Source organism: Buttiauxella warmboldiae (assembly GCF_003818135.1).
Lineage (GTDB): Bacteria > Pseudomonadota > Gammaproteobacteria > Enterobacterales > Enterobacteriaceae > Buttiauxella > Buttiauxella warmboldiae.
Genome location: NZ_RPOH01000008.1, coordinates 1 through 45,954, shown reverse-complemented (window position 1 = coordinate 45,954; position 45,954 = coordinate 1). Strand labels below are relative to the sequence as shown.

Here is a 45,954-nt window from a genome sequence, read left to right as displayed (position 1 = left end):
ATAAAAAACAAGGAAAATCAATTTATTGATTTTCGGCCGATCATCACAAAGAAGGAAAAACCACGCTTTTTCCTTCTTTGTCAGCAAACTAAGCCAGCAATCGCTGGCTTTTTCAGGGGGATGCAGAATCAGTATTTACGGCGGGTACGCAGCGCCAGCAGGACAGAGGCGAAACCAAACGCCAGGGTGACAATCCACAATGGCCAATCACTGAAGCGGGCATACGGTGTGATGCCGCGCGTTGGCGTGACCTTCGCTTCCAGCACTTCGCGGGTGAACTGGGGGATCATCGCCTCGATATCGCCACTGGCGTTAATCACGGCGGTAATTCCATTATTGGTGCTGCGCAGCAGCGGGCGGCCCAGCTCCAGCGAGCGCATACGCGCCATCTGGAAATGCTGCCACGGGCCAATCGACTTACCGAACCACGCATCGTTTGAAATCGTCAGCAGGAAATCAGTATCCGGGCGGAAGTTATCGCGCACCTGTTTACCGAGGATAATTTCATAGCAAATGGCCGGCGTCAGCTTTATGCCGTTGGCTTCCAGCTGTGGCTGTAAGTAGGGGCCGCGGCTGAAGGACGACATGGGCAAATCAAAGAACGGCGCCAGCGGGCGCAGGATAGACTCCAGCGGCACAAATTCACCAAACGGCACCAGGTGGTTCTTGTTGTAACGATCGGCGCTGCTGTAGCTGTACGGGTTGCCTTCACCCAGCGTGATGATGGTGTTGTAGGTATCGTAGCGGTTCTCCTGATTCAAACGCGCATCAACAATACCGGTGATCAATGAGCTGTGCTTAGAGCGCAGCAGATCGTCCATCGTCGCCAGGAAGCGTTGCTGGTTAATCTCCAGATCCGGGATCGCGGATTCAGGCCAGATAATCAGCTGGGATTTGCCCATCTGCGGCTGAGTTTTATCGAGATAAATTTTCAGCGTATTGAGCAGCTGATTCTCATCCCATTTAAGCGACTGCGGAATATCCCCCTGAACCATCGCCACACCAATCGTGCGCTCGGCCTGCGGCTGATACCACTCAATGGAGCGTAGCGGCCATGGCGCGGCCAGCAACAGGGCGGCAATAGCGGCAGGTCGCCAGCGGCGCTCGTGCAGCGCATAGGCCAACAGACCGCCGATCATCATCAGCAGGAAGGTCACGCTTTCGACCCCCAGAATTGGCGCAATGCCCTTGAGCGGGCCGTCAATCTGGCTATAGCCAAACTGCAGCCACGGGAAGCCGGTTAATATCCAGCCGCGCAGGAACTCCGTCAGCTGCCATAACGCTGGCGCTGCGATCGCTACGCGCCACCACGTGGTTTTCGGGCAAAGCTTACCGAGGAGTCCGCCAAATAAACCGGTATATAACGATAAATAAGCGGCAAGCAGCACCACCAGAAAGACATTAACCGGGCCGGGCATCCCGCCAAACTGCGCGATGCTGACGTATACCCAGTTAATGCCGGAGCCAAATAGCCCTAACCCCCAAAAGAAACCAATCCACGCGCTGTGGATCGCACGCCGGTTGAGCGTCAGCCCCTGAAGCCCTGCTAAAGAGACAATCGCCGCAGGCCAGAAATCGTAAGGGGAGAAAGCCAGCGTTCCGCAGGCACCAAAAAGCAGCGCCAGCAGCAGACGCACACGCTGGCGTTGAAGGACCGGGGTAATAGACATCTTTGAATTAATCTTCCAGTTTCGGTTGTGGCGAGTCGTCCGGAATTCTGACATGAACCTGGATAACACGGCGGCTGTCTGCCATCGCGACTTTAAATTGATAACCATCTATTTCAATGGTTTCGCCACGGGCCGGCAGGTGACCAAAGGCCTGCATCACCAGACCACCGATGGTGTCCACTTCATCATCGTTAAAACGGGTGGCAAAGGTGTCGTTAAAATCTTCGATCGAGGCCAGCGCGCGCACCGTCCAGGTGTGGCGGCTTAGCTGGCGGAAATCGCCGTCTTCCTCGTCGTCGTACTCATCTTCAATTTCCCCGACGATCAGTTCGAGAATATCTTCGATGGTGACAAGCCCGGAGACGCCGCCAAACTCATCAATCACAATCGCCATGTGGTAGCGCTGCTGACGAAACTCTTTGAGCATGCGGTCAACACGCTTACTTTCCGGCACAACAACCGCCTGACGTAACACTTTTTCCATGCTGAATGGCTCAGTATCGCTGCGCATAAACGGCAGCAGATCTTTAGCCATCAGGATCCCTTCGATATGATCTTTGTCTTCACTGATCACCGGGAAGCGGGAGTGTGCGGATTCGATGATGACATCGAGGCATTCGTCCAGCGTCTGGTTGTGTTTGAGCGTAACCATCTGCGAGCGCGGGATCATGATGTCGCGGACGCGTTGGTCAGCAATATCCATCACGCCTTCGAGCATGTCGCGGGTGTCCTGATCGATAAGATCGTTTTGCTCAGAATCACGGATGAGTGTCAGCAGATCGTCGCGGTTTTTGGGTTCACCGTGGAATAGCTGGTTGAGAATCAGGGAGAAGAATCCCTTCTTACTGGCAGGCGTATCACTGTTTTGTGAGTTGTCGTCGCTCATGGCGTTAGGTTTGTGGCCCCTCGGTTAATAATAGATAGCAGGCGGTTCAATGGTTCGCCGCCTGCACCTGGCGCTGCGCGCTCTTTAACGACTGCGCAGACTACTCTTTCTCGGCAATGTACGGATCGGCATACCCAAGAGCAAGCATTATCTCTGTTTCCAGGGATTCCATCTCTTCGGCCTCTTCATCTACGATGTGATCGTAGCCAAGCAGATGCAGACTGCCGTGGATAACCATATGCGCCCAGTGCGCATCTAATGGTTTTTGCTGCTCTTTCGCTTCCTGTTCCACCACCTGACGGCAAATAATCAGGTCGCCCAGCAGCGGCAGCTCAATGCCCGGAGGGGCTTCAAACGGGAACGAAAGCACATTTGTGGATTTATCTTTCCCACGGTAAGTGAGGTTCAGATCGTGGCTCTCAGCGTCGTCCACCAGGCGAATCGTGACTTCTGATTCTTCCTGAAATGGCGGAATGACCGCATCCAGCCATTTCTGAAATTGCACTTCCGTTGGCAGGCCGCTTGCTTCTTCACATGCAACCTGTAAATCCAGTATTACCTGACTCATTTACTCTCCTGGGCGGCGGCGCTAATCGCCATCGCTTCTCGCTTGCGCTCTGCTGCGAGTTCATCTTTACGAACCTGTTCCGCGTTTTCCCACGCTTCATAGGCATTGACAATCCGTGCCACAACCGGGTGGCGTACTACGTCTTCGCTATTAAGGAAGTTAAAGCTGATTTCATCGACTTCGGCCAGCACGTCAATGGCGTGGCGCAGGCCGGACTTCATGGTGCGCGGCAGGTCAATCTGGGTGACGTCGCCGGTAATCACCGCTTTGGAATTAAACCCAATACGCGTCAGGAACATCTTCATCTGCTCAATGGTGGTGTTCTGGCTTTCATCCAGAATGATAAAGGCGTCGTTGAGCGTGCGGCCACGCATATAGGCCAGCGGGGCCACTTCAATCACGTTGCGCTCCATCAGCTTTTCCACGCGCTCAAAGCCGAGCATTTCAAACAAAGCGTCATACAGCGGGCGCAGATAAGGGTCGACTTTCTGGCTTAAATCACCCGGCAGGAAGCCCAGCTTTTCACCGGCTTCAACCGCCGGACGGGTCAGTAAAATGCGGCGGATATCCTGGCGTTCCAGCGCATCAACAGCCGCGGCCACGGCGAGATAGGTTTTCCCTGTTCCCGCAGGGCCCACGCCAAAGGTGATGTCGTGGTCCAGAATATTAGCGATGTACTGCGCCTGGTTCGGCGTACGCGGCTTGATAACGCCACGTTTGGTTTTGATGTTGACCGCTTTGCCATAATCAGGAACGCTTTCTGCTGACTGTTCCAGCACCCGGGCTTCTTTGATGGCAAGGTGGATCTGTTCAGGCGTGATGTCCTGAATCTCGCCACGCATTGGCGCGGTATCAACGTATAAATCGCGCAGAATATCTGCGGCGGCGTTCACCAGAATCGGGCGACCTGTAAGCCTGAAGCGATAGTCGCGACGGTTGATTTCGATCCCCAGCCGGCGTTCCAGCTGCTTGATGTTGTCATCAAATGGGCCACACAGGCTTAGCAGACGCGCATTGTCTGCGGGTTCCAGCGTCATTTCACGTGTTTCGATATTCAAACTTATCCTCGGGGTCGCACAGGGCCAGTTGAAGGTGTTGCTGCATTAACGCAGAGCATAAAAAAGATTATTTACGGCGTGGGCAGATGGCGCAAGCCTGGCTCTTGATATTTGGGTAGCTGGTTAAGAATGCAAGCATAAACGATGAAAAAACCAGCGGAACATGTGCTTAGCGAACCGCTGGCTGTGAAGCTCTGAGCTATGGCTGGTAAATACCGACGCCAAGCTCGTTCTCTTTACGGGTACGGGCAATCACCGACTCAGGAGACTGTGCGATACGCAGCCCCATCTCTTCCTCGGTGCGTACGACTCTACCGCGCAGCGAGTTGTTAGTTGCCACTTCCGTAATCTCGACATCAACAAACTTACCGACCATATCCGGGGTACCTTCGAAGTTCACCCCGCGGTTGTTTTCCGAGCGGCCGGTGAATTCCATGATGTTTCTGCGAGAGGTTCCCTCAACCAGCACGCGTTGAATGGTACCGACCATTTTACGGCTCCACTCCATGGCCTGCTGGTTGATGCGGTCCTGCAGAATATACAGACGCTGCTTCTTCTCTTCTTCCGTTACGTCATCCACCATATCGGCGGCCGGGGTTCCCGGGCGGGCTGAGAAGATAAAACTAAAGCTGACGTCAAAATTAACGTCCGCAATCACTTTCATGGTCTGCTCAAAGTCCTGCTGGGTTTCGCCCGGGAAGCCAACGATAAAGTCTGAGCTAATCTGGATATCGGGGCGCGCGGCGCGCAGCTTGCGAATAATCGATTTATATTCAAGCGCGGTATGGGTGCGGCCCATCAAATTCAGGATGCGGTCAGAACCACACTGAATCGGCAGGTGCAGGAAACTCACCAGCTCTGGGGTGTCGCGATAAACATCGATGATATCGTCAGTAAATTCAATCGGGTGGCTGGTGGTGAAGCGAATGCGGTCAATACCGTCAATGGCCGCCACCAGGCGCAGCAGCTCGGAGAAAGAGCAAATGCCGCCGTCGAAAGCCGGGCCACGGTAAGCATTCACATTCTGACCCAGCAGGTTAACTTCGCGCACGCCCTGCGCGGCGAGCTGGGCGATTTCAAACAGCACGTCGTCGCAGGGGCGGCTCACTTCTTCACCGCGGGTGTATGGCACCACGCAGTAAGTACAATATTTGTTGCAGCCTTCCATAATCGAGACGAAAGCGGTTGGGCCGTCAGCTTTAGGCTCCGGCAGGCGGTCAAACTTTTCGATTTCCGGGAAGCTGACGTCAACAATCGGGCTGCGATTGCCGCGCACCTGGTTGATCATCTCAGGCAGGCGATGCAGCGTCTGCGGCCCGAAAACGATATCAACATAGTGCGCGCGGCTGCGAATCAGCTTGCCTTCCTGGGAGGCAACACAACCGCCGACGCCGATAATCAGCTCGGGGTTTTTGCGCTTTAAGAGTTTCCAGCGGCCCAGCAGATGGAAAACTTTTTCCTGGGCTTTTTCACGGATCGAGCAGGTATTGAGCAGCAATACGTCGGCTTCTTTTGGGTTATCCGTCAGCGTATAGCCGTGCGTGCTGTTCAGCAGATCGGCCATCTTCGATGAATCATATTCGTTCATCTGACAGCCCCAGGTTTTGATATGGAGTTTTTTTGTCATCGACTTGCCATTGCTCAGTTAAAGCCAGGAATTCAGGCAGAGTATTGTAATGCTTTGGCCTTGATGTGACCAGCCTACGAAACTGGCGTAAAAATCCGGTAGAATCAGGATAGACAATTTAAGGACCAAATCATCATGTTGAACCACTCAATTGAGGTTGCGATCGTCGGCGGCGGCATGGTCGGTGCGGCTGCCGCACTCGGTCTGGCGCAAAACGGTTTCCAGGTGGCGCTAATCGAGCATCAGGTTCCGCCGGCATTCGATCCTGCAAGCCAACCGGATGTGCGCATTTCCGCCATTAGCAGCGCTTCTGTCGGGTTACTGAAATCGCTCGGCGTCTGGGATGCGGTGCGCACCAGGCGTTGCCACGCTTATCGCCAGCTTGAAACCTGGGAGTGGGAGAGCGCACGGGTCAGCTTTAAGGCGCAGGAGCTGGGTTTGCCGGAGCTTGGCTACATGGTTGAGAACCCGGTGCTACAACTCGCATTGTGGCAGGCATTGCAGGCGCATCCCAATGTCACACTGCTTTGCCCGGCGCAGATCGCCAGTCTGCATCACGATAAAGATCGATGGACGCTACAATTTGCTGATGAGCAGACGCTGACGGTGCCGATGGTGATTGGCGCAGACGGTGCAAACTCGCAGGTTCGCCGTTGGGCCGGGATGGGTATTCACGCCTGGCAGTACCGCCAGTCATGCATGCTGATCACGGTGCAGTGCGCGCAGGCTCCCGGTGATAGCACCTGGCAGCATTTTACGCCGAGCGGCCCGCACGCGTTTTTACCGCTATTTGATAACTGGGCGTCGCTGGTGTGGTACGACTCACCCGCACGTATTCGTCAGTTGCAAAATATGTCGATGCCACAGCTGCAAAAAGCGATAGCGGACAGTTTCCCGGAACGTTTAGGCCAAGTGACGCCTGTTGCCCGCGGCGCCTTCCCTCTGACGCGCCGCCATGCATTGCAATACACACAGCAAGGGCTGGCGTTGATTGGTGATGCTGCTCATACCATTCATCCATTGGCCGGGCAGGGAGTGAATCTCGGGTATCGCGATGTGGAAGCCCTGCTTGAGGTGATGATTAATGCGCGCAGCTATGGTGAAAACTGGGCGGACGCTCGCGTCTTAAAACGCTACCAGACGCGCAGGCAGGCAGATAACTTCTTGATGCAAAGCGGCATGGATCTTTTTTACGCCGGTTTTAGCAATAGTTTAGGGCCGCTGCGGGTGATTCGTAACTTAGGATTAATGGCAGCCGAGCGCGGTGGCGTGCTTAAACGGCAGGCGTTGAAGTATGCATTAGGATTATGAATTTCGGAGAAGGGCGGGAAACCGCTCTTTTTTTATTTGAATATTTCTAAACGCAGAAAAGCAAAAAGCTCGCCGGAGCGAGCTTTTCATTTTGGCTGGGGTACGAGGATTCGAACCTCGGAATGCTGGTATCAGAAACCAGAGCCTTACCGCTTGGCGATACCCCAAAAATATGGTGGCTACTACGGGAATCGAACCTGTGACCCCATCATTATGAGTGATGTGCTCTAACCAGCTGAGCTAAGTAGCCAAATTGTAATGCTTATTTTTCGACTGGCTGGGGTACCTGGATTCGAACCAGGGAATGCCGGTATCAAAAACCGGTGCCTTACCGCTTGGCGATACCCCAACTAAGGGCGCACAAAACTGCCGTGCTATGTCGAAACTGCTAGGTCAAAAAAGTGGCTGGGGTACCTGGATTCGAACCAGGGAATGCCGGTATCAAAAACCGGTGCCTTACCGCTTGGCGATACCCCATCCGTGCAACGCTATAAAATGGTGCGGGAGGCGAGACTTGAACTCGCACACCTTGCGGCGCCAGAACCTAAATCTGGTGCGTCTACCAATTTCGCCACTCCCGCGCTAAAAAAAGAATTAATGGTGGCTACTACGGGAATCGAACCTGTGACCCCATCATTATGAGTGATGTGCTCTAACCAGCTGAGCTAAGTAGCCTTCTTTTTTCTGCGTCACCTTATCGGCGTTGCGGGGCGCATTATGCGGAGTTGGCCTGCGAGCGTCAACAAATTTTTTCCCGAAAAGTGGCGGGAATTGTCTGTTTGACTAGCTTACGAACAGCTTGCTGCAATATTCGGCAATTATCGGTTATTTCGTGGTTTTATGTGAGGGAAAAGCCCGGATAAGCGATAAGGAATCTTGCAGAAACAAAAACGGGCCCGTAGGCCCGTGTCATTAATTTTGTTCGCTTATTTGTAAGCAGACTGGTGAACGCCCACCGCACGGCCTGATGGATCGTTCATGGTTTTGAAGGCTTCATCCCATTCAATGGCTTTAGCAGAAGAACAGGCAACCGATGGACCGCCAGGAACGCACTGTGCGGCATCTGGCAGCGGGAATAACTCTTCAAAGATCTCGCGGTACAGATAGGCTTCTTTTGAGCCTGGCGTATTGTACGGGAAGCGGTAGCTTGCGGTTGCCAGCTGTTGATCGCTGACCTGTTCTGCTGCCACTTCTTTCAGGGTATCAATCCAGCTGTAACCGACGCCGTCAGAAAACTGCTCTTTCTGACGCCATGCAACGCTTGCCGGCAGATAGGATTCAAAACATTCACGCAGGATATGTTTTTCCATTTTGCCGTTACCGCACATTTTGTCTTTCGGGTTGATGCGCATCGCAACATCAAGGAATTTCTTATCCAGGAACGGTACGCGAGCTTCCACGCCCCAGGCCGACATCGCTTTGTTAGCGCGAGCGCAGTCAAACATATGCAGCGCTTGCAGCTTGCGCACGGTCTCTTCATGCAGCTCTTTATCGTTCGGCGCCTTATGGAAGTACAGATAGCCGCCAAACACTTCATCAGAACCTTCACCGGACAGCACCATTTTGATGCCCATCGCTTTGATTTTACGTGACATCAGGTACATCGGGGTGGAGGCGCGAATGGTGGTCACATCATAGGTTTCAATATGATAGATAACGTCGCGAATCGCATCCAGCCCTTCCTGCACGGTAAAATGGATTTCGTGGTGCACGGTGCCTAAGTGGTTTGCCACTTCCTGCGCGGCTTTCAGATCCGGCGAGCCGACCAGACCCACGGCAAATGAGTGCAACTGCGGCCACCAGGCTTCAGAACGCTCTTCATCTTCTACGCGGCGCGCGGCAAATTTCTTGGTGATGGCAGAGATAACGGACGAATCCAGACCGCCGGAGAGCAGTACGCCGTAAGGAACGTCGGACATCAGGTGGCTTTTCACCGCCTCTTCCAGCGCCTGACGCAATTCGTTTTTGTCAGTGACGTTGTCTTTTACCGCATCGTATTCGAACCAGTCACGCTGGTAGTAGCTGCGGATTTCACCGTCTTTGCTCCACAGGTAGCTACCTGCCGGGAACTCTTTAATGGTGCGGCACACCGGAACCAGCGCCTTCATTTCAGAAGCCACATACAGGTTGCCGTGCTCGTCATGGCCCATATACAACGGGATGATACCGATATGGTCGCGGCCAATCAGATAAGCATCCTGCACTTCGTCATACAGAACGAAGGCAAACATGCCCTGCAGATCATCGAGGAACTCCGGGCCTTTTTCCTGGTAAAGCGCCAGGATAACTTCGCAGTCAGAGCCGGTCTGGAATTCGTAGCGGTCGCCGTATTCAGCACGCAGCGCCTGGTGGTTGTAGATTTCGCCGTTAACGGCCAGCGCGTGAGTTTTGGCTTTGTTATAAAGCGGCTGTGCGCCGGCGTTGACATCAACAATAGAGAGGCGTTCGTGAGAAAGGATGGCTTTTTCATGCGCATAAACGCCCGACCAGTCTGGGCCACGGTGGCGCATCAGGCGAGATAACTCGAGCGCTTTCTTACGCAATTCGACCGCATCGGTCTTGATATCCAGAACACCAAAAATTGAACACATAGAACTCTCTCCGTAATGCTTCTGTGAGCCATTAAATTGTTTTGTTGCATTGCATGACTATGAAAATGCGCAATCATTGACGGGAATGCAAGACCTTTAGCCCTGAAGGGATAAATAGTTCAGCGCTGATTGTTGATTACTGAAAAATGGTGATGAAATAAGCACAATTATTAGCGGATCGACAATTTTTAAAGAAATTGCCAGGCAGGCATTCAGAGAGAAGAGCAATGAGTGTTGAATCGGCAAAACGCCCGGCGAAAACCGGGCGAATCATTAATTAGATGATATCGACTTCTGCAACCGACGGGTAAATCCAGGAAGGGCGGAACGGCATGGCATCAATGTCATTTAGCGTCGATACGCCAGAAAGCACCAGAATCGTTTCTAACCCTGCCTGGAAACCGGCAAGAATATCGGTACGCAGGTTATCGCCAACAATTACCGTGTGCTCAGAATGCGCCTGCATCTTGTTCAGTGCGGCACGGATAATCCACGGGCTTGGCTTACCTACGCAGAACGGCTTGCGGCCGGAAATTTTCTCAATGCCTGCACAAAGCGCGCCGCAGGCGGGGTAGTAACCGCGGCCGTGGGTATCCGGGTTGGTTGCGATAAAGCGCGCGCCGTTTGCCACAAAATAAGCCGCCTTATGCATCATTTCCCAGTTATAGGAGCGCGTTTCACCGACGATAACAAAGTCAGGGTTAATATCCGTAATGGTGAAACCGGCTTTATACAGCTCATGGATCAACGCCCCTTCACCCACCACATAGGCTTTTTTCCCTTCCTGACGACGCAGGAAGTCGGCGGTGGCCATGGCTGAGGTATAAAACACGCTATCAGGAACATCAATGCCTGAAGAGGCAAAACGGTTGGCCAGATCCTGTCCTGTTTGCGACGGGTAATTGGTCAGCAGGACCAGCGGCATCCCCTTTTCCATAATGCGTGCCAGAAATTCATTAGCACCGGGTACGGCGACGTTGTCGTGCATCAGCACGCCGTCAATATCACAAATTACATTCTGAATGGTCATTGACTACTCTGGCTCACCTGAAAAGAAGGCGTCACTATAACGTAAAAAGCGGCTGATTTGGGTTAACTTTCCAGCAAACGTTGCAGCAGAACGCCGTTCAGCATCGCACGTTTTACCAACGCAAAGGCGCCAATGGCGGAGCGGTCATTCAGTTTGGAGCGCACCACCGGCAGATTTTTACGGAAGGCTTTTAACACCTGGGTGTTGATGCAGCTTTCGATGGCGGGCAGCAGCACTTTTTCCGCTTCGATAATTTCCCCGGCAATCACCACTTTTTGCGGGTTAAACAGATTAATCGCAATTGAGATAGCCTTGCCTAAATGGCGGCCCACATGTTCAATCACCTCGCAGGCCAGCGCGTCACCTTTATTTGCCGCTTTGCAAATTGCGGTGATATCGCATTCTTCAGGGGTAAGGCGGCTGTGGTAACCCTGTTCAAGCAGATGGCGCACGCGCTGTTCGATAGCCGCATTGGCAGCAATCGTTTCCAGGCAGCCAAAGTTTCCGCAGTGGCAGCGTTCGCCTAAAGGGTCAACCTGGATATGGCCAATCTCGCCGACGTTACCGTTACGGCCAATAAAAATGCGCCCGTTAGAGAGAATACCGGCCCCGGTACCGCGGTGCACACGCACTAAAATGGAGTCATCGCAGTCGTGCGTTGCACCAAAATAGTGTTCAGCAAGGGCCAGGCTGCGGATATCGTGGCCGACATAGCAGGTCACCTGGAAGCGTTTTTCCAGGCTATCAACCAGCGACCAGTCATTCACCTGAATATGCGGCATGTAACGAATGACGCCGCTTTCCGGGTCGACAAGGCCCGGCAGGATCACGGAAATCGCGATCAGCTCCCGCATTTTGCGCGTGTTTTGCTCAATAAACTGGCTAATGGCGTTAAGCAGCGCGTATTCGAGCGTCTCCTGAGTTCGTTCAGGAAGGGCGTAATGCTCTTCGGCCAGCGGCTTCGCGCTGAGATCAAACAGGGTGATGGTTGCGTCGTGGCGGCCAAGGCGCACGCCAATCGCATGGAAATTGCGGGTTTCGGTGATAATGGAGATAGCGCGGCGGCCCCCGGTGGAGGCCTGCTGATCGACTTCTTTGATCAATCCACGCTCGATGAGCTGGCGCGTAATTTTGGTGACGCTGGCTGGCGCAAGCTGGCTGTGTTCAGCAATCTGAATGCGAGAGATTGGCCCGTGTTGGTCAATCAGGCGATATACCGCCGCGCTATTGAGTTGTTTTACCAGATCAACATTGCCAATTTGAGCCTGTCTGCCAGTCGTCATGCCTTAATTACTCAGTTACGACCTCGTTACCATTAACAAAGGTCTTGGTGATTTTATAATCGCGGGTAAAGGTCGTCAGGTTGGCGACTTTCCCTGCGGCGATTGTACCTAATTGCTTCTCAACGCCCATCGCGCGGGCAGGGTAGAGGGTGGCCATACGCAGCGCTTCGTCTAAGGCGATACCGGCATGTTCCACCAGGTTACGAACCCCTTCAATCATCGTCAGGGCCGAACCGCTCAGGGTGCCGTTCTCATCTACACAGAGACCATCACGGTAGTATATTGTTTTTCCTGCAAAAATGAACTCATCGATATTGGCTCCCGCCGGCGCGGTGGCATCCGTCACCAGGCAAAGCTTATCGCCTTTAACTTTTTTCGCAGTACGAACGTTGGCGTAGTCCACGTGTAAACCATCGGCAATAATACCGCAGTAAACATCCGGCTCATCAAAAATTGCCCCCGCAAGCCCTGGTTCGCGGCCCGTAATATAGGGCATGGCGTTGAAAAGGTGGGTGGCGAAGGTGATTCCGGCACGGAAACCGACTTTTGCTTCTTTAACCGTGGCATTGGAGTGCCCGGCGGAAACAATAATGCCGGAGGCTACCAGTTTACTGATGACCTCGGGTGCCACCATTTCTGGCGCCAGCGTCACTTTGGTGATGACATCGGCGTTTTCGCATAAGAAATCGACCAGTTCAGCGTCTGGTTTACGCACGAAGTTTGGGTTGTGCGTCCCTTTTTTCACTATGTTCAGCCATGGGCCTTCAAGGTGCAGGCCGAGCGCCTGGTGCTGATGCAGCGCCAGGTATTCGCGCATCACTTTCACGCCTTGCTTCATCAGGTCGTCGCTGCTGGTGATAAGGGTCGGCAGGTAGCTGGTACAGCCAGAACGCTCGTTGGCTTTCTGCATGATTGTCAGCGTTTCAACGCTCACCGCCTCAGCGGAATCATTAAACTGCACGCCGCCGCAGCCATTGAGCTGTACATCAATAAAACCGGGGGCAATGATTGCACCGCCAACATCGCGAGTCTCAATACCCGCAGGGAGATCTGAGCGCGGGCAAACGCGTTCAATCAGGCCGTTCGCGATAATAACCGCGTGATCGTCAAGAATTTCATGGCCGGTATAAATCCGACCCTGAGTTAATGCAAACATAGTTACCCCCGGCTATACCCGTCATACTTCAAGTTGCAGCGGTGTTGGCTGCAACTCGAACTATTTAGGGTATAAATTAGTATTTAAAGATCTTTGATGTTTTCTGCTTCGAGCTCATTGAAGTACTTCAGCGTCTTCACTTTGAGTTCCATCGTCGAGGGTTCATCACAAACCACGACGGCTTTAGGGTGCAGTTGCAGACAGCTAATGGTCCACATGTGATTCACGTTACCTTCCACAGCGGCCTGCAGCGCTTGCGCTTTCAGATGGCCGAGCACCAAAATCATCACTTCTTCAGCGTCAAGCAGCGTGCCTACGCCGACGGTCAGCGCATATTTTGGCACCTGAGAAACATCACCATCAAAGAAACGGGAGTTGGCAACACGCGTGTCATGAGTCAGTGTTTTGATACGGGTACGAGACGCCAGAGAAGAGGCGGGCTCGTTAAAGGCGATATGACCGTCGTTGCCCACGCCGCCCATAAACAGGTGAATTTTGCCGTATGAGCGAATTTTCTCTTCATAACGACGGCATTCTGCGTCAACATCTTCGGCGTTGCCATTGAGCAGGTTGATGTTTTCTGCCGGAATATCAACGTGGTCAAAGAAGTTGCGGTGCATAAAGGTGTAATAACTTTCTGGATGTTCTTTTGGCAGACCAACGTATTCATCCATGTTAAAGGTGACGACATTTTTAAAGCTGACCTGGCCCGCTTTATGCATCTCTACCAGCGCTTTATACGCTTCAAGAGGCGTACCGCCGGTTGGCAGGCCCAGCACGAAAGGACGATCTGCTGTTGGGTTAAACGCATTGATACGCTTAACGATATGGCGCGCTGCCCATTTGCCTACTTGAGCTGGGGTAGCCAGGGGAATCAGTCTCATCATTCACCTCATAAGTTAATAGAAAACGGAGTTCGACAGATTGGTTGTTTGACTCTTCTAAGCGTAACCCAGTTTCAAACGGGTGTTGGCCGCAGCAATCTGTGTTGATTTTTCGGATGATAAAATAAGTTTTCGCTGATAGCTAGACAAAGGGGAGTGTCATAACAATATTTGGTGATTCTAATCACAAAAAAAGGCGGTTTAATTTGCGATACGAATTAATTTTTCACACACTCAGAAGGTTGGTGAATCTTCGCCATGCTTTCAAGGTTTGTTACACAATAATAAAACGGCTTTGAACGAGCCTTAACGGGGTCTCATAGGGGGAATTAACGTGAGTATTCTAGGTTATATGCAAAAGGTTGGCCGCGCGCTGATGGTGCCGGTAGCCACGCTACCAGCCGCAGCCATATTAATGGGTGTTGGCTACTGGATTGACCCGGTTAGCTGGGGTGGTGATAGCGCATTAGCTGCGTTATTCATCAAATCTGGTGCCGCTATTATTGACAATATGGGCGTGCTGTTTGCTATTGGTGTGGCTTACGGTATGTCCAAAGATAAAGATGGTGCTGCTGCACTAACCGGCTTTGTCGGTTTCCTGGTTCTGACTACGCTCTGTTCGCCAGCGGCTGTTTCCATGATCAAACATATTCCGTTGGATCAGGTTCCGTTTGCGTTTTCTAAAATCCAAAACCAATTTGTGGGCATTCTGGTGGGGATTATTTCCGCAGAGTTGTACAACCGTTTCAGCAGCGTCGAGCTGCCAAAAGCGTTGTCCTTCTTTAGCGGCCGTCGCCTGGTGCCGATCCTCACCTCCTTCGTGATGATTGCCGTTGCCTTCATCATGATGTTTATCTGGCCGGTGGTGTTTAGCGGCCTGGTCAACTTTGGTGAGCACATCCAGAAAATGGGTTCTATCGGGGCGGGTGTGTATGCGTTCTTCAACCGTCTGCTGATTCCAGTTGGCCTGCACCACGCGCTGAACTCCGTGTTCTGGTTTGACGTTGCCGGTATCAACGATATTCCTAAATTCCTCGGCGGGGCTAAATCTATCGCTGAAGGTACCGGTATCGTGGGGATTACGGGTCGTTACCAGGCTGGCTTCTTCCCGATAATGATGTTCGGTCTTCCTGGTGCGGCGCTGGCCATCTACCACTGCGCGCGTCCGGAAAATAAAGCCAAAGTGTTGGGTATCATGATGGCGGGGGCGTTTGCTGCCTTCTTTACGGGGATCACCGAGCCGTTGGAATTCTCCTTCATGTTCGTGGCTCCGGTTCTGTATCTGATGCACGCGGTGCTGACCGGTATTTCGGTATTTATCGCTGCGAGCATGCAGTGGATTGCAGGTTTCGGCTTCAGTGCGGGCCTGGTGGATATGGTGCTTTCGTCCCGTAACCCGCTGGCAACCCACTGGTACATGCTGATCCCACAAGGCCTGGTGTTCTTCGTGTTGTACTACCTGGTGTTCCGTTTCACCATCAAAAGATTCAATCTGCTGACGCCGGGTCGTGAACTGGCGGTTACCGGTGATGAAACCGATGGTCATGACGTGAATGTTAGCGCCAACACCTCTCAGGATGTGTCTGAGCTGGCTCGTCAGTACATCGCCGCAGTTGGCGGTTCCGCTAACCTGACCGGTATTGATGCCTGTATCACTCGTCTGCGTCTGAACGTAAAAGACTCTTCATTGGTTAATGAAGCGTTGGCCAAACGTCTGGGTGCAACCGGTGTTATCCGCCTGAACAAAACCAGCGTGCAAATCATCGTCGGTTTTGTGGCTGAGAAAATTGCTAACGCCATGAAAACGGTGGGTGACGTCGCGGCCGCTCCGGTAAGCTCCGCTGCCGCTGCGCCAGTTGCCGCCGCAAAACCGCAGGCGGTGCCTAATGCGGTCACCATCGCGGCACTGGTTTCGCCAGTAACCGGCGATATCGTGGCGCTGGACCAGGTTCCTGATGAAGCCTTCGCCAGCAAAGCGGTCGGTGACGGCGTGGCGGTTAAGCCGACGGAGAAAACCGTTGTCGCGCCGGCTGCCGGTACTATCGTAAAAATCTTTAACACTAACCATGCGTTCTGCCTGGAAACCGAAAAAGGCGCTGAAATCGTGGTCCATATGGGCATTGATACCGTCGCACTGAACGGTCAGGGCTTTACTCGCCTGGTAGAAGAGGGGGCTGAAGTGGTTGCAGGCCAGCCGATTCTGGAAATGGATCTCGATTTCCTCAACGCCAATGCCCGCTCCATGATTAGCCCGGTGGTTTGCAGCAATATCGACGATTACAGCGGTCTGGTTCTTCAGGCGCAAGGTTCCGTCGTTGCAGGGCAAACGCCGCTGTACGAAATTAAAGGCAAATAATCGCTCCTGAGTCATAGATTGTGCCTTTAGCGGCTGGAGATTAATTCTTCAGCCGCTTTTTTATTGCTCCTGCCAGACCTTTCCCGATCCCCTTATTTATGCAACAAAAGGTTGTTTCCCTCGCTTGCTTATAAGATCATGTGCCGATAACTGAAGTTTTTGCACAGAGGAACCCGCGATGAGTGAGGCAGAAGCCCGCCCAACTAACTTTATCCGCCAGATTATCGATGAAGATTTGGCCAGTGGTAAGCACAACAGCATTTGCACCCGTTTTCCGCCGGAGCCGAACGGCTATCTGCATATCGGCCATGCAAAATCCATCTGCCTGAACTTTGGTATCGCCCAGGATTATCAAGGCCGGTGCAACCTGCGCTTCGATGACACCAACCCGGCAAAAGAAGATATCGAGTTCGTCGACTCCATTAAGCATGACGTTGAATGGTTAGGCTTCAAGTGGTCTGGCAATGTGCGTTATTCCTCTGATTATTTCGACCAGCTGTTTAATTACGCGCTTGAGTTAATCAATAAAGGTCTGGCGTATGTTGATGAACTGACACCGGAACAAATCCGTGAATATCGCGGCTCGTTGACGGCCCCGGGGAAAAACAGCCCATATCGCGATCGCAGCATTGAGGAAAACCTCGCGCTGTTTGAGAAAATGCGTAGCGGTGAATTTGCCGAAGGGACGGCGTGCCTGCGGGCGAAAATCGATATGGCCTCGCCATTTATCGTGATGCGCGACCCGGTGATTTATCGTATTAAGTTTGCCGAACACCACCAGACCGGTAACAAATGGTGCATCTACCCGATGTACGACTTCACCCACTGCATTTCCGATGCGCTGGAAGGAATTACGCACTCTTTATGTACGCTGGAGTTCCAGGATAACCGCCGTCTGTATGACTGGGTGTTGGATAACATCACCATTCCTGCGCATCCGCGTCAGTATGAGTTCTCACGCCTGAATCTCGAATACGCCATTATGTCTAAGCGTAAGCTGAACCAGCTGGTGACAGAGAAGGTGGTAGAAGGCTGGGATGACCCACGTATGCCGACTATTTCTGGCCTGCGCCGCCGTGGTTATACCGCAGCTTCCATTCGTGAATTCTGTAAGCGCATTGGTGTGACTAAGCAAGATAACACCGTGGAAATGGCCTCGCTGGAATCCTGTATTCGTGACGACCTCAACGAGAATGCGCCGCGTGCCATGGCGGTTCTTGATCCGGTAAAAGTTATCATTGAGAACTTCCCACAGGGTGAAGTTGAAATGGTGACTATGCCTAACCATCCTAATAAACCAGAGATGGGCAGCCGTCAGGTGCCGTTTAGCCGCGAGATTTACATCGACCGTGCTGACTTCCGTGAAGAAGCCAACAAGCAGTACAAGCGTCTGGTGCTGGGCAAAGAAGTGCGCCTGCGTAATGCCTATGTGATTAAAGCCGAGCGCGTAGAGAAAGATGAAGCAGGGAATATTACCACGCTGCATTGTTCCTACGATCCGGACACCTTAAGCAAGGACCCGGCAGATGGTCGTAAAGTCAAAGGTGTTATCCACTGGGTGAGTGCAGAACACGCATTGCCCGTGGAGATCCGCCTGTACGATCGCCTGTTCAGCGTGCCAAACCCTGGAAGCGCTGAGGATTTCCTTGCAACGATCAACCCGGAGTCGCTGGTTATCAAACAGGGTTTTGTCGAACCCGGCCTGAAAAATGCCGAGAAAGGGAAAGCCTATCAGTTCGAACGCGAAGGTTATTTCTGCCTCGACAGCCGTTATGCCAGCGCTGAAAAGCTGGTCTTTAACCGTACCGTTGGGCTGCGTGATACCTGGGCCAAAATGGGCGAATAAAAGCCGTTTGTTGATAAAAACGTCGCAAAGCGCGGCGTTTTTTTTCGCTTTATAATCATCTGTTTAATCATTTTCTTCATATTCGCGTTGCGAATTAATACGCATTCCTCGCCCCGATGTACCTGCATTTATGGTCAACCTCAGACCATAAAAAAATCTTTATTTTTTCGTTTTTACGCCTTTATTTAGATTTTTGTGTTTATATTCCCAATGTAAAAAGAATTAAAATCTGACTTTCTTGTTTGTTATAAATACGCATAAATTATGTGCTCTCTGTCATAATATCGTAATGAACTTTTATAAAATCGTTGATAATTCGCGTCGCGAAAAATAGTCTACGGGGGAGCAGTAATGCGGGGAAATAGTGATAACCGCTTTAGCCGTTAGGCATTTTTACTTTTTTCGCGACATAGCGTGTTTTAACGCCCAGCGATTATTTATACGTCAAAGAGGAATTTTATATGCGTACGTTTAGTGGCAAACGTAGTGCGCTGGCGCTTGCAATCGCAGGTGTCACGGCTCTTTCAGGACTGGCTATCATCCCTCAGGCCGCGGCTGCAGGTTTTGTTGATGATTCAACGCTGACCGGCGGCGTCTATTACTGGCAGCGTGAGCGTGACCGTAAAGACATGACCACGGGGAAATACGAAACTAACCTTGCGCACTCCACATGGAACGCCAACCTGGACTTCCAGTCAGGTTATGCCGCCGACATGTTTGGTCTGGATGTGGCGGCCTTTACTGCTATTGAAATGGCAGAAAATGGGGATAGCGGCCACCCGAATGAAATCGCCTTCTCTTCGGTAAACAAAGCTTATGATGAAGACTTCTCTGGTGATAAAAGCGGGATCAGCCTTTATAAGGCGGCAGCCAAATTCAAATACGGCCCGGTCTGGGCGCGTGCCGGTTATATTCAGCCAACCGGCCAGACCCTATTAGCACCTCACTGGAGCTTTATGCCCGGTACTTACCAGGGGGCAGAAGCCGGTGCCAACTTTGATTATGACGATGCCGGTGCCCTGAGCTTCTCCTACATGTGGACTAATCAGTATAAAGCTCCATGGCATCTGGAAATGGACAAGTTCTATCAGAACGACAAGAAGACCAAAGTCGAATATTTACATTCACTTGGTGCGAAGTATGATTTTAAAAACGATCTGATTCTTGAAGCCGCATTTGGTCAGGCGGAAGGCTATGTGGATCAGTACTTCACTAAGGCAAGTTACAAATTTGATATTGCTGGCAGCCCGTTGACCACCAGCTATCAGTTCTACGGCACGCGTGACAAAGCTTCCGATGGCAGCGTCAACGATCTATACGACGGTACCGCCTGGTTGCAGGCATTGACTCTCGGCTACAGAATCGGCCAGGTTGATCTGCGTGTTGAAGGAACCATGGTTAAGGCTGATGGTCAGCAGGGTTACTTCCTGCAGCGTATGACGCCAACCTATGCCTCTTCCAACGGTCGTCTTGATGTGTGGTGGGATAACCGTTCTGACTTTAACGCCAATGGTGAAAAAGCGGTATTTGCAGGCGCGATGTATGACCTGAGCAACTGGAACCTGCCGGGTTGGGCCGTTGGTGCTTCTTATGTTTACGCATGGGATGCTAAACCAGCTTCTAAACCAACCACCGATGGCTTCTACGACGCTGACCGTCGTCTGAAAGAGTCGGCATATAGCCTTGATGCGATGTATACCGTTCAGGATGGCCGTGCGAAGGGCACGTTATTTAAACTGCACTTTACTCAGTACGATAATCACTCCGATATCCCAAGCTGGGGCGGTGGTTATGGCAACATCTTCCAGGACGAACGCGACGTGAAATTCATGGTGATTGCACCGTTTACCATCTTCTGATTTGATTCCGGGCGCTTTGGCGCCCGGTTTTATTAAGGATATCAAGCATGAAAAACATCGTTTTGATTACGGTGATGGCGTTAGGTTTAAGCGCATGTGCACAACCTAAAACGGCTCCGGAAGATTCTAAACTGAAAGATGCTTATAGCGCCTGCATTAATACTGCGGAAGGCAACCCGGATAAAATTCAGGCCTGCCAAAGCGTGTTGAATGTGTTGGCGCAGGAAAAAGAGCACCAGGATTTTGCGAAGAAAGAAACGGTTCGTACTCTGGATTACCAGAACTGCATTCAGGCAACTCGCAGCGGTAATAACCAGGCGGTGAAAGCCAAATGCGATAAAATCTGGCAGGAAATTCGCACTAACAACCAGTGACCGTAGCGTTTTAAGCAATAAAAAAACCCGCAAGACCGTTATGATCCTGCGGGTTTTTTATTACCGGGCACCCGGGTAAGAGTGCCCGAATATGGGAATTACTTGTCGCTGATTTCGTGTGCGTTTTCGTCGCTACGGCAATCACCTTCAGCGCAGTGCCCATACAGATAGAGGCTATGGTTAGTCAGACGAATACCGTGACGAGAGGCGATTTCACGCTGGCGTGCTTCGATTGAATCATCGCTGAATTCAACCACTTTGCCGCAGTCCAGGCAAATCAGATGGTCATGGTGATGCTGTTGTGTCAGCTCGAACACGGATTTTCCGCCTTCGAAGTTATGACGGGTCACAATGCCCGCATCATCAAACTGATTCAGGACACGGTAAACGGTGGCCAGGCCAATCTCTTCGCCCATATCAATCAGACGCTTATATAAGTCTTCCGCACTGACGTGATGGTTCACCGGTCCCTGCAACACTTCAAGGATTTTTAATCGCGGAAGCGTGACTTTCAGGCCGGCCTTCTTTAATGCGGTATTGTTGTCAGTCATGCGGAAATTGTCCTGTTGCTTAACGATTCGCTCGGACTCAGGGTGAGCGTTAAGATGAATGCGTCTCATTATAGAACTGCCACTTCTAAATGGGAACCGCAAGTATTGTGCATAATCAAGTTAAAAAATTGCGGCTGAGTCGCGATTTGATTGCCTTGTTAGCGAGTAGTCAGGAATTCATTGTACAGGGACAAATTGAAAAGTTAAAAATTTGTAGCAATTATTTTAATCGAAATTATCTATCAATGTGGCGCAGCCCTATGGATGCGCCACATCTGGCATCAGGCGTTGAGGATATCGGCCAGGTTTAACTCTTCGGAAACCTGTTTCACCCATTGCTGAACGCGTTGCGCGGTAAGCTCAGGCTGGCGATCTTCGTCAATGGCCAGCCCCACAAAGTGATTGTCGTCTGCCAGACCTTTAGAGGCTTCAAAATGGTAGCCCGCGGTTGGCCAGTGCCCGACGATTGCCGCACCGCGCGGTTCGATAATGTCGCGGATGGTACCTAATGCGTCACAGAAGTATTCAGCGTAATCTTCCTGGTCGCCACAGCCGAACAGCGCAACCAGTTTGCCGTTGAAATCAACTTCTTCCAGCGTCGGGAAGAAATCATCCCAGTCGCATTGTGCTTCACCGTAGTACCACGTTGGGATGCCGAGAAGCAGAATATCGAAGCCTTCCAGGTCTTCTTTGCTGCTCTTAGCAATGTCATGCACCTCAGCAACTTCCTTACCGAGCTGTTTTTGAATCATTTTCGCGATATTTTCGGTGTTACCAGTGTCGCTGCCGAAAAAAATGCCTACGATTGCCATGAGTAAAATAACCTCTTGATACTTAATGGTATGGTGGCTGCTATTTGGCCACAGATAGGGCAATCATAGCAGAACACGTCGTGGTGCGGAAACAGCTATCGCCCCGCTGTGCACAGACTGCAACATCGTCAGTTGGGTTATAGCATCTTTACTCACTGCGATGCTGCTGCAGCTGGGCGAGAAGCATCTCTTCAATCAGTTCGCTGCGGCTGATATTGCGCGATTCAGCCAGCTGGTTGAGAGCATCTACCGCGTCATTATTGAGCTTTAGCTCCACTCGCTTCAGGCCGCGAACCTTATCACGCTTGAGCTGATTGCGTTTATTGATACGCAGCTGCTCGTCGCGCGTCAGCGGATTGGTTTTTGGTCGCCCGGGGCGACGCTCGTCCGCGAACAGATCTAATGTAGTACGGTCCGTTTGTTCTTTTGCCATGATTAGACTACTGACAGGGAATTCAGGTGGCACGGAGCGGGGTGCTCTGGCGCATTTTAGCGCGCAATCATACATCAGCATGGCTTGCGCGCCAACGCGTTAGCCACATCTTGCGGCCAGTCGGTCTGTTTTTAATCAGTTTGCCGCCGTTGCGTCGATAAAACGATGGATGGCGCGCAAAACAGCGTCTGGTTTTTCGGCATGAACCCAATGCCCGGCACCCGCAACCACATGCGCCCGCGCCTGCGGGAACTGCGCAAGCAGTTGCTCACGGTGCGATTCATTAACATAAGGAGAGTCGCCGCCACGAATAAACAGGGTGGGTTCGCGCCATGGGGGGATATTTTGCCAGCCGACAATATTTTCATACTGCTCCCACAGGACCGGCACATTGAACTTCCATTCTCCGTCGGCAAAGGATTTCAGCAGAAACTGAACTACGCCTTCTTCATTGAGCTGCTCACGCACGATCGCTGCCGCCTGTTGCCGTGTTTTCACCCCCGCAGCGCTCACCGCATTTATCGCCCTGAAGATCTCGTCATGGCGGCGAAGCTGGTAATCCACAGGCGCGATATCAATCAGCACTAGCTTGTCGATGCGTTCAGGCGCAATCGCCGTCAGTGCCATCGCCACTTTGCCGCCCATTGAGTGGCCAATAATAATGGCTCTTTCAATGCCATATTCATCAAGCGTGTCGACAACATCCTGCGCCATGGCCGGGTAGGTCATCTCCTTGCTGCGTGGCGAAAACCCGTGATTGCGCAGATCGATTTGCAGCAGGGTACGATCCTGCCCAAGATCGCGAGCCAGCACGCCGAGATTATCAAGGCTGCCAAAAAGGCCGTGGATCAGCACTACGGGCGAATGACTAGTCGATTGTTGCGCAGTTTGCAGGCGAGCATTCAATTTCATGGCAAAGTTCTTTTTTTTTACTTCGTGTGGTTAGGGTATCATAACGGCATCCTGCTGCTGTGCCGCAAATTTCCAGTTTAGTCTGACTTTGCGATGTGACAAAAGCCTGGCGCTACCCGAGGTTGGGATTTGTCCCTATAATCCCAACAACTTGTATTCAGAAAAGATATTGCACTGGATTAAGATGAAAACAATTGAAGTTGATGACGAGCTCTATCGCTATATTGCCAGCCACACGCAGCACATTGGTGAAAGCGCGTCCGACATTTTACGGCGCATGTTGAAATTTACCGCCGGCCAGACGCCAGCCACACCTGCAGCCGCCGGTGAAACGGCCGCCGCTGCGGTAAGCCCGGAAGCTAAACCTGCAAACAAAGCACGCGATCGTGTGCGTGCGGTGCGTGAACTGCTGCTTTCCGACGAATATGCGGAGCAAAAGAAAGCGGTTAACCGTTTTATGATGGTGCTTTCTACTCTGTATACCCTTGATGCGCATGCTTTTGGTGAAGCGACAGAGTCGCTGCATGGCCGTACGCGTGTCTATTTTGCCGGTAACGAGCAAACGCTGCTGCAAAACGGCAACCAGACTAAGCCGAAACATGTTCCCGGAACGCCATACTGGGTTATTACCAACACCAATACGGGTCGTAAATGCAGCATGATCGAACACATCATGCAATCAATGCAGTTCCCGGCGGAATTGATTGAAAAGGTTTGCGGCACCATTTAACACCTCGCGTCAGAAGGAAGAGCCAATGGCTAACCACCCTCGTGCAGGACAACCGGCACAACAGAGCGATTTGATTAACGTAGCCCAACTCACGGCCCAGTATTACGTGCTGAAGCCAGCGGTGGGAAATAGCGAACACGCGGTGAAGTTCGGCACTTCCGGCCACCGTGGTAGTGCGGCACGCCATAATTTTAACGAAGCGCACATTCTGGCAATCGCTCAGGCGATTGCGGAAAACCGTGCAAAAAACGGCATTACCGGGCCGTGCTACGTGGGTAAAGATACCCACGCGTTATCTGAACCGGCGTTTATCTCGGTGCTGGAAGTGTTGGCTGCAAACGGTGTGGATGTCATTGTGCAGCAGGCAAACGGCTATACGCCAACGCCGGCTATCTCGCACGCTATTCTGACGCATAATAAAAACGGCGGCGCGCTGGCCGATGGTATCGTTATCACGCCTTCCCATAACCCGCCGGAAGACGGGGGGATCAAATACAACCCGCCGAATGGCGGCCCGGCTGATACCAACGTCACCAAAGTGGTTGAAGATCGCGCCAACGCGCTGTTAGCTGCGGGCCTGAAAGAGGTAAAACGCCTCTCTCTGGATAAAGCCTGGGCAAGCGGCCACGTACAGGAACAGGAGCTGGTGCAGCCGTTTATCGAAGGGCTGGTGGATATCGTAGATATGGCTGCCATCCAGAAAGCGGGTCTGAAACTGGGCGTCGATCCGCTCGGTGGCTCCGGCATCGAATACTGGCAGCGCATCGCGAAACACTACAATCTGGATCTGACGATTGTTAACGATCATATCGATCAAACCTTCCGCTTTATGCATCTGGATAAAGACGGCGCTATCCGCATGGATTGCTCCTCCGAGTGTGCTATGGCGGGTTTGCTGGCGCTGCGTGATAAATTCGACCTGGCGTTTGCCAACGACCCGGACTATGACCGCCACGGCATCGTCACCCCTGCAGGGCTGATGAACCCGAACCACTATCTTGCGGTTGCCATTAACTACCTGTTCCAGCATCGTCCGCAGTGGGGCAAAGATGTGGCGGTTGGCAAAACGCTGGTCTCTTCGGCGATGATTGACCGCGTGGTCGACGATTTGGGGCGCAAACTGGTAGAAGTGCCGGTTGGCTTTAAATGGTTTGTTGACGGTCTGTTTGACGGCAGCTTCGGTTTTGGCGGCGAAGAGAGCGCCGGGGCATCGTTCCTGCGCTTCGACGGCACCCCGTGGTCTACCGATAAAGACGGGATTATTATGTGCCTGCTGGCGGCAGAAATTACCGCTGTAACCGGTAAAAACCCGCAGCAGCATTATGATGAACTGGCTGCCCGCTTCGGCGCGCCAAGCTACAACCGTCTGCAGGCTTCTGCCACCTCCGCGCAGAAAGCGGCGCTGTCCAGACTCTCCCCGGAAATGGTGAGCGCAAGCACGCTGGCGGGCGACCCGATTACGGCACGCTTAACGGCGGCTCCGGGTAACGGCGCGTCCATCGGTGGCCTGAAAGTGATGACTGAAAACGGCTGGTTTGCGGCGCGTCCTTCCGGTACGGAAGATGCCTACAAAATCTATTGCGAAAGTTTCTTAGGGGCTGAACACCGCCTGCAGATTGAGAAAGAAGCGGTAGAGATTGTCAGCGAAGTGCTGAAAAACGCGAAGTAATTCGCCAATGTGAAAAAGGCGCCGCAAGGCGCTTTTTTAATATTTGTGCAACCTAAAGAATAAACCGATAACCGATCCCGGTTTCGGTCAACAGATGTGCCGGGCGCGCCGGGTCGCTTTCCAGCTTCTGGCGCAAATGCCCCATATAAATCCGCAGATAGTGGCTATGTTCCACGGCATTCGGCCCCCAAACCTGGCTGAGCAACTGGCGTTGCGTCAGCACTTTTCCATGATTGTTGATCAGCGTAGCGAGCAGGCGAAATTCAATCGGCGTGAGGTGGATTTCCGCGCCGTTGCGGGTAATGCGGCGGGTCGCGAGATCAACGCTAATGTTTGAAAATTGATAAACCGGATCGGGTTGCGCAAGGCTCGCATGGCGGCGTAGCACCACGCGCAGGCGCGCTTGCAGCTCGCCAATACCAAAGGGTTTACTGAGATAGTCATCGGCACCGGCGTCCAGCGCGTCAATTTTTACTTGTTCATCGCTGCGTGCGGAAAGCACCACAATCGGCGTCTGGCTCCACTGGCGGAAATCACGGATAAAATCAATGCCGTCGCCGTCGGGTAAACCGAGGTCAAGGATCACTAAATCAGGCTTGCGTGTCGCCGCTTCCAGTAAACCGCGTTGCAGCGTATCGGCTTCGTGAACGCGTAACGATTCCGCCTCCAGCGCGGTGCGCAAGAAACGGCGGATCTCTTTTTCGTCTTCAACTATCAGAACGGATATCACTGCGTCTCATTCATCTCAGCAAGTTCTGGCGGCGGGGGAAGGGGTAAAATAACATGAAAACTGGCTCCGCCTTCCGCTCGATTAGCCGCAATAATTTTTCCGTCGTGGACTTCAACAATCGCCTGGCAAATTGCCAGCCCTAAACCCACGCCTGGGATCGCCGACTCTTTGTTACCCCTGGAGAATTTATCAAAAATCTTTTGTTGCTGGCCAACCGGAATACCCGGCCCGCTATCCCAGACTTCAACGTCCAGCTTATCAGCCAGAATTTGCGCGCGAATGCCAATTTTGGCCTGGTAACCCGCATATTTTGCCGCGTTCTCAAGCAGGTTGATCAGCACCCGTTCAAACAGCGGGCCATCAACATGAATCAATAGCAGAGGATCGGGCAAGTCCAAATCAATATGTCGCCCGCCCAGCCCAGGCTCCAGCATTTTTAACGCGCTGCCGACCACCTCTTCCAGCGTTAACCACTCTTTGCGCAGGTTAAATCCGCCGGACTGAATCCGCGCCATATCCAGCAAATTGTTGACCAGACGCGTGGTATTGAGCACGTGCTGGCGAATATCGTTGGCCTGCGGCGCATGTTTAGAGCCTTCGGCTGCGAGATTGAGCGTCAAAATTTCCGCTTGCCCAAACAGCACGGTTAACGGCGTGCGCAAATCGTGGGAAAGGGCGGCCAGCAGCGAGTTGCGGATTTGCTCGCGTTCGCTGGAAAGCCGGGCTTGCTCTTCACTTGCGGTCAACAGCAATCGCTCCAGCGCCGTCGCCGTAAGCAGGGTGAAGGTTTCCAGCAGCCGCTGCTGCTCGGGAATCATTAGCTGGCGCAAATTATCAGGCTCGACGATTAACAATCCGAGCGTTTTTTGCGAAGTCTTCAGCGGCAGAATTTGATACGGCACGCCGGGTAACGTATCGGTGCCCGCGCCCGCAGGCTGGCCTTTATCAAAGCTCCAGCGGGCAATCGCTTCGTCCCAGCTTTGCGGCTCACTCTGCCCATTGGCGCGTACTAACACACCGTTCTCGTCCGGCAGTAAAAGCTGGGCACGGGCATGAAAACTGTTTTTGAGAAACAGCTCGCTGGTGGCGGCAATCTCCTGCGGCGTGCGTTTAGCGGCGAGCGCTTTCGACATTTCATAAAGATGGCGCGTGCGTTGCTCACGATAGCGCGCGATTCGCGCCTGGTAGCGCACACCCGCGGTAAGATTGCCGATAATCAGCCCAACGCTCAGCATCACGGCAAAGGTTAATAGATACTGAATATCAGAAACCGCCAGCGTGCCGTGGGGGGCAATAAAGAACAGATCGAAGCTCAGCACGCTAATCACGGTCGCCAGTACCGAAGGCCAGCGGCCATAAAACAGCGCCACAATCACCACGCCCAACAGATAAAGCATCACCAGGTTGGCGGCATCAAACCCCATCAGCCATTGGCTGGCGATAAAAGTCGTTACTGCGCAAAGCGCGATGGCGACGCCGCAGCCGTGTAGCTGTACGCGCCATTTTTCGCTAAAGCTGCGGCTATCCTGTGGGGAAGGCGCAACAACGGCGGGTTTGTCGTCCAGCGCCACAATCACTAAATCCAGATCCGGCGCGCGGCGGGCAAGCCTGTCAGCAAAAGATTCACGGCTGAACCAGCGTTTATGACTACGACGACCGATAATAATTTTCCCGAGATTGTGTTCCCGGGCATAGCGCAAAATCGCTTTATCTTCCGCCGGGTCGGCAAGCGTGGTGGTTTCCGCTCCCAGCTCTTGTGCCAGGCGAAGCGAGGCTAAAATGGCGCGGCGCTGATGTTCGGGCAAGCGGTGCAGCTGTGGCGTTTCGACATACACCGCATGCCAGACGCTGCCTAATTTTGCCGCCAGCCGTGCGGCAGTCCGCACCAGTTTTTCATTGCCCGAACCGTGGCCGATGCACAGCAAAATCGCATCGCGCGTGTGCCAGACTTTTTCCTCGCCCTGGCTATCGCGCCAGGCGCGCATCTGGTCATCCACGCGGTCGGCGGTGCGGCGCAGGGCCAGTTCGCGTAAGGCAATCAAATTCCCTTTACGGAAAAAGTGCTCAATGGCGCGTTCCGCCTGGCCTGCGATATACACTTTCCCTTCATGCAGGCGCTGGCGTAAATCATCCGGCGGCAGGTCAACCAGCATGATTTCATCGGCGGCGTCAAAGATGGGATCGGGCACGGTTTCCCGTACCTGAATCCCCGTCACGCCGCCAACAACATCGTTCAGGCTCTCCAGATGCTGCACGTTGACGGTGGTAAATACATCGATTCCGGCGCTGAGCAGCTCTTCCACATCCTGCCAGCGTTTAGGGTGGCGTGAGCCTGGCGCGTTACTGTGCGCCAGCTCGTCCATCAAAATCAGCGCCGGGTTGCGGGCAAGCGCCGTATCGAGATCGAACTCCTGAACCCAGCGCCCACGGTGATGGAACCGTTTTGCCGGCAGGATAGTCAGCCCGTCCAGCAAAGCGGCAGTCTCCTGGCGACCGTGCGTTTCTACCACGCCAGTCAGAATATTCAGCCCTTGCGCCCGCAGGCGCTGTGCCTCCTGAAGCATGGCGAACGTTTTCCCCACCCCAGCACAAGCGCCGAAGAAAATCTTTAATTTGCCGCGCGACGGGCGCCTGGCCTGCTTTAGCAATTTATCCGGGTTGGGGCGCGGCGGTTCCTGCGTCATAACGACTCCTTCTAAGGTGCCTGGAGAGCATCCAGCGCCAGGTTAACCAGCAATACGTTCACTACCGGTTTACCGATAAAACTGACCAGCGGCTGAGCGGTGTTTTCAGCAATCAATCGCTCAACTTGCGCCTGTTGTAAGTTACGCGCTTTAGCAATACGCGGAATTTGCCAGGCTGCGCCTTCTGGTGAAATTTGTCCGTCCAGGCCACTGGCCGACGCAGTGACCAGCTCAACGGGAATCGCCGGGTTGGCTTGCGGATTTGCCTGTCTTAATGCCGCGACACGTTCGGTAATGTGTTTATCTAATTCTGGATTGCTTCCCGCCAGATTACTACCGCCGGAGGCCATTGGATTATAAGGTGTTTCTGCGGTTGCAGAAGGGCGACCTTGCAAATACTTGGCCGCGGTGAAGTTTTGCCCAATCAGCCTGGAGCCGCGTACTTCGTTGGCCTGAATAATCAACGAACCGTTGGCCTGCTCATGGAACCACCATTGGCCTAAAAGTGTGGTCAAAAGCGGGTAAAGTCCACCTGTAATCAGGGTCAGCAAAATCAGTAACAGTATAGCGGGACGTAAAATAGTCATTTGTTTTTCCTCTTAAACCAGGCCACAAACGGTCAGCAGCAGGTCGATAGCTTTGATGCCAATAAACGGCACAATTAAGCCGCCGAGCCCGTAAATCCACAGATTGCGGCGCAGCATGGCTGCGGCACTCAGCGGCTGGTAGCTCACGCCACGTAATGCCAGGGGAATCAAAAAGATGATGATCAGGGCGTTGAAAATCACCGCGCTTAAAATCGCCGAAGCCGGGGAGTGCAGGTGCATCACGTTCAGCGCATTCAACTGCGGGTAAGTCGCGGCAAACGCGGCGGGAATGATCGCGAAATACTTCGCCACATCGTTGGCGATACTGAAAGTGGTCAGCGAGCCACGGGTCATCAGCATCTGTTTGCCGATATGCACCACCTCAATCAATTTGGTGGGGTTGGAATCTAAGTCCACCATATTGCCGGCTTCTTTCGCCGCCTGGGTACCCGAGTTCATGGCCACCGCCACATCTGCCTGTGCCAGGGCCGGGGCATCGTTGGTGCCGTCGCCGGTCATCGCCACCAGGCGGCCTTCGGCCTGATACTGGCGAATCAACGCCAGCTTGGCTTCCGGCGTCGCTTCTGCCAGAAAATCATCAACGCCCGCTTCGGCGGCAATCGCTGCGGCGGTCAGGCGGTTGTCACCGGTGATCATCACGGTTTTGATGCCCATTTTGCGCAGCTGGGCAAAGCGCTCTTTAATGCCGCCTTTAACGATATCTTTCAGGGCTATCACGCCGAGCACGTTCGCCCCTTCCGCCACAACCAGCGGCGTGCCGCCTGAACGGGCAACGCCTTCGACCAGCGTCTCGACCTGCGGCGGGAAGTGGCCGCCGTTGGCTTCCACGTGGCGGCGAATGGCATCGACAGAACCTTTGCGAATCATGCGCTCCTGAATATTGATGCCGCTCATACGGGTTTGCGCGGTGAATGGCACAAACGTCGCCTGCAGATTTTGTACCTCGCGCTCGCGCAGGTTAAAGCGCTGTTTTGCCAGCACCACAATGCTGCGGCCTTCCGGCGTTTCATCGGCAAGCGACGAAAGCTGCGCGGCATCGGCCAGCGTTTTTTCATCAATCCCGGGGGCTGGCAGAAAATCGGATGCCTGGCGATTCCCAAGGGTGATGGTGCCGGTTTTATCCAGCAGCAGTACATCAACGTCGCCCGCGGCTTCCACGGCGCGCCCGCTGGTGGCAATCACGTTTGCGCCCAGCATGCGGCTCATACCCGCCACGCCAATGGCTGACAGCAGCCCGCCGATGGTGGTCGGAATCAGGCAGACCAGCAGCGCAATCAGCACCGTGGCGCTGACCGCCACGCCGCCATACTGCGAGAAAGGCCACAGCGTGGCGGTTGCCAGTAAAAAGACGATGGTGAGGGCGACCAGCAAAATGGTCAGCGCGACTTCGTTCGGCGTTTTACGGCGCTGTGCGCTTTCAACCATCGCTATCATACGGTCGAGAAAGGTTTCACCCGGGTTTACGCTGCACTGAATTACCAGCCAGTCTGAAAGGATGCGAGTGCCGCCGGTAACAGAGGCAAAGTCGCCGCCGGACTCGCGAATCACCGGCGCGGACTCGCCGGTTATCGCGCTTTCATCCACCGATGCGCCGCCTTCCAGCACCTCGCCATCGCACGGGATAATATCGCCCGCTTCAACCAGCACGATATCGCCTTTACGCAAATCGGCGGCGGGCACCCGGTCGGCTGGTGCATCATGCTGCGGGGCACGTAACTTGCGGGCAAAGCTGGTTTTCTTCACGCCTTTCAGGCTATTGGCCTGCGCCTTACTGCGGCCTTCAGCCAGCGCTTCGGCAAAGTTGGCAAACAGCACCGTAAACCATAGCCAGAGGCCGATGGCGGCGGTAAACAGCGCATCGCCCTGCAAAGAACCATTAAGCATGGCGATCGCCAGTACGCTGGTTACCACGCTGCCGACCCAGACGATAAACATCACCGGGTTGTGCCACTGCACCTGTGGCGTGAGCTTTTTAAAGGAATCTATCAGCGCCTGACGGATCAGCGATGGGTCAAATAGCGCCTGTTGCTTGCGACTCATGGAAGCCTCTTAATCACAAATTCACTACAGAAAGGTGTTCCGCAACCGGGCCTAAAGCGAGGGCGGGAATAAAGGTCAGCGCGCCGACTAACAGCACGGTGCCAATCAATAAGCCGATAAACAGCGGGCCGTGAGTGGGCAGCGTGCCGACGCCTGCGGCCTGCGGCTTTTTAGTGACCAGTGAGCCGGCAATCGCCATCACCGGGATAATCACCGCAAAGCGGCCGAACCACATGCACACCGCCAGCAACACGTTCCAGAAAGGGGTATTGGCGCTTAGCCCGGCGAATGCGCTGCCGTTGTTATTGGCAGCAGACGACACGGCATAAAGCACTTCGCTAAAGCCGTGAATACCTGGGTTAAGCATTCCGGCACGTCCCGCTTCAGTCATCATCGCCAGCGCGGTGCCGAGCAGCACCAGCGTTGGCGTCACCAAAATCGCCAGTGCGGTCATTTTCATTTCGGCCACGTCTATTTTTTTACCGAGATATTCCGGCGTGCGGCCAATCATCAGCCCGGCGATAAACACCGCCAGCAACACGAACAGCAACATACCGTAGAGGCCGGAACCCGCGCCGCCAAACACCACTTCACCCATCTGCATCAGCCACATCGGGATCATGCCGCCGAGGGCGGTGAAGGAGTCATGCATCGCGTTAACGGCCCCGCAGGAAGCCGCGGTGGTAATCACCGAAAACAGGCCGCTGACCAGAATACCGAAGCGGCTCTCTTTGCCTTCCATATTGATATTGCTGTCAGCGCCGAGCGGCATAAAATGTGTGTTCCCACGGGTTTCCGCCCACATCACCACCACGACGCAGATAACAAAAATTACCGCCATTGCCCATAAAATGGCGTGGCCCTGGCGTCTGTCTCCGACGGTTTCACCAAAGGCAAAGCACAGAGCGGTTGGGATCAAAAAGATCGCCAGCATTTGAACAAAGTTAGTGAGCGCGGTCGGGTTCTCGAACGGGTGGGAAGAGTTGGCGTTAAAGAAGCCGCCGCCGTTAGTGCCGAGCATTTTGATCGCCTCTTGCGAAGCAACCGGCCCCATCGGCAATAGCTGATGCGCGCCTTCGAGGGAGGTGAAGGGCTGATATGCCGCGAGGTTTTGCAACGTGCCCTGGCTGATAAAGAACAGCGCAATGAGCAGAGCGATGGGCAACAGGATATAGAGCGTGATACGCGTTAAATCAGCCCACGCGTTACCGAGCGTGTTAGCACTCCGGCGTGAAAATGCGCGGATAAGCGCAAATACCACTGCAATTCCGGTTGCCGCTGAGAGGAAATTTTGTACCGTCAAACCGACCATCTGGCTGAAATAGCTCAGCGTGGTTTCACCGCTGTAAGACTGCCAGTTAGTGTTGGAGACAAAACTGACCGCGGTGTTTAACGCCAGATGCCAGGACAGCCCCGGTAGCTGCTGCGGGTTAAGCGGCAAACTTCCCTGGGTTAATAAGATAACGAACAGCAACACCAGGCCAAAAACGTTGAAGGCAAGGATTGCTGCCAGATAACGCTTCCAGCTCATTTCCTGGGTGGTTTCGGTTCCCAAAACTTTCAGGAACAGCGAATCCACTTTCCCGATTATGGGCAACGGCTCGCCATCGATTAAGCGCGCCAGCACGCTTCCCAACGGTTTCGCCAACGCAAAAAGCACCAGCAGGAAACTGGCTATCAGTAACAATGCGGAGGCGGCCATCAGAATGCCTCCGCGTTGATCAGGGCATAAATTAAATATCCCAACAGCATAAACACCAGCACCACTCCGGCTATCAGACCTGCACTCACAATCCACCTCGTAGTCATAAGGAACTGGAGCGAGTGTGAAAGTTTGCGTGCAAAGATGTCGTAAAAGTCAGGGGGCGGGGTGTAAAAAAAGTATAAAAATGGCAAAGGCCATTAATTAACTAATGTTTAGTATTTATTTAACTATTTCGTAACTTAATTACGCGACGGGTGGTAAATTTGTGGCAAAAAGTGGCTTTAAGTGGTCGGAGGAGTAGTAAACTTTCAGCCAGTGCGATACTATTTTAGCCAGTTAACAACATCTGATTTCCCGGTATTTGCTGCCGGTCACATAATGGAGGGAGAAACCAATGACTCTATATAAAGACTATCCGCTGCATCAGGTCTTCCTGCGTCGTATTTGCGTGGTAGTGGTGGGCATCCTGGCCCTGCCGGTGATGCTGTTCTGGAAAGACCGCTCTCGTTTTTACAGCTACCTGCACCGCGTGTGGTCGAAAACCAGCGAAAAACCGGTGTGGATGGCGCAAGCCGAAGCGGCATCCGGTGATTTTTACTGAGTTTGCTTATCCTGAATGAAACCGCCGCTTGCCGGCGGTTTTTTTCTGCGTGAAGATAAGCTGGCACACAACGACGAGGGGCGGCAGCATGTTGATTTGGCAAGATTTACACCATTCAGAATTAAGCGTCAGCGATCTCTACGCGCTTTTGGCATTGCGCAATGAAGTGTTTGTGGTTGAGCAGAACTGCCCCTATCAGGATATTGATGGCGATGATTTAACTGGCGAGAACCGCCATATTCTCGGCTGGCAGGGCGGCAAACTGGTAGCCTATGCCCGCATCCTGAAAAGCGACAGCGAATTTGATCCGGTGGTGATTGGCCGCGTCATTATCGACAAAAGCGTGCGCGGCGAAAAGCTGGGTTACCAGTTAATGGAGCAGGCGATGGCGTCTTGCCGGCAATACTGGCCGGAAAAAACGCTCTATTTAGGCGCGCAGGCTCATTTGCAATCGTTCTACGCTCGCTTTGGTTTTACCCCGGTGACGGAGGTGTATGACGAAGATGGCATTCCCCACATCGGTATGGCGAATCATTAAGCGAAAAGCATGAGTATTGTCTATAGTTAGCGGACGAGTATTTTTTAACACGGAGAACAGTGATGCAACCGTACGAATCTCGTCTTGATGATGATTTAACCTTGCTGAGTGAAACGTTAGAAGAAGTGCTGCGTTCCTCAGGCGACCCGGCCGACCAGAAATACATTGAGCTGAAAGAACGTGCCGAACAGGCGCTCAGCGAGGTGAAAGCGCGGGTCAGTAATGCTTCAGATAATTACTATTATCGTGCCAAACAAGCTGTTTATCGCGCCGATGATTATGTCCGTGAAAAACCCTGGCAAGGAATTGGCGTGGGGGCCGCGGCGGGGCTGGTATTAGGTCTGTTACTCGCCAGACGCTAATTCAACATCGGCACATAACTTACCCGTGTGCCGATTAAAGAAAATCTTACCCACTGGGTGGGATTTTTTTTTGCCGCCATCACCACGTATAATCCGGGGTTTTCAGGGAAGGTGAGGTTGAACGTGAATTCAGTTGTCGTCGCGCTGCAGCAGTTACAGCTGGCATTGAACGCAGAATTTGCGGATGCACCGGGCTTACAGCAGCTCTCCTGTGCGGTTACCCTGAGCGATGCTTCAGATGCGCTCGCCTGGCTGACTACTCAACGTCTTTATCCCCAGTTTTACTGGCAGCAGCGCAATGGCGATGACGAAATCGCCGCCCTCGGCGCGCTGCGTCAGTTCGATACATTAGCTGCGGCCCGGGCGTTTATCGCAGACCATGCGGACCAGCCGGCTCTGCGTATTACCGGGATTAATGCCTTCTCGCCTGATAGCAGCTGCTTATTTCTCCCTCGTCTGGAATGGCGACGCACCGGCGGCGATGCCTTTGTCTATCTTCATCTGTTTAGTGAAACATCATTGCAAGAGGATGCACGGGCGGCCCAGCAATTTCTTGCACAGCTGCTGCCGGCGAAACAATTACCGATGCAGCGCCTGAATTGTGTCGGTGAACAACACATTCCTACGCAGCCCGAATGGAACCAGCTGATTGAGCGGGCAACGGCCGCCATTGAGCAGCGCGAGCTGGAGAAAGTGGTACTGGCGCGGGCAACCGACCTGCAGTTTACCTGTGGGGTTTCCGCCGCCGCATTTATGGCGTCCAGCCGCCGGGTCAACCTGAATTGCTATCATTTCCTGATGGTATTTGATGCCAGCCATGCGTTCCTTGGCTCAAGCCCGGAGCGCCTGTGGCGGCGTATCGATAGCGCGCTGCGCACCGAGGCGCTGGCCGGAACGGTCGCTAACCACCCTGACGATCATCGTGCCTGGTCTATGGGGCAATGGCTGCTAAAAGATGATAAAAACCAACGTGAAAATATGTTGGTGGTTGAAGATATCTGCCAGCGTTTGCAAAAAAACGTGGGGGCGATAGAGGTGCTGCCACCGCAGGTGGTGCGGCTGCGCAAAGTGCAGCATTTACGCCGCTGTATCTGGAGCGATCTTGCACAGCCAGACGATGCCGCCTGCCTTGCGATGCTGCAACCCACCGCCGCGGTGGCCGGTTTGCCACGCGATGCGGCGCGGGATTTTATCGCCAGCCATGAACCCTTTGAGCGCGAGTGGTACGCGGGTTCAGCCGGTTATTTATCGCAGCGCCAGGCCGAGTTCTGCGTCGCATTACGATCGGCAAAAGTAACGAATAATATTGTGCGTTTATATGCCGGAGCAGGCATAGTTGCGGGTTCTGACGCCGCGCTGGAGTGGCAGGAGATCGAGAATAAAGCCGCAGGGCTGCGAACGTTACTGACGAAAACCACGTTCTGAGTCCCGGTTTACCAACGCACATCAAAATAACCGTTCCAACAATAATTATAATGAGTCAGCAAAATTGACTCAGGACTGAACTATGTCGATAAGCTCGTTTAACCGCCGTTGGGCTACGGTAATTCTTGAAGCGCTAACCCGCCACGGTGTACGCCATGTCTGCATCGCGCCGGGTTCGCGTTCTACGCCGCTGACGCTTAGCGCGGCCGAAAACCGGGCTTTTATCTGTCATACGCACTTTGACGAACGCGGTTTGGGGCATCTGGCATTGGGTCTGGCAAAGGCCAGCCGGACGCCCGTGGCGATTATCGTCACCTCTGGCACCGCCGTCGCAAACCTCTATCCGGCAATTATTGAAGCCGGGCTGACCGGGGAAAAGCTGGTGGTGCTCAGCGCCGATCGTCCACCCGAGCTTATTGATTGCGGCGCAAACCAGGCGATCCGTCAGCCTGGCATGTTCAGCACCCATCCCACTCAATCCATTAATTTGCCGCGCCCGACGCAGGATATTCCCGCGCGTTGGTTAGTTTCGACCATCGACAACGCGCTTGGCCAACAAACGGGCGGCGCGGTTCATATCAACTGCCCCTTCGCCGAACCGCTCTATGGCGAACCTGATGAAACCGGCGTGAGCTGGCAGCAGGCGCTGGGCGACTGGTGGCAAAGCGATAAACCCTGGCTGCGAACGGGTTCCGCGCTGGAAGCAATCAAACAGCGTGACTGGTTCTTCTGGCGGCAAAAACGCGGCGTGGTGGTTGCCGGGCGTTTGAATGCCGAAGAAGGCAAACAGGTTGCTGACTGGGCGAAAATGCTGGGCTGGCCGCTGATTGGCGATGTGCTATCGCAAACCGGGCAGCCGCTGCCGAGCGCGGATCTATGGTTGGGTAACAGCCAGGCCGTCACCGAGCTTGCCGAAGCGCAAATTATTATCCAGTTTGGCAGCAGCCTGACGGGCAAACGCGTACTGCAATGGCAGGCGACCTGCGAGCCGGAAGAATACTGGCTGGTGGATAGCCTGGCAGGCCGACTTGACCCGGCGAATCATCGCGGCCGCCGCTTATCGTGCGATATCCGCCAGTGGTTGGAACTTCATCCGGCCGAAAAGCGTGTGGCATGGGATGAAAAGCTCACCACGCTGGCAAAAATCGCCCAGCAAGCGGTGAAAAAGGGCACGGCTGAATTTGGTGAAGCGCAAGTGGCTGCACGTTTGCCTGAACTGTTACCGGATGCCGGGCAGCTGTTCGTTGGCAACAGTTTGATTGTTCGCCTGGTGGACTCGTTCGCACAAATGCCCGTGGGCTATCCGGTTTATAGCAACCGTGGCGCAAGTGGTATCGACGGTTTGCTCTCAACGGCGGCCGGTGTGCAACGCGCCACCGCGCGTTCGACTCTTACCATTGTGGGCGACCTTTCAGCGCTTTACGATATGAACTCGCTGGCGCTGTTACGGGAAGTCTCCGCGCCTTTTGTCCTGCTGATTGTGAATAACAACGGCGGGCAGATTTTCTCGTTATTGCCAACGCCTGCCGCGGAACGCGAGCGTTTTTACTGTATGCCGCAGAATATCAATTTTGCCCATGCGGCGGCGATGTTCGGCCTTGGCTACCACAACCCGACAAGCTGGGACGGGTTACAAAAGGCGGTCGATAACGCCTGGCGCACTCCGCGCACCACAGTCATCGAGCTGACGGTTGGCGAAACCGACGGTGCGCAAACGTTGCAGCACCTGCTGGCGCAGGTCAGCCAGGCATGATGTTACATGGGGTTTTTCGTGCCGGGCGCGATGCAAACTTGCCATGTCTGGTCTGGCTGCACGGTTTTTTAGGCAGCCAGCAGGAATGGCAAACCCTTAGCGCCAGCTTTACCGACTGGCCGCAGTTGTATATCGATTTACCCGGTCACGGAAAATCGGCGGATATTAAGGCCGAAAGCTTTCAACAAGTTGACGCATTACTGCGTGAAACCCTGCTTAGTTACAACATCCTGAAATACTGGCTGATTGGTTACTCCCTGGGCGGGCGCGTGGCGATGTACCATGCTTGCCACGGGGAGTATGCGGGTTTGCAGGGGTTAATTGTTGAGGGAGGGCATCCGGGGCTTACGGATGAAAATGCACGTTGTGAAAGACGAATCAGCGACTTGCGTTGGGCGCAGCGATTGCGTACCGATCCCTTAAAAGCGGTGCTCACCGACTGGTATCAGCAAGCGGTGTTTCAGTCGTTAAATGACGCGCAGCGCCGCGAACTCATTGCCGTTCGCAGCCAGAATAATGCCGCAACGCTTGCCGCTATGCTTGAGGCCACATCGCTGGGCAACCAGCCCGATCTACAGGCTGCGCTCGCTCAGCTGCCGCTGCCTTTTTACTATCTATGCGGTGAGCGGGATGAAAAATTCCGCGCCGTGGCTAATAGCCTGGGACTCACACCGCATCTCATTACCGCCGCAGGCCACAATGCGCACCGGGAACATCCGGCTGCGTTCAGTGCTTGCCTGCTCAATTTATTGCGAAAACCTGGCGAGGATACACCATGATTTACCCGGATGAACAAATGCTCTATGCCCCGATTGAATGGCAGGACTGCTCGGAAGGTTACACTGATATTCGTTATCACAAATCTGCCGATGGCATTGCGAAAATCACCATTAACCGCCCGGAAGTGCGTAACGCATTCCGCCCGTTGACCGTCAAAGAGATGATTAACGCGCTGGCCGATGCCCGTTATGACGACAACATCGGCACCATCATTCTGACCGGCGAAGGTGAAAAGGCGTTCTGCGCGGGCGGCGATCAGAAAGTGCGTGGTGATTACGGCGGCTACCAGGATGCCAGCGGCACCCATCACCTGAACGTGCTGGATTTCCAGCGCCAGATTCGCACCTGTCCAAAACCTGTGGTGGCGATGGTTGCTGGCTACTCCATCGGCGGCGGCCACGTGCTGCACATGATGTGTGACCTGACGATTGCCGCTGAAAACGCAGTCTTCGGCCAGACTGGCCCGAAAGTCGGATCCTTCGACGGCGGCTGGGGCGCTTCCTACATGGCGCGTATTGTCGGCCAGAAAAAAGCCCGTGAAATCTGGTTCCTGTGCCGCCAGTACGATGCGAAAGAAGCGCTGGAGATGGGCCTGGTTAACACCGTGGTGCCGAATGCCGAACTGGAAAAAGAAACCGTGCGCTGGTGCCGCGAAATGCTGCAAAACAGCCCGATGGCGCTGCGTTGCCTGAAGGCGGCGCTGAACGCTGACTGCGACGGCCAGGCCGGTTTGCAGGAGCTGGCGGGCAATGCCACCATGCTGTTCTATATGACCGAAGAGGGCCAGGAAGGGCGCAACGCGTTTAACCAGAAACGCCAGCCGGACTTCAGCAAATTTAAACGGAATCCGTAATGCGGCGCGTCGAACTGTGGCGCTTTCAGGTGCCGATGGATGCGGGAGTGGTGCTGCGCGAGCGGCGCCTGAAAACCCGCGACGGTTTGCTGGTACGGCTGACGGATGGCGATAAACAAGGCTGCGGTGAGATTTCACCGTTGCCGGGGTTTAGCATTGAAACGGTCGAAGAAGCGCAAAGCGAAGCATTGCTCTGGCTGCAAGCCTGGCAAACGGGTAATGACACTGACTTACCCGAAATACCGTCGGTGGCGTTTGGTCTGAGTTGTGCGCTGGCAGAAATCAGTGGGGAATTGCCCCTGGCCGCAGATTACCGCGCAGCTCCGCTGTGCACCGGCGATCCGGACGAACTGTTCGAAATGCTCAGCGCTATTGATGGCGAGAAAATCGCCAAGGTGAAGGTCGGATTATACGAAGCGGTGCGCGACGGCATGGTAGTCAATTTACTGCTTGAAGCGATGCCCGATCTGCGTTTGCGTCTTGACGCTAACCGCGCGTGGACGCCGCTCAAAGCGCAGCAGTTCGCTAAATATGTGAACCCGGATTTGCGCTCGCGTATCGCCTTTATCGAAGAACCTTGTAAAACCCGCGAGCAGTCGCGCGCGTTTGCTCGTGAAACCGGGATCGCTATCGCCTGGGACGAAAGCCTGCGCGAGCCTGATTTTGAGTTTGCCGCCGAACCGGGATTAAGCGCGCTGGTTATCAAGCCCAGCTTAACCGGCAGCCTCGGGAAAGTACGCCAGCAGGTTGAGCAGGCACATGCATTAGGGTTGACGGCGGTGATAAGCTCCTCTATTGAAACAAGCCTCGGTTTGACGCAGCTGGCGCGAATTGCCGCGTGGTTAACGCCGAAAACTTTACCGGGCCTTGATACGCTTTCATTGATGCAGGCGCAGCTGGTACGCGAATGGCCTGACAGCCCTTTACCCTGCTGGCCGCTGGAGTCGCTTGAGCGAGTGTTATGATTTTTCAAGATTTCCCCTGGCAGCACTGGGCGCAGATCCGCGGCGGCGAGGCGGCTTTAACTGCGGGTAATGAAAGACTGAACTGGCGAGAGCTGTGCCAGCGCGTTGACGCGCTGGCAGGCGGCTTCCGGCAGCAGGGGGTGTTTGAAGGGCAAGGCGTTGTGCTGCGTGCGAAAAACTGCCCGGAGATGGTTTTCGCCTTTCTTGCGCTGCTGCAATGCGGCGCGCGCGTTTTACCGCTCAATCCGCAGCTCCCGGAATCGCTGCTCGAACAACTGCTTCCCGATCTGACGATCAGCCATGCGCTCACCTTAGGCGCGCCGCTTAGCCTGGCAAATATCACCCCGTTAACCCTGCTGAACAGCGAGCCTTTTCAGGGGCAATGGCAGCCAGCAAGATTTGCCTCAATGACGCTGACCTCCGGCTCCACCGGTTTACCCAAAGCCGCAGTGCATACCGCGCAGGCGCACCTGGCAAGCGCGTCTGGCGTGCTGACCGTAATGAATTATGCACCGCCTGACCGGTGGCTGCTGTCGCTGCCGCTGTTCCATGTCTCCGGCCAGGGCATTTTGTGGCGCTGGCTGCTGGCGGGCGCTGGCATGGTGGTGCGTGATTTACATCCGTTAAATGAGGCCTTGCAGGAGTGCACTCACGCTTCCCTGGTCCCGACGCAGCTCTGGCGTTTGCTGGAGCAATCGCAGCCGCTGGCACTGCGTGAAGTATTGCTCGGCGGCGCGGCGATCCCCGTTGCGTTGACGCAAGCGGCACAAGAGAAAGGCATTCATTGCTGGTGCGGTTATGGGATGACCGAGCTGGCTTCAACGGTATGCGCGAAACGCGCCGATGGCCTGCCGGACGTAGGGGAAGCGCTACCGGGGCGTGAAGTGAAAATCGTTGACGAAGAGGTGTGGGTCCGCGCCGCCAGCCTCGCCTCCGGTTACTGGAAAGCGGGGCAGCTACTGCCGCTAATCAATGCGCAAGGGTGGTATGCCACCCGTGACCGCGGCGTTATACAGGGTAAACGCCTGACGATCGTTGGCCGTCTGGATAATTTGTTTTTCAGCGGTGGAGAGGGGATCCAGCCGGAAGAGGTAGAAAGCATTATTGCCCAACACCCGGCGGTGAAACAGGCGTTCGTTGTGCCGATAAACGATGTCGAATTTGGCCAGCGTCCGGTGGGGATAGTCGAGGCCGATGAGGATTTTGACCTGGCGCAGCTAACCGAGTGGCTGCAGGGAAAAGTTGCCCGTTTTCAACAGCCGGTGCGCTGGCTGAGTTTGCCTGACGAGCTAAAACAGGGCGGGATTAAGATTTCGCGCCTGCAATTAAGGCTGTGGGTGAAAAGGGTCGCTAAGCTGTAAGGCGGATAAGCGCAAGCGTCATCCGCCATTTTTACCCGGGATATTACCCCATATCGACAGCCGCTTTTCGCTGACGGCGAACCACACGCAGAATCGGCGGCGCGGTAATGACCAGAACGGCCATGATAAGCAACCCTTTTGCCACCCCGCTTTCCCACAGAATACTCAGCCCGCCGTTACTGATAGACAGCGCGCGGCGCAGGTTCTGCTCCAGCATTTCCCCTAACACAAAGCCCAGAATTAACGGTGACATTGGGAAGTGCATTTTGCGCAGGATATGGGCTTTTTGTTCATGCTAGTTCACGGTGGTTCACTCCAGTTCACCTTGCTCAAATATGAGTAATGGTATTAAACTGCTATCAACAACTAACGTTGTACTTAGCCAAAGACCCAATCTTTGGCCTTGTGTCATAGGTGCTCCTGCATCATTAGGAGAACGTTATGCATACTATTCAAGTAGATAAAAATAATATGCCACTTTTTGATACCTTCAAAACAGCTACAGTTGTGGGTTTGCTCATGCAGCAAGTCTCATCTGTGGCTTATCATGAAGGAGATAAGAACCCTAGCAACCCGTATAGCTATCATCTTAGTAGCGAGACAACCAGCCAGATACGGGGGCTTATGATGGATGAGTCTGTAGGATTCATCAAAGAACTGACTGCGACGCTAAATCAGGCGTACTCCGTGTTGCTGCGTTCTAATGAATCAAACCAGGAAACTTTCATTAAGAAACTGGACCCAGTTCAAACCGACCTTGTAGAGCTTCAGCTTCGTGGTCTTGAAGGGGCAATTAAGAACGTTTATACGAAGTGTTCTGGCGAACAAAGCGAATTGGTCAAGCCAGCTCTGATTGCAACGGCTCAAGCCAGGGCGTCTGCTGCTAAGTTAAATCATCTGATTAGCCAGATGATCACCCATGTCGATACTTTTGAAAGTAACATCAACATGGAAGGACTCAGGGCTCTTGCAAAACACGGAACGAACGTCTTCGAATCCGGTAAATTTCACTGAGGTAAAAATTGCACATCACTGTGGATTATAATCGCGATAGTTATGGTTACTATCTATCTCCAGTCTTCGTGCAATTTCCATCGCTGGAAAAGACACTTCTGGAAGATTTTAAGTTGTACAAGGCGACAGGTAAGCTACCTGATTACTTTGGGCGAGATACTGCTTATGACCGACCTAATGATATACAAGACTCAGGGTTGTGGCATATTCACCTGTCTTTGGGGAATGACAAATTCAAGGTTAATCCCAAGTCCAGAACTGCAACTGACCAGAAGACAATGCAATGGAACCGAACATCTGATACTGCTCTCGTGTACGCGAAGGGGTTGCTTGATGAAAACAGCTATTCATTGATTGCTGTTTTTACACCATCTGCGCATAACAAGGCGAAAGACTACGACAGGATGAGAATACTGGCCGAGTACGCAAGAAAATTTTCAATGCAAATCTAAACCCACCACTCGGTGGGTTTTTGTATGGTGTGCCGGGCATGCTCAGCAGCGAAAGTCCTCTGTCCAGCCTGATGGTGGCGAAGGACTAGTGAAGCGCAAGGGCGTCGTCGCGAGGCGGGGTCTGAAGGAAGCGTGAATCAAAATCATGACCTGACGAACAGAAACCCGATATAAGGCCTACCCGGCTGGCAGAGCAAGCCATTGATTGCGAAGGCCATAACCATCAAGAGCCGGGGTGGTAGATTGGGCAGGTGTGTGGTGAAAGCGGCCTGAGTTATTGCGTTCGACGCTGGGTGGGCTACTGGTGAGAATGAGGTTTGCTGATACTTAGCCGCAGGTGCGTCATAAAACTCACTGTGTACCAAAATAAGTCTTTGGCAGTCACATTGGTAGCAACACGCTATTTCATCGCTGTTGGTAACGTTCCCTTCGACATTAGTATGATAATTCCTGTTGTTATCATTTTCTTACAAAGGAATGATAAAAAGCACTGCTGGCACATTGATTACCTCAATCCTGGCTGTAAAATCGGCCTCTTTTCAGGGACCTCCCTTTTTTCTGCTCAGGATTGAAAGCATGAACAAATTATTAATGGCAAGCGTTGCCGCTCTGGCACTGGTTTCGGCATCGGCAAGCGCGATTAGCCTTAGCGGCCAGGCGGGTGAAAAATACACTAACCTGTCCGTAGGTTTCGGTCAGGATTCCGCTGGCCTGACGATGAGCGGCAACTATGCGCATAACGATGATGACGGCGATGTTGCCGGCCTGGGGCTAGGTCTGAATGTGCCATTGGGTCCATTCATGGGTACCGTAGGCGGCCGTGCCGTGTATCTGAACCCTAAAAATGGCGATGAAGGTTATGCGCTGGCGGTGGGCGGCGGTCTGAGCTGGCAGGTATTCGATGGTGTTACCGTCTTCGGTGATTACTACTACTCCCCGGATTCACTTTCCAGCGGCGTAAAAGACTACCAGGAAGCCAGCGCTGGCGCGCGCTGGACCATTATGCGTCCTGTTACCGTTGAAGCAGGCTACCGCTACATTGGCGTCGAAGGTAAAAATGGCAACCGCGATAACGCCATTGCCGACGGCCCGTACGTGGGCATCAGCGCCGGCTTCTAATCTCCTTTATGCTTCAGGTCGCTGCAATGCGGCCTGTTTATTTCCCCCAGCCCCTCTCTGTTTGCGTATAAGATACCGTTAAGCTTTATCCTCCCGCGGAGCAAACTAATGATAAAAGTAGAAATGTTGTCTACCGGCGACGAAGTGCTGCATGGTCAAATTATTGATACCAACGCGGCCTGGCTTGCTGATTACTTCTTTAACCAGGGGTTACCGATGTCGCGCCGCAATACGGTGGGCGACAGGCTGGAAGATTTAATCGCGGTGCTCAAAGAGCGCAGCGAACAGGCTGATATTCTGATTGTGAACGGTGGCCTCGGGCCAACCAGCGACGATCTCAGCGCGCTTGCCGCCGCTACTGCCGCAGGCGTGGAGCTGGTTATGCATCAGGCGTGGCTGGCACATATGGAGCGTTTTTTTGCCGAACGCGGACGCGAAATGGCCCCGAGCAATCGCAAGCAGGCGTTGATTCCGGCGACCAGCGAAATGGTCGATAACCCGGTCGGCACCGCCTGTGGATTTGCGCTACGGCTGAACCGCTGCCTGATGTTTTTCACCCCGGGCGTGCCTTCCGAATTTAAGGTGATGGTGGAGCAACAAATTATGCCGCGCCTGCGTCAGCGTTTCGAGCTGCCGGAAGCGCCGGTGTGCCTGCGCCTTACCACTTTCGGGCGTTCCGAAAGCGAACTTGCCCAAAGCCTTGAGCCGATTTCTTTGCCGCAAGGCGCGGTGATGGGCTATCGCTCATCAATGCCGATTATCGAATTAAAACTTACCGGCCCCGCAAGCCAGCGCGCGGCAATGGAAGCGGTGTGGCCAGAAGTGCAGCGTGTTGCTGGCGAAAACGCCATTTTTGAAGGTACTGACGGTTTGCCTGCGCAGCTGGCACAGCGCCTGCGGGCGCAATCGCTTAACGTTGCGGTCAGCGAGCAGTTCACCGCCGGGCTGTTGTGCTTGCAGCTTTCCAGCGCACAAACGCCGCTGGGTAACAGTGAAGTGCTTGCTTCTTGCCCTGAACGCCCTGAAACACTCAGGCAGACGACTGAGCGTGCAAAAGCCTTCGCGTTGCAGGCGGGTAGCGCGCTGGCGCTGGTGGTGGGGGAGCTGGAGGACGATCGCCTGAATTTCGCGCTTCATACGCCACAAGGCAGTTACGGCCTGCAAGTGAAGTTCAGCGTCACCAGCCATGCCCTGCGTACACGCCAGGAAGTCTGCGCGATGATGGCGCTAAATATGCTGCGTCGCTGGCTCAACGGCTGGGATGTGGCGGCTGAACACGGCTGGGTGAATGTGGTTGAGGTGATTCGTGCTTAGTCAGCAACATAGCTAAATGAGCTGGCTGACAAAGAAGGAAAAGC

At 53.7% G+C, this 45,954-nt stretch carries 40 protein-coding genes, 6 tRNA genes and 1 pseudogene; 20 read left to right on the top strand and 27 right to left on the bottom strand.

The features are described 5' to 3' along the window. Window positions 1-128 precede the first annotated feature (128 nt). The 5 genes from lnt to miaB form a co-directional block, all read right to left on the bottom strand. Entirely contained in the window at window positions 129-1,670 is a 1,542-nt protein-coding gene (lnt, locus tag EHN07_RS02425) for an apolipoprotein N-acyltransferase (protein ID WP_124022622.1), read from the bottom strand. A 7-nt stretch (window positions 1,671-1,677) separates the two neighbouring features. Further along, window positions 1,678-2,556, bottom strand: a complete 879-nt coding sequence (gene corC / locus EHN07_RS02420; protein WP_124022621.1) for a CNNM family magnesium/cobalt transport protein CorC — start codon at window positions 2,554-2,556, stop codon at window positions 1,678-1,680. A gap of 100 nt (window positions 2,557-2,656) precedes the next feature. After that, window positions 2,657-3,124 (bottom strand): rRNA maturation RNase YbeY, encoded by a 468-nt coding sequence (gene ybeY / locus EHN07_RS02415; protein ID WP_124022620.1) that lies wholly within the window; start codon window positions 3,122-3,124, stop codon window positions 2,657-2,659. After that, a complete protein-coding gene (locus EHN07_RS02410) occupies window positions 3,121-4,182 on the bottom strand; it encodes a PhoH family protein (RefSeq protein ID WP_167467264.1) in 1,062 nt (353 codons plus the stop codon). The genes ybeY and EHN07_RS02410 overlap by 4 nt, the downstream gene beginning before the upstream one ends. Before the next feature lie 199 nt (window positions 4,183-4,381). Next, complete coding sequence (miaB, locus tag EHN07_RS02405) at window positions 4,382-5,809, bottom strand: tRNA (N6-isopentenyl adenosine(37)-C2)-methylthiotransferase MiaB (RefSeq protein WP_124022619.1); 1,428 nt, start codon at window positions 5,807-5,809, stop codon at window positions 4,382-4,384. A 135-nt stretch (window positions 5,810-5,944) separates the two neighbouring features. On the opposite strand from miaB, the gene ubiF reads away from it, so the two are divergent. Next, window positions 5,945-7,120, top strand: coding sequence for a 3-demethoxyubiquinol 3-hydroxylase (gene ubiF / locus EHN07_RS02400; protein WP_124022618.1), 1,176 nt, complete (start codon window positions 5,945-5,947; stop codon window positions 7,118-7,120). Between the two features lie 92 nt (window positions 7,121-7,212). Here ubiF and EHN07_RS02395 read toward each other — a convergent pair. The 11 genes from EHN07_RS02395 to nagB form a co-directional block, all read right to left on the bottom strand. Beyond that, window positions 7,213-7,287, bottom strand: a tRNA-Gln gene (locus tag EHN07_RS02395). 6 nt (window positions 7,288-7,293) lie between these two features. Continuing rightward, window positions 7,294-7,370 (bottom strand) — tRNA-Met (locus tag EHN07_RS02390). A 24-nt stretch (window positions 7,371-7,394) separates the two neighbouring features. Next, window positions 7,395-7,469: transfer RNA gene (locus EHN07_RS02385), tRNA-Gln, on the bottom strand. 53 nt (window positions 7,470-7,522) lie between these two features. After that, window positions 7,523-7,597, bottom strand: a tRNA-Gln gene (locus EHN07_RS02380). A gap of 19 nt (window positions 7,598-7,616) precedes the next feature. Beyond that, a tRNA-Leu gene (locus EHN07_RS02375) sits at window positions 7,617-7,701 on the bottom strand. A 17-nt stretch (window positions 7,702-7,718) separates the two neighbouring features. Continuing rightward, window positions 7,719-7,795, bottom strand: a tRNA-Met gene (locus tag EHN07_RS02370). Between the two features lie 251 nt (window positions 7,796-8,046). Next, entirely contained in the window at window positions 8,047-9,711 is a 1,665-nt protein-coding gene (gene asnB, locus EHN07_RS02365) for an asparagine synthase B (RefSeq protein WP_124022617.1), read from the bottom strand. A 277-nt stretch (window positions 9,712-9,988) separates the two neighbouring features. Next, a complete protein-coding gene (locus EHN07_RS02360) occupies window positions 9,989-10,741 on the bottom strand; it encodes an HAD-IIA family hydrolase (protein ID WP_124022616.1) in 753 nt (250 codons plus the stop codon). 62 nt (window positions 10,742-10,803) lie between these two features. Further along, complete coding sequence (gene nagC, locus EHN07_RS02355) at window positions 10,804-12,024, bottom strand: DNA-binding transcriptional regulator NagC (protein ID WP_124022615.1); 1,221 nt, start codon at window positions 12,022-12,024, stop codon at window positions 10,804-10,806. Between the two features lie 7 nt (window positions 12,025-12,031). Beyond that, on the bottom strand, window positions 12,032-13,180 hold the full coding sequence (gene nagA / locus EHN07_RS02350) for an N-acetylglucosamine-6-phosphate deacetylase (protein WP_124022614.1): 1,149 nt from the start codon (window positions 13,178-13,180) through the stop codon (window positions 12,032-12,034). Window positions 13,181-13,263: 83 nt separating this feature from the next. Continuing rightward, a complete protein-coding gene (nagB, locus tag EHN07_RS02345) occupies window positions 13,264-14,064 on the bottom strand; it encodes a glucosamine-6-phosphate deaminase (RefSeq protein ID WP_124022623.1) in 801 nt (266 codons plus the stop codon). Window positions 14,065-14,398: 334 nt separating this feature from the next. On the opposite strand from nagB, the gene nagE reads away from it, so the two are divergent. The 4 genes from nagE to chiQ all read left to right on the top strand — a co-directional run bounded on the left by nagE (window position 14,399) and on the right by chiQ (window position 20,499). After that, on the top strand, window positions 14,399-16,420 hold the full coding sequence (nagE, locus tag EHN07_RS02340; protein WP_124022613.1) for an N-acetylglucosamine-specific PTS transporter subunit IIBC: 2,022 nt from the start codon (window positions 14,399-14,401) through the stop codon (window positions 16,418-16,420). Between the two features lie 178 nt (window positions 16,421-16,598). Continuing rightward, complete coding sequence (gene glnS, locus EHN07_RS02335) at window positions 16,599-18,266, top strand: glutamine--tRNA ligase (RefSeq protein WP_124022612.1); 1,668 nt, start codon at window positions 16,599-16,601, stop codon at window positions 18,264-18,266. 461 nt (window positions 18,267-18,727) lie between these two features. Then, window positions 18,728-20,125: a chitoporin ChiP gene (chiP, locus tag EHN07_RS02330; protein WP_124022611.1), complete on the top strand. Its 1,398-nt coding sequence runs from the start codon at window positions 18,728-18,730 to the stop codon at window positions 20,123-20,125. 47 nt (window positions 20,126-20,172) lie between these two features. Then, complete coding sequence (gene chiQ / locus EHN07_RS02325; protein ID WP_124022610.1) at window positions 20,173-20,499, top strand: ChiQ/YbfN family lipoprotein; 327 nt, start codon at window positions 20,173-20,175, stop codon at window positions 20,497-20,499. 98 nt (window positions 20,500-20,597) lie between these two features. On the opposite strand, the gene fur is transcribed toward chiQ, so the two are convergent. The 4 genes from fur to ybfF form a co-directional block, all read right to left on the bottom strand. After that, window positions 20,598-21,050, bottom strand: a complete 453-nt coding sequence (gene fur, locus EHN07_RS02320; RefSeq protein WP_124022609.1) for a ferric iron uptake transcriptional regulator — start codon at window positions 21,048-21,050, stop codon at window positions 20,598-20,600. Window positions 21,051-21,331: 281 nt separating this feature from the next. Next, window positions 21,332-21,862, bottom strand: a complete 531-nt coding sequence (gene fldA, locus EHN07_RS02315; protein ID WP_124022608.1) for a flavodoxin FldA — start codon at window positions 21,860-21,862, stop codon at window positions 21,332-21,334. A gap of 148 nt (window positions 21,863-22,010) precedes the next feature. After that, a complete protein-coding gene (gene ybfE, locus EHN07_RS02310; protein WP_124022607.1) occupies window positions 22,011-22,295 on the bottom strand; it encodes a LexA regulated protein in 285 nt (94 codons plus the stop codon). A gap of 135 nt (window positions 22,296-22,430) precedes the next feature. After that, window positions 22,431-23,207, bottom strand: coding sequence for an esterase (ybfF, locus tag EHN07_RS02305; RefSeq protein WP_124022606.1), 777 nt, complete (start codon window positions 23,205-23,207; stop codon window positions 22,431-22,433). A gap of 184 nt (window positions 23,208-23,391) precedes the next feature. Here ybfF and seqA point away from each other — a divergent pair, with 184 nt between their 5' ends. Further along, window positions 23,392-23,937 (top strand): replication initiation negative regulator SeqA, encoded by a 546-nt coding sequence (gene seqA, locus EHN07_RS02300; protein WP_124022605.1) that lies wholly within the window; start codon window positions 23,392-23,394, stop codon window positions 23,935-23,937. Between the two features lie 25 nt (window positions 23,938-23,962). Next, window positions 23,963-25,606, top strand: coding sequence for a phosphoglucomutase (alpha-D-glucose-1,6-bisphosphate-dependent) (gene pgm, locus EHN07_RS02295; protein ID WP_124022604.1), 1,644 nt, complete (start codon window positions 23,963-23,965; stop codon window positions 25,604-25,606). A gap of 52 nt (window positions 25,607-25,658) precedes the next feature. Here pgm and kdpE read toward each other — a convergent pair whose 3' ends face one another. From kdpE to kdpF, 6 genes are read right to left on the bottom strand one after another with little or no spacing between them, the layout of a single operon-like run. Then, window positions 25,659-26,336 (bottom strand): two-component system response regulator KdpE, encoded by a 678-nt coding sequence (gene kdpE / locus EHN07_RS02290; RefSeq protein WP_124022603.1) that lies wholly within the window; start codon window positions 26,334-26,336, stop codon window positions 25,659-25,661. Continuing rightward, window positions 26,333-29,020 carry a two-component system sensor histidine kinase KdpD gene (kdpD, locus tag EHN07_RS02285; RefSeq protein WP_124022602.1) on the bottom strand — a complete coding sequence of 896 codons (2,688 nt, stop codon included), beginning with the start codon at window positions 29,018-29,020 and terminating at the stop codon, window positions 26,333-26,335. Before kdpD ends, kdpE begins: the two co-directional genes overlap by 4 nt. Before the next feature lie 11 nt (window positions 29,021-29,031). Then, window positions 29,032-29,607: a potassium-transporting ATPase subunit KdpC gene (kdpC, locus tag EHN07_RS02280; protein WP_124022601.1), complete on the bottom strand. Its 576-nt coding sequence runs from the start codon at window positions 29,605-29,607 to the stop codon at window positions 29,032-29,034. Window positions 29,608-29,619: 12 nt separating this feature from the next. After that, complete coding sequence (gene kdpB / locus EHN07_RS02275) at window positions 29,620-31,668, bottom strand: potassium-transporting ATPase subunit KdpB (protein ID WP_124022600.1); 2,049 nt, start codon at window positions 31,666-31,668, stop codon at window positions 29,620-29,622. Between the two features lie 13 nt (window positions 31,669-31,681). After that, window positions 31,682-33,370, bottom strand: a complete 1,689-nt coding sequence (gene kdpA, locus EHN07_RS02270) for a potassium-transporting ATPase subunit KdpA (RefSeq protein WP_124022599.1) — start codon at window positions 33,368-33,370, stop codon at window positions 31,682-31,684. Next, window positions 33,370-33,459, bottom strand: a complete 90-nt coding sequence (gene kdpF, locus EHN07_RS02265) for a K(+)-transporting ATPase subunit F (RefSeq protein ID WP_081908377.1) — start codon at window positions 33,457-33,459, stop codon at window positions 33,370-33,372. Before kdpF ends, kdpA begins: the two co-directional genes overlap by 1 nt. Window positions 33,460-33,767: 308 nt before the next feature. Here kdpF and EHN07_RS02260 point away from each other — a divergent pair, with 308 nt between their 5' ends. The 9 genes from EHN07_RS02260 to menE all read left to right on the top strand — a co-directional run bounded on the left by EHN07_RS02260 (window position 33,768) and on the right by menE (window position 42,011). Further along, a complete protein-coding gene (locus EHN07_RS02260; protein WP_124022598.1) occupies window positions 33,768-33,974 on the top strand; it encodes a YbfA family protein in 207 nt (68 codons plus the stop codon). An 88-nt stretch (window positions 33,975-34,062) separates the two neighbouring features. Continuing rightward, window positions 34,063-34,512, top strand: coding sequence for a GNAT family N-acetyltransferase (locus tag EHN07_RS02255; RefSeq protein WP_124022597.1), 450 nt, complete (start codon window positions 34,063-34,065; stop codon window positions 34,510-34,512). 62 nt (window positions 34,513-34,574) lie between these two features. Next, a complete protein-coding gene (gene elaB, locus EHN07_RS02250; RefSeq protein ID WP_124022596.1) occupies window positions 34,575-34,874 on the top strand; it encodes a stress response protein ElaB in 300 nt (99 codons plus the stop codon). A 123-nt stretch (window positions 34,875-34,997) separates the two neighbouring features. Continuing rightward, the gene (gene menF, locus EHN07_RS02245) at window positions 34,998-36,299 is read left to right on the top strand and encodes an isochorismate synthase MenF (protein ID WP_124022595.1); all 1,302 of its coding nucleotides are present in this window, start codon (window positions 34,998-35,000) and stop codon (window positions 36,297-36,299) included. An 82-nt stretch (window positions 36,300-36,381) separates the two neighbouring features. Then, entirely contained in the window at window positions 36,382-38,052 is a 1,671-nt protein-coding gene (menD, locus tag EHN07_RS02240; protein WP_124022594.1) for a 2-succinyl-5-enolpyruvyl-6-hydroxy-3-cyclohexene-1-carboxylic-acid synthase, read from the top strand. Then, on the top strand, window positions 38,049-38,831 hold the full coding sequence (gene menH / locus EHN07_RS02235; RefSeq protein ID WP_124022593.1) for a 2-succinyl-6-hydroxy-2,4-cyclohexadiene-1-carboxylate synthase: 783 nt from the start codon (window positions 38,049-38,051) through the stop codon (window positions 38,829-38,831). The genes menD and menH overlap by 4 nt, the downstream gene beginning before the upstream one ends. Continuing rightward, window positions 38,828-39,685 carry a 1,4-dihydroxy-2-naphthoyl-CoA synthase gene (menB, locus tag EHN07_RS02230; protein ID WP_124022592.1) on the top strand — a complete coding sequence of 286 codons (858 nt, stop codon included), beginning with the start codon at window positions 38,828-38,830 and terminating at the stop codon, window positions 39,683-39,685. The genes menH and menB overlap by 4 nt, the downstream gene beginning before the upstream one ends. After that, entirely contained in the window at window positions 39,685-40,650 is a 966-nt protein-coding gene (gene menC / locus EHN07_RS02225) for an o-succinylbenzoate synthase (RefSeq protein WP_124022591.1), read from the top strand. Before menB ends, menC begins: the two co-directional genes overlap by 1 nt. Continuing rightward, the gene (menE, locus tag EHN07_RS02220) at window positions 40,647-42,011 is read left to right on the top strand and encodes an o-succinylbenzoate--CoA ligase (RefSeq protein WP_124022590.1); all 1,365 of its coding nucleotides are present in this window, start codon (window positions 40,647-40,649) and stop codon (window positions 42,009-42,011) included. The genes menC and menE overlap by 4 nt, the downstream gene beginning before the upstream one ends. Before the next feature lie 43 nt (window positions 42,012-42,054). Here the strand turns inward: menE and EHN07_RS02215 are convergent. Further along, a pseudogene (locus tag EHN07_RS02215) lies at window positions 42,055-42,291 on the bottom strand (tripartite tricarboxylate transporter permease); the annotation flags it as partial. Window positions 42,292-42,452: 161 nt separating this feature from the next. Between EHN07_RS02215 and EHN07_RS02210 the strand changes: the two are divergent. The 4 genes from EHN07_RS02210 (at window position 42,453) to EHN07_RS02195 (ending at window position 45,910) form a co-directional block, all read left to right on the top strand. Then, window positions 42,453-43,025, top strand: a complete 573-nt coding sequence (locus EHN07_RS02210; protein WP_124022588.1) for a hypothetical protein — start codon at window positions 42,453-42,455, stop codon at window positions 43,023-43,025. Window positions 43,026-43,033: 8 nt separating this feature from the next. After that, window positions 43,034-43,477, top strand: coding sequence for a type II toxin-antitoxin system YafO family toxin (locus tag EHN07_RS02205; protein ID WP_124022587.1), 444 nt, complete (start codon window positions 43,034-43,036; stop codon window positions 43,475-43,477). Between the two features lie 576 nt (window positions 43,478-44,053). Next, window positions 44,054-44,596: a YfaZ family outer membrane protein gene (locus EHN07_RS02200; protein WP_124022586.1), complete on the top strand. Its 543-nt coding sequence runs from the start codon at window positions 44,054-44,056 to the stop codon at window positions 44,594-44,596. 108 nt (window positions 44,597-44,704) lie between these two features. Continuing rightward, complete coding sequence (locus EHN07_RS02195; protein WP_124022585.1) at window positions 44,705-45,910, top strand: nicotinamide mononucleotide deamidase-related protein YfaY; 1,206 nt, start codon at window positions 44,705-44,707, stop codon at window positions 45,908-45,910. Window positions 45,911-45,954: the final 44 nt, after the last annotated feature.

What these genes read in the sequence shown, in the direction of transcription:
- menH (WP_124022593.1), top strand. Translation starts at nt 38,049, where the DNA reads ATGATGTTACATGGGGTTTTTCGTGCCGGGCGCGATGCAAACTTGCCA.
- nagA (WP_124022614.1), bottom strand. Translation starts at nt 13,180, where the DNA reads ATGTTTGCATTAACTCAGGGTCGGATTTATACCGGCCATGAAATTCTT.
- EHN07_RS02200 (WP_124022586.1), top strand. Translation starts at nt 44,054, where the DNA reads ATGAACAAATTATTAATGGCAAGCGTTGCCGCTCTGGCACTGGTTTCG.
- asnB (WP_124022617.1), bottom strand. Translation starts at nt 9,711, where the DNA reads ATGTGTTCAATTTTTGGTGTTCTGGATATCAAGACCGATGCGGTCGAA.
- fldA (WP_124022608.1), bottom strand. Translation starts at nt 21,862, where the DNA reads ATGGCAATCGTAGGCATTTTTTTCGGCAGCGACACTGGTAACACCGAA.
- seqA (WP_124022605.1), top strand. Translation starts at nt 23,392, where the DNA reads ATGAAAACAATTGAAGTTGATGACGAGCTCTATCGCTATATTGCCAGC.
- lnt (WP_124022622.1), bottom strand. Translation starts at nt 1,670, where the DNA reads ATGTCTATTACCCCGGTCCTTCAACGCCAGCGTGTGCGTCTGCTGCTG.
- menE (WP_124022590.1), top strand. Translation starts at nt 40,647, where the DNA reads ATGATTTTTCAAGATTTCCCCTGGCAGCACTGGGCGCAGATCCGCGGC.
- menD (WP_124022594.1), top strand. Translation starts at nt 36,382, where the DNA reads ATGTCGATAAGCTCGTTTAACCGCCGTTGGGCTACGGTAATTCTTGAA.
- chiP (WP_124022611.1), top strand. Translation starts at nt 18,728, where the DNA reads ATGCGTACGTTTAGTGGCAAACGTAGTGCGCTGGCGCTTGCAATCGCA.
- EHN07_RS02195 (WP_124022585.1), top strand. Translation starts at nt 44,705, where the DNA reads ATGATAAAAGTAGAAATGTTGTCTACCGGCGACGAAGTGCTGCATGGT.
- EHN07_RS02210 (WP_124022588.1), top strand. Translation starts at nt 42,453, where the DNA reads ATGCATACTATTCAAGTAGATAAAAATAATATGCCACTTTTTGATACC.
- kdpD (WP_124022602.1), bottom strand. Translation starts at nt 29,020, where the DNA reads ATGACGCAGGAACCGCCGCGCCCCAACCCGGATAAATTGCTAAAGCAG.
- miaB (WP_124022619.1), bottom strand. Translation starts at nt 5,809, where the DNA reads ATGACAAAAAAACTCCATATCAAAACCTGGGGCTGTCAGATGAACGAA.
- ybfE (WP_124022607.1), bottom strand. Translation starts at nt 22,295, where the DNA reads ATGGCAAAAGAACAAACGGACCGTACTACATTAGATCTGTTCGCGGAC.
- nagC (WP_124022615.1), bottom strand. Translation starts at nt 12,024, where the DNA reads ATGACGACTGGCAGACAGGCTCAAATTGGCAATGTTGATCTGGTAAAA.
- ubiF (WP_124022618.1), top strand. Translation starts at nt 5,945, where the DNA reads ATGTTGAACCACTCAATTGAGGTTGCGATCGTCGGCGGCGGCATGGTC.
- kdpA (WP_124022599.1), bottom strand. Translation starts at nt 33,370, where the DNA reads ATGGCCGCCTCCGCATTGTTACTGATAGCCAGTTTCCTGCTGGTGCTT.
- nagB (WP_124022623.1), bottom strand. Translation starts at nt 14,064, where the DNA reads ATGAGACTGATTCCCCTGGCTACCCCAGCTCAAGTAGGCAAATGGGCA.
- EHN07_RS02260 (WP_124022598.1), top strand. Translation starts at nt 33,768, where the DNA reads ATGACTCTATATAAAGACTATCCGCTGCATCAGGTCTTCCTGCGTCGT.
- kdpC (WP_124022601.1), bottom strand. Translation starts at nt 29,607, where the DNA reads ATGACTATTTTACGTCCCGCTATACTGTTACTGATTTTGCTGACCCTG.
- chiQ (WP_124022610.1), top strand. Translation starts at nt 20,173, where the DNA reads ATGAAAAACATCGTTTTGATTACGGTGATGGCGTTAGGTTTAAGCGCA.
- menC (WP_124022591.1), top strand. Translation starts at nt 39,685, where the DNA reads ATGCGGCGCGTCGAACTGTGGCGCTTTCAGGTGCCGATGGATGCGGGA.
- EHN07_RS02255 (WP_124022597.1), top strand. Translation starts at nt 34,063, where the DNA reads ATGTTGATTTGGCAAGATTTACACCATTCAGAATTAAGCGTCAGCGAT.
- menB (WP_124022592.1), top strand. Translation starts at nt 38,828, where the DNA reads ATGATTTACCCGGATGAACAAATGCTCTATGCCCCGATTGAATGGCAG.
- glnS (WP_124022612.1), top strand. Translation starts at nt 16,599, where the DNA reads ATGAGTGAGGCAGAAGCCCGCCCAACTAACTTTATCCGCCAGATTATC.
- corC (WP_124022621.1), bottom strand. Translation starts at nt 2,556, where the DNA reads ATGAGCGACGACAACTCACAAAACAGTGATACGCCTGCCAGTAAGAAG.
- EHN07_RS02360 (WP_124022616.1), bottom strand. Translation starts at nt 10,741, where the DNA reads ATGACCATTCAGAATGTAATTTGTGATATTGACGGCGTGCTGATGCAC.
- ybeY (WP_124022620.1), bottom strand. Translation starts at nt 3,124, where the DNA reads ATGAGTCAGGTAATACTGGATTTACAGGTTGCATGTGAAGAAGCAAGC.
- fur (WP_124022609.1), bottom strand. Translation starts at nt 21,050, where the DNA reads ATGACTGACAACAATACCGCATTAAAGAAGGCCGGCCTGAAAGTCACG.
- pgm (WP_124022604.1), top strand. Translation starts at nt 23,963, where the DNA reads ATGGCTAACCACCCTCGTGCAGGACAACCGGCACAACAGAGCGATTTG.
- ybfF (WP_124022606.1), bottom strand. Translation starts at nt 23,207, where the DNA reads ATGAAATTGAATGCTCGCCTGCAAACTGCGCAACAATCGACTAGTCAT.
- elaB (WP_124022596.1), top strand. Translation starts at nt 34,575, where the DNA reads ATGCAACCGTACGAATCTCGTCTTGATGATGATTTAACCTTGCTGAGT.
- kdpB (WP_124022600.1), bottom strand. Translation starts at nt 31,668, where the DNA reads ATGAGTCGCAAGCAACAGGCGCTATTTGACCCATCGCTGATCCGTCAG.